The sequence below is a fragment of the Dyella sp. 01N448 genome, assembly GCF_056399225.1.
Window position 1 is genome coordinate 341156 of the sequence record NZ_JBFTQX010000001.1, and the last position, 57671, is coordinate 398826.

Annotated in this window: 44 protein-coding genes and 1 pseudogene (2 of these 45 running past the window's edge); 17 read left to right on the plus strand and 28 right to left on the minus strand. The window is 64.3% G+C overall.

Annotated elements, in window-relative coordinates:
• The 4 genes from AC1DKY_RS01560 to AC1DKY_RS01575 all read left to right on the plus strand — a co-directional run.
• A protein-coding gene (locus AC1DKY_RS01560) for a sigma-70 family RNA polymerase sigma factor (RefSeq protein ID WP_441601997.1) crosses the window boundary here: on the plus strand, positions 1-674 show its 3' portion. 4 nt of this gene lie to the left of the window's left edge; only the last 674 of its 678 coding nucleotides appear in the window; the start codon falls outside the window, past its left edge; its stop codon occupies positions 672-674.
• The gene (locus AC1DKY_RS01565; RefSeq protein WP_441601998.1) at positions 665-1030 is read left to right on the plus strand and encodes a hypothetical protein; all 366 of its coding nucleotides are present in this window, start codon (positions 665-667) and stop codon (positions 1028-1030) included. The genes AC1DKY_RS01560 and AC1DKY_RS01565 overlap by 10 nt, the downstream gene beginning before the upstream one ends.
• A complete protein-coding gene (locus AC1DKY_RS01570) occupies positions 1027-1599 on the plus strand; it encodes a hypothetical protein (RefSeq protein ID WP_441601999.1) in 573 nt (190 codons plus the stop codon). Before AC1DKY_RS01565 ends, AC1DKY_RS01570 begins: the two co-directional genes overlap by 4 nt.
• A 99-nt stretch (positions 1600-1698) precedes the next feature.
• Positions 1699-2277: a methyltransferase family protein gene (locus AC1DKY_RS01575; protein WP_441602000.1), complete on the plus strand. Its 579-nt coding sequence runs from the start codon at positions 1699-1701 to the stop codon at positions 2275-2277.
• Between the two features lie 49 nt (positions 2278-2326).
• On the opposite strand, the gene AC1DKY_RS01580 is transcribed toward AC1DKY_RS01575, so the two are convergent.
• From AC1DKY_RS01580 to AC1DKY_RS01610, 7 genes are all read right to left on the minus strand, one after another.
• Entirely contained in the window at positions 2327-3331 is a 1005-nt protein-coding gene (locus AC1DKY_RS01580; RefSeq protein WP_441602001.1) for an alpha/beta fold hydrolase, read from the minus strand.
• A 75-nt stretch (positions 3332-3406) separates the two neighbouring features.
• Positions 3407-5269: a M1 family metallopeptidase gene (locus AC1DKY_RS01585; protein WP_441602002.1), complete on the minus strand. Its 1863-nt coding sequence runs from the start codon at positions 5267-5269 to the stop codon at positions 3407-3409.
• 908 nt (positions 5270-6177) lie between these two features.
• Positions 6178-6492: an EF-hand domain-containing protein gene (locus AC1DKY_RS01590; protein ID WP_441602003.1), complete on the minus strand. Its 315-nt coding sequence runs from the start codon at positions 6490-6492 to the stop codon at positions 6178-6180.
• 165 nt (positions 6493-6657) lie between these two features.
• Complete coding sequence (acpA, locus tag AC1DKY_RS01595; RefSeq protein WP_441602004.1) at positions 6658-8355, minus strand: acid phosphatase; 1698 nt, start codon at positions 8353-8355, stop codon at positions 6658-6660.
• Positions 8352-9917 (minus strand): S10 family peptidase, encoded by a 1566-nt coding sequence (locus tag AC1DKY_RS01600; protein ID WP_477179870.1) that lies wholly within the window; start codon positions 9915-9917, stop codon positions 8352-8354. Before AC1DKY_RS01600 ends, acpA begins: the two co-directional genes overlap by 4 nt.
• Before the next feature lie 21 nt (positions 9918-9938).
• Positions 9939-11483: a S10 family peptidase gene (locus AC1DKY_RS01605; protein ID WP_441602006.1), complete on the minus strand. Its 1545-nt coding sequence runs from the start codon at positions 11481-11483 to the stop codon at positions 9939-9941.
• Between the two features lie 258 nt (positions 11484-11741).
• Positions 11742-13037, minus strand: coding sequence for an amidohydrolase (locus tag AC1DKY_RS01610; protein WP_441602007.1), 1296 nt, complete (start codon positions 13035-13037; stop codon positions 11742-11744).
• Positions 13038-13244: 207 nt separating this feature from the next.
• Here AC1DKY_RS01610 and AC1DKY_RS01615 point away from each other — a divergent pair, with 207 nt between their 5' ends.
• Positions 13245-14924 carry an AMP-binding protein gene (locus AC1DKY_RS01615; protein ID WP_441602008.1) on the plus strand — a complete coding sequence of 560 codons (1680 nt, stop codon included), beginning with the start codon at positions 13245-13247 and terminating at the stop codon, positions 14922-14924.
• Positions 14925-15023: 99 nt separating this feature from the next.
• Here the strand turns inward: AC1DKY_RS01615 and AC1DKY_RS01620 are convergent, their stop codons facing one another.
• From AC1DKY_RS01620 to AC1DKY_RS01635, 4 genes are all read right to left on the minus strand, one after another.
• Entirely contained in the window at positions 15024-16802 is a 1779-nt protein-coding gene (locus tag AC1DKY_RS01620; RefSeq protein WP_477179871.1) for a putative bifunctional diguanylate cyclase/phosphodiesterase, read from the minus strand.
• Positions 16803-16979: 177 nt separating this feature from the next.
• A complete protein-coding gene (locus tag AC1DKY_RS01625; protein WP_441602010.1) occupies positions 16980-17357 on the minus strand; it encodes a peptidase C13 in 378 nt (125 codons plus the stop codon).
• Positions 17358-17498: 141 nt separating this feature from the next.
• Entirely contained in the window at positions 17499-18620 is a 1122-nt protein-coding gene (gene zapE, locus AC1DKY_RS01630) for a cell division protein ZapE (RefSeq protein ID WP_477179872.1), read from the minus strand.
• A 69-nt stretch (positions 18621-18689) separates the two neighbouring features.
• Positions 18690-19379: an alpha/beta hydrolase gene (locus AC1DKY_RS01635; RefSeq protein ID WP_441602139.1), complete on the minus strand. Its 690-nt coding sequence runs from the start codon at positions 19377-19379 to the stop codon at positions 18690-18692.
• A 48-nt stretch (positions 19380-19427) separates the two neighbouring features.
• Here AC1DKY_RS01635 and AC1DKY_RS01640 point away from each other — a divergent pair, with 48 nt between their 5' ends.
• The gene (locus AC1DKY_RS01640; RefSeq protein ID WP_441602012.1) at positions 19428-20024 is read left to right on the plus strand and encodes an acyl carrier protein phosphodiesterase; all 597 of its coding nucleotides are present in this window, start codon (positions 19428-19430) and stop codon (positions 20022-20024) included.
• A gap of 293 nt (positions 20025-20317) precedes the next feature.
• Here AC1DKY_RS01640 and AC1DKY_RS01645 read toward each other — a convergent pair whose 3' ends face one another.
• The 4 genes from AC1DKY_RS01645 to AC1DKY_RS01660 form a co-directional block, all read right to left on the minus strand.
• Positions 20318-21676: a metal-dependent hydrolase family protein gene (locus AC1DKY_RS01645; protein WP_441602013.1), complete on the minus strand. Its 1359-nt coding sequence runs from the start codon at positions 21674-21676 to the stop codon at positions 20318-20320.
• A gap of 196 nt (positions 21677-21872) precedes the next feature.
• On the minus strand, positions 21873-24527 hold the full coding sequence (gene plsB / locus AC1DKY_RS01650; RefSeq protein ID WP_441602014.1) for a glycerol-3-phosphate 1-O-acyltransferase PlsB: 2655 nt from the start codon (positions 24525-24527) through the stop codon (positions 21873-21875).
• A 128-nt stretch (positions 24528-24655) separates the two neighbouring features.
• On the minus strand, positions 24656-25657 hold the full coding sequence (locus tag AC1DKY_RS01655; protein WP_441602015.1) for a hypothetical protein: 1002 nt from the start codon (positions 25655-25657) through the stop codon (positions 24656-24658).
• Positions 25658-25965: 308 nt separating this feature from the next.
• On the minus strand, positions 25966-26868 hold the full coding sequence (locus tag AC1DKY_RS01660; RefSeq protein WP_441602016.1) for a 5'-nucleotidase, lipoprotein e(P4) family: 903 nt from the start codon (positions 26866-26868) through the stop codon (positions 25966-25968).
• Between the two features lie 175 nt (positions 26869-27043).
• Between AC1DKY_RS01660 and AC1DKY_RS01665 the strand changes: the two genes are divergently transcribed.
• The 3 genes from AC1DKY_RS01665 (at position 27044) to AC1DKY_RS01675 (ending at position 34598) form a co-directional block, all read left to right on the plus strand.
• Positions 27044-28072 carry an AI-2E family transporter gene (locus tag AC1DKY_RS01665; protein WP_441602017.1) on the plus strand — a complete coding sequence of 343 codons (1029 nt, stop codon included), beginning with the start codon at positions 27044-27046 and terminating at the stop codon, positions 28070-28072.
• A 353-nt stretch (positions 28073-28425) separates the two neighbouring features.
• Positions 28426-31284 (plus strand): TonB-dependent receptor plug domain-containing protein, encoded by a 2859-nt coding sequence (locus AC1DKY_RS01670; RefSeq protein WP_441602018.1) that lies wholly within the window; start codon positions 28426-28428, stop codon positions 31282-31284.
• A gap of 416 nt (positions 31285-31700) precedes the next feature.
• The gene (locus AC1DKY_RS01675; RefSeq protein ID WP_441602019.1) at positions 31701-34598 is read left to right on the plus strand and encodes a TonB-dependent receptor domain-containing protein; all 2898 of its coding nucleotides are present in this window, start codon (positions 31701-31703) and stop codon (positions 34596-34598) included.
• Positions 34599-34800: 202 nt separating this feature from the next.
• Here the strand turns inward: AC1DKY_RS01675 and AC1DKY_RS01680 are convergent.
• Both AC1DKY_RS01680 and AC1DKY_RS01685 read right to left on the minus strand, forming a co-directional pair.
• Positions 34801-36249: pseudogene (locus tag AC1DKY_RS01680) on the minus strand (sulfotransferase family protein); the annotation flags it as partial.
• A gap of 63 nt (positions 36250-36312) precedes the next feature.
• The gene (locus AC1DKY_RS01685; protein ID WP_441611567.1) at positions 36313-38295 is read right to left on the minus strand and encodes a UvrD-helicase domain-containing protein; all 1983 of its coding nucleotides are present in this window, start codon (positions 38293-38295) and stop codon (positions 36313-36315) included.
• Positions 38296-38414: 119 nt separating this feature from the next.
• Between AC1DKY_RS01685 and AC1DKY_RS01690 the strand changes: the two genes are divergently transcribed.
• The 4 genes from AC1DKY_RS01690 (at position 38415) to AC1DKY_RS01705 (ending at position 42111) form a co-directional block, all read left to right on the plus strand.
• Complete coding sequence (locus AC1DKY_RS01690; protein ID WP_441602021.1) at positions 38415-39152, plus strand: SEL1-like repeat protein; 738 nt, start codon at positions 38415-38417, stop codon at positions 39150-39152.
• A 140-nt stretch (positions 39153-39292) separates the two neighbouring features.
• Complete coding sequence (locus AC1DKY_RS01695) at positions 39293-40633, plus strand: NAD(P)/FAD-dependent oxidoreductase (RefSeq protein WP_441602022.1); 1341 nt, start codon at positions 39293-39295, stop codon at positions 40631-40633.
• Positions 40634-40689: 56 nt separating this feature from the next.
• Complete coding sequence (locus tag AC1DKY_RS01700; RefSeq protein WP_441602023.1) at positions 40690-41322, plus strand: thymidine kinase; 633 nt, start codon at positions 40690-40692, stop codon at positions 41320-41322.
• Between the two features lie 33 nt (positions 41323-41355).
• Positions 41356-42111, plus strand: coding sequence for a hypothetical protein (locus AC1DKY_RS01705; protein ID WP_441602024.1), 756 nt, complete (start codon positions 41356-41358; stop codon positions 42109-42111).
• Positions 42112-42512: 401 nt separating this feature from the next.
• Here AC1DKY_RS01705 and mutM read toward each other — a convergent pair whose 3' ends face one another.
• The 6 genes from mutM to AC1DKY_RS01735 all read right to left on the minus strand — a co-directional run bounded on the left by mutM (position 42513) and on the right by AC1DKY_RS01735 (position 48417).
• Entirely contained in the window at positions 42513-43340 is an 828-nt protein-coding gene (gene mutM / locus AC1DKY_RS01710; protein ID WP_441611571.1) for a bifunctional DNA-formamidopyrimidine glycosylase/DNA-(apurinic or apyrimidinic site) lyase, read from the minus strand.
• A 156-nt stretch (positions 43341-43496) separates the two neighbouring features.
• Entirely contained in the window at positions 43497-44906 is a 1410-nt protein-coding gene (gene gndA / locus AC1DKY_RS01715; RefSeq protein WP_441602026.1) for an NADP-dependent phosphogluconate dehydrogenase, read from the minus strand.
• Positions 44907-45033: 127 nt separating this feature from the next.
• Positions 45034-45528 (minus strand): hypothetical protein, encoded by a 495-nt coding sequence (locus tag AC1DKY_RS01720; RefSeq protein ID WP_441602027.1) that lies wholly within the window; start codon positions 45526-45528, stop codon positions 45034-45036.
• Entirely contained in the window at positions 45525-46880 is a 1356-nt protein-coding gene (locus AC1DKY_RS01725) for a GldG family protein (RefSeq protein WP_441602028.1), read from the minus strand. The genes AC1DKY_RS01720 and AC1DKY_RS01725 overlap by 4 nt, the downstream gene beginning before the upstream one ends.
• Complete coding sequence (locus AC1DKY_RS01730) at positions 46880-47665, minus strand: ABC transporter permease (protein ID WP_441602029.1); 786 nt, start codon at positions 47663-47665, stop codon at positions 46880-46882. The genes AC1DKY_RS01725 and AC1DKY_RS01730 overlap by 1 nt, the downstream gene beginning before the upstream one ends.
• Positions 47662-48417, minus strand: coding sequence for an ABC transporter ATP-binding protein (locus tag AC1DKY_RS01735; protein ID WP_441602030.1), 756 nt, complete (start codon positions 48415-48417; stop codon positions 47662-47664). Before AC1DKY_RS01735 ends, AC1DKY_RS01730 begins: the two co-directional genes overlap by 4 nt.
• 174 nt (positions 48418-48591) lie before the next feature.
• Here AC1DKY_RS01735 and AC1DKY_RS01740 point away from each other — a divergent pair, with 174 nt between their 5' ends.
• Positions 48592-49785, plus strand: a complete 1194-nt coding sequence (locus AC1DKY_RS01740; protein WP_121883323.1) for a DesA family fatty acid desaturase — start codon at positions 48592-48594, stop codon at positions 49783-49785.
• 646 nt (positions 49786-50431) lie between these two features.
• Here AC1DKY_RS01740 and AC1DKY_RS01745 read toward each other — a convergent pair.
• The 4 genes from AC1DKY_RS01745 to rpmB all read right to left on the minus strand — a co-directional run bounded on the left by AC1DKY_RS01745 (position 50432) and on the right by rpmB (position 51946).
• The gene (locus AC1DKY_RS01745) at positions 50432-50845 is read right to left on the minus strand and encodes a thiol-disulfide oxidoreductase DCC family protein (protein WP_441602031.1); all 414 of its coding nucleotides are present in this window, start codon (positions 50843-50845) and stop codon (positions 50432-50434) included.
• The gene (locus AC1DKY_RS01750; protein ID WP_441602032.1) at positions 50835-51383 is read right to left on the minus strand and encodes a DUF4166 domain-containing protein; all 549 of its coding nucleotides are present in this window, start codon (positions 51381-51383) and stop codon (positions 50835-50837) included. The genes AC1DKY_RS01745 and AC1DKY_RS01750 overlap by 11 nt, the downstream gene beginning before the upstream one ends.
• A gap of 148 nt (positions 51384-51531) precedes the next feature.
• Entirely contained in the window at positions 51532-51699 is a 168-nt protein-coding gene (gene rpmG / locus AC1DKY_RS01755) for a 50S ribosomal protein L33 (RefSeq protein WP_008211962.1), read from the minus strand.
• A 10-nt stretch (positions 51700-51709) separates the two neighbouring features.
• Positions 51710-51946 carry a 50S ribosomal protein L28 gene (gene rpmB / locus AC1DKY_RS01760; RefSeq protein WP_046971178.1) on the minus strand — a complete coding sequence of 79 codons (237 nt, stop codon included), beginning with the start codon at positions 51944-51946 and terminating at the stop codon, positions 51710-51712.
• Between the two features lie 310 nt (positions 51947-52256).
• On the opposite strand from rpmB, the gene secB reads away from it, so the two are divergent.
• From secB to AC1DKY_RS01775, 3 genes are all read left to right on the plus strand, one after another.
• Positions 52257-52748, plus strand: coding sequence for a protein-export chaperone SecB (gene secB, locus AC1DKY_RS01765; RefSeq protein WP_441602033.1), 492 nt, complete (start codon positions 52257-52259; stop codon positions 52746-52748).
• Positions 52749-52765: 17 nt separating this feature from the next.
• Positions 52766-53794, plus strand: coding sequence for an NAD(P)H-dependent glycerol-3-phosphate dehydrogenase (locus tag AC1DKY_RS01770; protein WP_441602034.1), 1029 nt, complete (start codon positions 52766-52768; stop codon positions 53792-53794).
• A gap of 145 nt (positions 53795-53939) precedes the next feature.
• Entirely contained in the window at positions 53940-56957 is a 3018-nt protein-coding gene (locus tag AC1DKY_RS01775) for a DEAD/DEAH box helicase (protein WP_441602035.1), read from the plus strand.
• A gap of 413 nt (positions 56958-57370) precedes the next feature.
• Here AC1DKY_RS01775 and AC1DKY_RS01780 read toward each other — a convergent pair whose 3' ends face one another.
• Positions 57371-57671, minus strand: the 3' portion of a protein-coding gene (locus AC1DKY_RS01780; RefSeq protein WP_441602036.1) for a hypothetical protein. Its footprint extends 26 nt past the window's final position; only the last 301 of its 327 coding nucleotides appear in the window; its start codon lies off the right edge, out of view; it ends in the stop codon at positions 57371-57373.

Below are 57671 nucleotides of genomic sequence, written 5' to 3' on the forward strand. Positions count from 1 at the left end.
CGGCCGCCATCGCGCCATCAACGGACTGGACGCAAGCTTGCGAGCTGGCGCTTGCGCATCTGCAGCAGCAACTGTCGCAACCGCACGCCGGCCAAGTCACCGACAGCTCATCGCTGAGCGACGCCGAATGCATGCAGCGCTATCGCAACGGCGATGTGCACGCCTTCCGCATCCTCTATGCACGCTATCGCGAGAAGCTCCATCGCTATGCGTTGCGCCTGGCGGGTAAATCCAGCGAGGCCGAAGAAGTGTTCCAGGACGTCTGGATGGCCGTGGTGCACGGCAAGGAACACTTTCAGCCCGAAGCTTCGTTCGCCGCATGGTTGTTCGGCATCGCGCATCGTCGTGCGGCGGATCGCTGGCGCACGCTGGGTCGGCATGCGCCTGATGCGATCGATCCCCATGGACAGGAAGAGGACGCGCTCGAGCACCATGCCGCGCCGCTGCTGCATGCGCCCGACCGTCATCTGCACAACGACGCGCTGGGCAAAGCCTTGGTCGCCGCCGTCAAGGCGCTGCCGCTGCCGCAACGCGAAGCGTTCCTGATGAAGGCCGAAGGCGAACTCAGCCTCGAGGATATCGCCATAGCCACCGGCACTACGCGCGAAACGGTGAAGAGCCGCCTGCGTTATGCGCAGCAGAAATTGCGGGAGGCTTTGCAGCCATGGCGATGACCGATGAGATGGATGACCTGTTGCTGCTTTATCGCCAGGCCTCGCGTGAGGCGCCAACGCCGCTGATGGATGCGCGCATCCTGCGTGCCGCCAACCGGGCCTCCGTGTTTCGCCGCTGGAACCGGCACGCGGCGTGGCCTGCCGCTATTGCCGCGGCAGTGCTGCTGTGGGCCGCCTGGCAAGGCCATCCCCATCCGCCGACAAGCACGGCCATCCCCATGGCGGGCTACGACGCCGGTGCATCGCGCGCCGAGTTGCTGCAGATGGATGTCACGCCTCCCGGCGGTGAGCTCGATCGTTTTCTGTTGAACGTCAGCAGTACCCACTCTCCCTCCACGACAAGGAATGCCCCATGAAAAAGCTGCTCGCAACCGCCGTGCTGTTTGCTGCCGGCCTCGCCGGCGCCGCGCATGCCGCCGCGCCTCCCGGTTGGTTCGTCTACGTCAACGGGACGGCTGCCACCGACTTTGAAACCGGCACGGAATCGTCGACCCGCACGTCAGGCGCGACCAGCGCGTTTCTTCGCGCCACCACCGACAACCACGGTTTCGCAACGTTGATGCAGACCGTCGGCGCCACCGCGTATCAAGGCAAGCGCGTGCGGTTCTCCGGTTACCTGCGCACCAGGGACGCGGGCAAGGGACAGCTGTGGATGCGCGTCGACGGCGCGGACAAGAAGCCCGCGGCATTTGACAACATGGAAGATCGCGCACCGCAAGGCGACAAGCCGTGGCAGCGCTTCGAGGTGGTGCTCGACGTGCCCGGCAATGCCCGCGACATCGCCTTTGGCCTGCTGCTTCAGAACCGCGGCGAGGTATGGGCTGATGGCCTCGCCTTCGAGGTGGTCGACCCGAGCGTGCCGACCACCGGCAGCCAGCCGCATGCCTTGCCGGCAGCGCCGGTCAATCTGCAATTCGCCAGGTAAGTACGGGCCCGTCTGCGCAGGGACGCGCGGCGGGCCATCTTGCGCGTACGCGACCAAGGGTGGAACCTGAGTGCTCACCGGGGACTCAGGGGGAGTGACATGGAGCTGCCGATCGGTCCGTTCATCAAGACCATGTGGCTGATCTTTACGCTGTACTGGTTGTGGGGCTGGCGTCGGGTCAAGGGAGCGCAGCGCAAGGAGCCGATCCTGCCGCGCCTGCTCAAGTACTGGTTGCCGCTGATCATTGCCATTGCGCTGATTGGACCCGGCGACTGGTTTCGCGGCACGTGGCTGGGCACGCGCATGTATCCGGCTGGCGATGCAGTGGCGGTACTCGGTGCGCTGCTTACCATGCTCGGTGTCGCGTTCGCCTGCTGGGCGCGTTACGTGCTCGGACGCAACTGGAGTTCGGTGGTGCAGGTGAAGAAGGATCACGAGCTGATCCAGAGTGGCCCTTATCGCTGGGTGCGCCATCCGATCTACACCGGTCTGCTGCTGGCCTTCTTCGGCACGGCGATGGCCATCGGCGAATGGCGCGGCGCGATCTGCGTGGTCATCGTCGCCGTGTCGTTCTGGTTCAAGCTGAAACTTGAGGAGCGCTGGATGCGCGAGAACTTCGGCGCGGCTTACGAGAGCTATATGCAGCGCACCAAGGCGCTGATTCCGGGCGTGCTGTAGAACAGCGCTAGACGGCCGGATGACGCAAAGCCATCCGGCGATACTGAGCTTAGTGCGACAGCGTGAACTGCGTAAGGATGCGCGCCGTCTCGTCCGGCTTCTCCATGATCGGCATGTGATTGCAGCCGGTCATCGTGCTGGTGCTGATGGCGGCGGCGTTCTTCAGGCCGTTGCGCAGGCTGTCGAGCGCAGAGATGTCGACGATCTTGTCGTCATGGCACCACAGGCCGAGCACCGGCATGCCGAGCTTGTCGAGGCGGTTCTGCAGCGACAGATACTGCGACGGGTCGCGCAGCTCGTTGAAAGTCTGGTTGATGAAGGCGCGGTTTTCCTGGTTGCGCTTGATCAGCACATCCTGGAAACGACCGGGAATATCCAGCGGCTTGGCAAATGCCCAGGCAGTGGCCTTGGCGAATTGCTCGCGATTGTCGAAGGCGAACAGGTTTTTGCCAGCGAGAGCTTCGCGCGAGAATTCGTTTTCGTTGGTCTTCAGGCCGAACGAATCGAGCAGGGCGAGTTCGGCGACATGCTCGGGGTGCTCGGCGGCGAAGACGCCGGCGATGGCGCCGCCCATCGAATGACCGATCAGCACGACTTTCGGCAAGTTCAGCGCATCGACAAAGCCCTGCAGGCGCGCCACTTGCGCGTCAATGTTGTAGCTGGCGCCCTCGACGCGCGAGGACTCGCCCCAGCCCGGCAGATCGGGCGCGATCACGTGGAAATGCGGCGTCAGCAATTCCATCTGCTTGAGCCACACTTCCTTGCTCGCGGCAAAACCGTGCAGCATCAGCAGGGTCGGACCCTGGCCACCTTCGTAGTACACCCACTTGGTGTCGCCGACCTGCACCGAGTGCTTCTCGACATGCGCGGCCATCATCTGGCGCTTGATGTCGGCGCTCATCAGCCACTGTGGTGCGAACAGGTACGAGCCACCCAGCACCACGACCAGCAAACCGGCCACGTAGCCGAGGAATTTTAGCCGGCGCAGGGCCAGTCGCTGCCAGAGCGGGCGCGTGGGAGCGGGCGTGGTGGTCGTCGCTTTCTTGGAAGTCATGGGTGAACCAATGGTGGGGATCGCAGCTATCGATGGCGTCGCGCGCCTCCCTTTGCAAGGAGGCGCGCGCGGAACTTACTTGCTGGCGCCCTTGTTCGCCTTGGCGAACACGGATTCCACAGCTTCCTGCGTCAACGGGTGATAACCGCTCTTGGCTTTCGCATAAACCTGCTGCGCATAAGCCAGGCCTTCCGGCGACTTCACGAAGGCCTTGTACAGCGGCATGGTGAGGTAGAGACGGCCGATGCGCGTCATGTGCTCGGCAGCGGCCGGCCACACGTCCTTGTCGCCCGCAGCGATGGCATGGCTATACCAGCGCATGCCGATCTCGGCGTTGGGCGTACCGGTGAGATGCCAGGCAGCGTCGATCTGCTTGATCTTGTCCAGCGGCGTCACGTCCGGCAGGCCGTCGAGGAAGTACATCCATTCCTGCGTGTTCCAGCTCTTCGCGTCGAGCTTGTCGGCGGCGAGCGAGCCGGCAAGGAAGGAGGCGCGTTCCTTGTCGATCGCGTTGAAGCGCGGCGAATCGGGCAGCGGTGCATCCTTGGGAATGCCCGGTTCATACACCCACTGCTGCACGTCGGCCCAGCTCATCTTGCCCGGGTTCTTGTCGAACAGATTGGCCTTGAGGTAATCGAGCATCTGTTCGGTGTCGATGCTCTGGAACGCGAAGTGCGCGAAATAGCCCTTCAAATAGGCATCGAACGTGTCTCGGCCAAAGCGCTGCTCAAGCGTGCGAAGGAACCAGCTGCCCTTGTCGTACGGCACTTCGGAGATCGAATCGTCGGCGCCGATGCCGGGCTTGGGTGCGAGGCGCTGCGCGTTCGGTGCAATGGTCTTGTCCCGGATGGACTTCTCCAGGCCGCGCGCGGAAATCAGCGCTTCCTCGTCGGCCAGCGTCTTGCCGTACACCGCTTCGGTAATGCGGCCCTGCACGTAGGTGGTGAAACCTTCGTTGAGCCAGATGTCGCGCCACGCGGCGCTGGTGACCAGGTTGCCCGACCACGAGTGGGCGAGCTCATGCGAAATCACCGAGACCAGGCTCTTGTCGCCAACCAGCAGGGTCGGCGTGGCGAAGGTCATGTTCGGGTTTTCCATGCCGCCGAACGGGAACGACGGCGGCAGCACGAGCAAGTCATAGCGACCCCACGCATACGGGCCGTAGAGCGACTCGGCGGTCTTGATCAGCTTCTCGGTGTCTTCAAATTCCTTGGCGGCCTTGCCGACCACGCTGGGTTCCGCATAGACGGCCGAACGCGGACCGGTTTCCTTCGCTGCGATATCGCCCGCCGCGATCGCCAGCAGGTAGGAGGGAATCGGGTGCGGCTGGTTGAAGGTGAAGTCGCCGTTCAACGGATGGTTCGCGTCGTTGATCGCGCTCATCACCACGCGCACGTCCTTCGGTGCGGTGACGTGGGCGTCATAAGTGAAACGGATCGCCGGCGAATCCTGCAGCGGCACCCAGGAGCGCGCGTGGATGGATTCGGACTGCGAGAACATGAAGGGCAGTTTCTTGTCCGCCGTCTGTTCCGGCGGCAGCCACTGCAGGCCCGAGGCGGTCGGCACGGTCGAATAGACGATGCGCACCTGCGAGGGATGCTGCGGCGCGGCGATGGTGAGCTTGCTGCCCAGCTCCTTGTCGCGCGGCGCCAGCGCGTACTTCAGCGCGCTGGTCTTGCCCGCGGCGTCAACCGCTTCGATGCGGGCGATCTTCAGGTCGCGCGTATCGAGCACCAGCGACTGCGCCTTGGCGTCCTTCCAGTCCAGCTTCAGCGTGGCCTTGCCATCGAGCTGCTTGTGCGGAAAGTCGACCTTCAGATCCAGATCCAGATGCGTCACGCGGACCTGGTCGGGCTGGGCATAGGAATGCGGGTCGGCGGCGAAGGCGCTCAGCGGCAGCGCGAGGGCGCCGAAGGCGAGGAGGTGGAACGGGCGCATCGGGGAGGCTCCAAAAGCAGGAAGGGGGAGTATGCCATTGGAGGGTGAGGGGGCGCGGGTGTGGGAGGTCACCCTGGGGGCGGAGGTTTGGCTCCTTCTCCCCTTTGGGGAGAGGGTTGGGGTGAGGGGTCAACCTTGCCTCGTTGTCTGGAGGTGCCTCAGTCTTCTTTTGCCCGTCATCCCGGCGCAGGCCGGAAGTGCTTCACAACTGCCGAATGGCTGGTCATTCAGTAGCTTCGGTCTTCGATTGTCGCGATATCGCGACCTGGCTCGCCTGCCGCGGGCTTCCGTGCCGCTGCCGCGGCCCGGGTCACTTTTCTTTGCTTGCCCAAAGAAAAGTAACCAAAAGAAAGGGCCCCCCGGATGACGCGCCTTCCGGGCCTGCGGCCCTCCAGGTGCGCGGTCGGGTTACGGGGTTTTTCGACAGGACATCCCTGTCCTGTCGAAAAACTGGCCGCTTCCATGCGGCCACCCTTCGGGCTTTCCTCCACCCGCCCGCCGCGTCATACGGGGACCCCGGGGATCAAGAGCCGGATCAAAGGCCGAACAACGCGACGTTGCTGGGTCAAGCAGCTCCCTTGTAGGAGCGCACTTGTGCGCGACCAGCCAACGGAGCGATGCACCCCAGCGCTGCGGTCGCGCACAAGTGCGCTCCTACAAGGGTTGACGCGCGTCCGTGGATGGTGATCAACGTTGCCGAGCGCCACTTTTTTTGTGGGAGCGCACCCTGTGCGCGACAAACCTACGGAGCAATACACCCAGGCGTGGCTGTCGCGCACAGGGTGCGCTCCCACAGACGAGCCGTTGCGGTGGAAGCGAGGGTTTGCGTTAAGTCATCATCGCTGTGAGGCGCTGCGCGAACACCGGTCTTTTCCCGAAGGACGGACCGCTTCAACACCGAGCGACAATCAATGCGTCGACGTCGCCGGCGCCGGTGCGCGGTGGCCTTGCTGCATCGACTTCACGTAGTCGACCACATCCTGCTTGGACACCACGCCGCGGTGCTCCTTGTCGATCGCATCGAAGTGCGCGCGGATGAACGGGACGGGGCCTTTCTCGGCCTCTTCCTTGGTCAGCAGTCCATCCTTGTTCTTATCCGCGATGTCGAAGTTCTTCAGCCGATTCTGGGCGTCGTTGGCGATATTGCCCAGGCCCGATTGCGCTTGGGCGGCCGTGGCGGCGAAGGCGGCTAGGGTGGCGATGATCAGAACTGTCTGGCGCATGGCGTGACTCTCTCCCTGAATGACGGGCGGAGTATGTCACCGGGGATGTGAGTGGTTCGTTCGGGTGATCGCCCGATGTGGCGTCGTCGCAGCAGCTCTTGTGGGAGCGCACCCTGTGCGCGACACGCCCCGCCGCTGGCAGGGATTGGCGCGCACAGGGGAGATTTACGCGCTGAAGTCGAGGGCGTTGGTGAGGTCGCCGGGCGGCGGTCCGCCGGCGGCGATCATGGCTTGTTCGCGCATGCTCAGGCCGGGCAGCTTTTCGAGGCCGAAGCGGCGGGTGAGGAAGCGCGCGATCGAGCCGGTGTCGTAAATCGTATGGTCGACGTGGCCCTTCCTGGCATGCGGCGACACCACGATGGCGGGGACGCGTGAACCCGGTCCCCAACGATCGCCCTTGGGCGGTGCGACGTGGTCCCACCACCCGCCGTTTTCGTCGACGGTGATCACCACCATGGTGTGCTTCCACGCGGGCGACTTCTGCATCGCGTCGACGATCGCCATGACGTGGCGGTCGCCGGTATCCACATCCGAATAACCGGCGTGCATGTTCAAGTCGCCCTGTGGCTTGTAGAAGCTCACGGCGGGCAGGCGATTGGCTTCGATGTCGGCGAGGAAGCGATTGGTCTTGGAGGTTTCGCCCACGCCGCCATCGCGCAGATGCTTGGTGCGCGCTTCCGTGCCGGGTGCGAAGCTCTTGAAATAGTTCAGCGGCTGATGATGGATCTGGAAATTCGGGCGCTGCGGGAACTGGTGTTCGTCGCCGTCGCCCTTGCCGTCGAGCGCCAGCTGCCATGCACCCGCGTACCACGCCCACTCGACGCCGGCGGCGGAAAGCACGTCGCCGATGTTCTTGTGGACTTGTGGCGGCAGCGTGTTCGGGCTGTCTTCGGAGGCCAGCAGCGGATTCGTGCCTGACTGCGTGCTGGTCGGCTGGTACGGTGGCATCATGGTGTTCACGGCCCAGAAGTCGGGCGTGAGCTGGCTGCGCGAGGCGTACTTGGGCTTGCCATCCATCGCGCTGCGCGGTGAATCGTCGGCCAGCTTCAGGCGCGTATCGTTCGCCTTGCCGCTTTCGGTCACCGCGATGTTGAACTGTGCGGGGCTCTTGTCCGCGTTCGGATAGAACGGCGGTTGCGCGGCCACCAGGTACTGGTGATTGAGGAACGAGCCGCCGAACGTACCCATGAACCAGTTGTCGCACAGCGTGTACTGCCGCGCGAGCTGCCACAGGCGCAGGTTCGAGGCGCTGTCGTCGTAGTGGCCCATCACCATCGCGCCGGTATCGCCCCAGGCGACGAAGCCATCGTTCTTGCCGCCGTTGATCTGGCGCTGGTTGTCGTAGAACGCGTGCACGAGATCGCGCGTCACCACGCCATGCGGCAGCGGCTCGCCATCGCCCGTGCGCAGTGCCCACGGTGCGTTCGGCAAACCGGTGAGGTGATCCTGCATCACCTGGTAGTCGCGGTGATTCACCGTCTGTTTGTGGGGCGCCAACCCATGCCAGATCGGCGGCAGCTCTTTCAGCACGGCGCCGTCGCGGTCGCGCTGCAGGTATGACTCGGGCTTCAGCGTGCTGAGCGGCTGCTCCACGCCCGGGAAATTGGCGAACAGGTTGTTGAAGCTGCGGTTCTCCAGATAGATCACCACGACCTGCTGGATTTCCTTGCGCAGCATGGCGTCGATGGCAGCGGGTGCGGCTGGCGACGCCGACGGCTGTGCGGCCGCGGCCAATCCCTCCGTGCCACCGAGCGCGAGCGCGGCGCCGCCCAGCGCGATGCCGCCAAGCAGGCGGCGTCGCGAGGGGTCTTGCGGTGTTTCGTCAGTGGATTCGGGGGAAGGCGGGGGAGGCTGTTTGGTCACGGTGCGGCGTCGTCGTAGAAGCGGGACAGATCGGCCTTGGTTTGCTGCAAGGACGTCTGGTCAAGATAAATCATGTGACCCGAAGGATAAAAACCGAACGTGACGTTTTTGCGTTCGGCCGCTTCCAGCCCCAGATGCGTGAGGTCGAACTCGGTCGCGTAGAACGGCGTGGCCAGATCGTAATAGCCGTTCGCCGAGAACACCTTCAGGTGCGGGTTGCGACGCATCGCATCGCCCAGGTCGTCGCCCACGTAGGTCGCCTGCAGCCAGCCGCCGTTCTTCTTGCGCTTCCAGTCCCAGTTCTTGCCGATGGCGCCATAGTTGTTGGGCAGGTAGGCGCGATCGTCGGAGAACTTCAGTTCCGTGGTGGCGTACTGGTTGAACACGGCGACATAGGCGCCGGTGATCGCATCGCTGGCGGTATCGCCGTCGGGCGTCTCGCCGGCGGCATCCGGATCGATACCCTGGAAACGGCCATCCAGACGTCCGACGGTGAGGCGTTCGTTGCGCAGCAGCTCCTTGCGGAAGCGGCTGGGGCTGACGCGCAGGTTGGCTTCCTTGATGTACTGCGGCGACAGGCCGAGATAGCGGCTCATCTGGCCGGCAACGCGATCGGCCTCTGCCGGATCGATGGTGTCGCCCTTGGCCAGCGCCAGCGTGTAGTCGCCCGAAGCGAAACGGCGCACTTCCGCGAGGAATGTGCCGATATCGGCCGGCTTGTTCGGCACCTTGTTGTGGTACCACGCAATCGCCGCTTCGGTGGGCAGGTTCACGATGTAGCCGTGGTCGATGCCCGGCGCCGCCACGGAGAAATCGAGGATCGACGACATCAGCACGACGCCGTTGAATTCCATGCCCGCTTCCTGCAGCGATTTCACCAGCACCGCGGAACGCGTGGTGCCGTAGCTTTCGCCGAACAGGAATTTCGGCGAATTCCAGCGGTTGTTGACGCTCACATAGCGCGTGATGAACTTGGTGAACGCCTCGGCATCCTGGTCCACGCCCCACACGTCCTTGCCTTCGGTCTTGCCGGCGAGCTGCGAGTAACCCGTGCCCGGTGCGTCGATGAAGACGAGATCGCTCTTGTCGAGCAGGCTTTGATCGTTGGGCACCCAGCGATATGGCGCCGGCGGAATCGGCTTGTCGCCGTCGTTGGCCACGCGCACCGGTCCGAACGAACCCATGTGCAGCCACATGGACGAGGAGCCCGGGCCGCCGTTGTAGAAGAACGTCACCGGACGCTTGCTGTTTTTGCCGCCATCGGCGGTGTACGCGACATAGAAGAAGCTCACCGTCGGCTTGCCCTTGTCGTCGCGGATGGTGAGGCGACCGGCGGTGGCGGTGTAGCTGATGGTGCGATTGCCGACGCGCACACTGTGCTTAGTCACTACGCTGCGCTCGGGCGGCGTGGGCTGCGCGTTTTCGTCGGCGTTCTTGTCTTTGTCCTTGTCGCCGTGTTCGGACTTGGGCGCGTCCTTGGGTGTGTCGGCCGCGTGCAGCGGCAGGGTGCCCAGGGCGAGCAAGGTGGCGAGGGCGAGCGTAGCGAGGTGAGGCTTGCGCATGTCAGTTCGTCTCGTTGGGCATCAGGAGTGGGTGGTGGCGTCGTAGTAGCGAGCCAGGTCGCCCTTGAGCTGCTGCAGCGCTTCGGTGTTGAGATAAATCATGTGGCCCGACGGGTAGTACAGGAAGTGCACATTGCCGCGCAGCGACGGTTCCAGGTCCATGTGCGAGATGTCGTATTCGGTGTTGAAGAACGGCGTGGCGAAGTCGTAGTAGCCGTTCACCGAAAGCAGCTGCAGATGCGGGTTGGTGCGCATCGCATGCGCCAGGTCGCCGGCAACATAGGCCATCAGCAGCGGGCGCTTGATGCCGGCCGCCTGATGCTTCCAGTCCCACGACTTGTTGATGTCGCCGAAGGTCGGGCGGTAGTCCAGGTCGCTGTGGTAGTTGAGCTGGTTGACGATGTAGTCGTTGAACGCGGTGACGAAGGCGCCGCTGATGCCGGTGTCGGATGCATCGTAGTCGGGCACCTCGCCGGCAGCGTCTTCGTCCACACCTTCGAAGCGTGCGTCGTAGCGGCCGATGGTGCGGCGCTCGTTGCGCAACAGCTCCTTCCGGAAGCGCGACGGATCCACGCGCAGGTTGGATTCCTTGATGTATTCCACAGAGAGGCCGGTATACCCCGCGAGCTGGCGCGCCACCGCATCGGCCTCGGCGGCAGGAACGTTTTGTCCCTTGGCAAGCGCACTTGCATAAGGGCCGCTGGCGAACGCGCGCACCTGGTCGATGTATGCCTTGAGATCAGAGGGTTTGTTGGCCAGCTTGTTGTGGTACCACGCGGCCGCCGCATAGCTCGGCACGTAGCCGATATACATCTCGTCGTAACCCGGCATGCGCATGCCGTAGTTGAGGATGGAGGACATGATGATCACGCCGTTGAACGACATGCCCTTGTCCTGCAGCGCATCCACCAGCGCACCGGAGCGCGTGGTGCCGTAGCTTTCGCCGTAGAGGAATTTCGGCGAATTCCAGCGGTTGTTGACCGTCACGTAGCGCTGGATGGCACGCGAGAATGCCGAGACGTCCTGGTCCACGCCCCAGAAGTCCTTGCCTTCGGCCTTGCCGAGCGGACGCGAGTAACCGGTGCCCACGGCGTCGATAAAGACCAGGTCGGTCTTGTCCAGCAGGCTGTCGCTGTTGGCGACCAGCTTGTACGGCGCCGGCGCGGTGGCAGCGGGACTGTTGGTGGCGATGCGCACCGGTCCGAACGAACCCATGTGCAGCCACATCGACGACGAACCCGGGCCGCCGTTGTAGAGGAAGGTGACTGGCCGCTTCTCCGCCTTGCCATCCACCGTATAGGCCACGTAGAACACGCTGGCCTGCGGCTCGCCCTTGTCGTCGCGGATGATCACCGTACCGGCGGTGGCGGTGTAGGACACCGAATGGCCGTTGATGCTGACGCTGTGCTTGGTGCGCACCGCAGTTTCGGTGCTCGGCGCCTGGACGTCCTCGTCCTTGCTGGCGGCCTTTTTGTCTTTGTCGGGCGGCGCATCCTTGGCCAAGGTCATGGAACAAGGCAGCAGCACAAGGCTGCCGGCCAACAGCAAGGTCAAAAGGCGGCGCATGCAATTCCCCGGGGATTGGATCGATGTAAGCCCCGAGTATGCGTATCGCGCCCAGGCGGCGACCGTGACAAAAGTACTGGTTGGCTTACTTTTCGCTGACGGGGTGTGGGGTGCGAGTCCCGCAGGATCATGCGCAAGGAAGCGAGCGTTCACAAAAGAAACGCCGCGAACGCCGGGATTGTGAAAGGCGACGGGCAGGGCATGTCGCCCGGTTTCCAGGCTCGTCCAGAGAGCCTGGGAACCGGGCGCATGTTTTGATCAGGACTTAGGTGCGTTGAGATAGTCCAGCGTCGCCTGCAGCATCGATGCCATGCCGATCTTCAAGGCGCCTTCGTCCATGAAGAATTTCGGGGAATGGTTGGCGGGCGCTTTGAGTGCGTCCTGTCCCACCGGCGTGGAGCCCACCCAGAAATACACGCTGGGCACCTCGTTGGCGAAGTAGGCAAAGTCTTCCGACGCCATCCACGGCTTCGCCTCGATCACGTGATCGCTGCCGATCGCCTTGCCGATGCTGTCGCTCACGCGTGCCGTGAGCGCAGGATTGTTGACCAGCACCGGGTTGCTGTCGCCCACCGGTATCTGCGTTTCCACCGTCGCGCCGTTGGCCGCCGCGATGTGCTGTGCAATATCCTTCAGATTATCGATGGCTTGCTGGCGCATGCCGGCGTCGAAGGTGCGCAGCGTGCCCTGCATTTCCACCTGGTCGGGCACGATGTTGTAGCGAGCGCCGCCTTCGATGATGCCGAAGCTGAGCACGGCGGGGTAGTCGCCGATATTGAGCTTGCGGCTGACGATGGTCTGCGCCGCGCCGATGATTTCGGAGGAGGTGACGATGGGGTCGACGCCGTTCCACGGCATCGCGCCATGCGTCTGCTTGCCGTGCACCACCATCTTGAACCAGTCCGAGCCGGCCATGGCCGGACCGGGACGCACACCCACCGTGCCCACGTTGAGCGAACTGACCACGTGCATGCCGAACATCGCGTCGGGCTTGAAGTCGCGGAACACACCGTCCCTGAGCATCAGCGATGCGCCACCCTGTTCGCCCGGGGGCGCGCCTTCTTCGGCCGGCTGGAACACGAACATCACTTGGCCAGGCAAGTCCTTCCTCATGCCGGCCAGCACCGTAGCCAGGCCAAGCAGCATCGCCGTGTGCGCGTCATGCCCGCACGCATGCATCACGCCGACCGGCTTGCCGCGATATTCGCCTTTGGCCTTGGAGGCGAACGGAACATCGACGTCTTCGGTGACCGGCAAGGCATCCATATCGGCGCGGATCGCGAGCTTGGGACCGGGCTTGCCGCCCTTGAGGATGGCGACGACACCGGTGTGCGCGATGCCGGTGTGCACCTCCAGCCCTAGCTTCTTCAATTGCGCTGCGACGAGCGCCGAAGTGCGTGTCTCGCGATTGCTCAGCTCCGGATGCTGATGGATGTCGCGACGCCACGCGGTGACTTGCGGCAACTCGCCTTGCACGAGTTGCGTGGTGTCGGCGGCATGAGCGGTACCGGCGAGGACGGTTGCGAGAGCCAGGGCGAGCGAGGTCAGGCGCATAGGGTGTCTCCACGAATGGTGGCTCGATCCTAACGCCTTCGGCAGCTTGTTGTTGTTGTGGGAGCGCACCCTGTGCGCGACTCGCCGGGCGACAGGTTTCGCCCAGGAGCGTCGCGCACAGGGTGCGCTCCCACAAGGGAAAGCCGGGCGCCATGGAGGCCACAACCCCAGTGCTATGCTCATTCCCCGACCATCGAGGCCGACCAGATGCCCGCTGCGAGCTACGTCCATGGTGTCAGTTCCCAGCCGCTGCTTGGCGATACCGTCGGCACGCTGCTCGACCGCATCGCCGCCCGCTATCCGGAGCGTCCGGCACTGGTGGCGCGGTCCCAGGACATCCGGCTCGACTACCGGCAGTTCCATGCCGAGGTGGAGCGTGTTGCGGCCGGGCTCATGTCGCTGGGATTGCAGCGCGGCGACCGCATCGGCATCTGGGCGCCCAACCGCTACGAATGGGTAGTGCTCCAATTTGCAGCGCCCAAGCTCGGTCTGATCCTGGTCAACATCAATCCCGCTTACCGCCTGCACGAGCTGGAGTACGCGCTCAACAAGGTCCGTTGCCGTGCGCTGGTCTTGCCGCGGCGCTTCAAGACCTCGCATTACCTCGACATGCTGATGGAGCTGGCGCCGGAACTGAGTCATGCGCAGGCAGGTCTGTTGCAGTCCGAACGCCTGCCGTCGCTGCGCGAGGTGATCCTGCTCGATGATCAGGCGGCGCCGGGTACGCGCCGTTGGAGCGAGCTGGCCACCTGCGCCGACGAGGCTGCGATGGCGCAGATGCGCGAGGTGCAAAGCCAGCTCAATTTCGACGACCCGGTGAATATCCAGTTCACCTCCGGCACCACCGGCGCCCCCAAGGGCGCGACGCTCACCCATCACAACATCGTCAACAACGGGTATTTCATCGGCGAGGCGATGCGGCTGACGCAGCTCGATCGATTGTGCATCCCGGTGCCGTTCTACCACTGCTTCGGCATGGTGCTGGGCAACCTCGCCTGTGTCACGCACGGAGCCTGCATGGTGATACCCGGCGAGGGCTTCGATGTGCTCGCCACGCTGGAAGCGGTACAGGAGGAGCGCTGCACCGGCCTGCATGGCGTGCCCACCATGTTCATTGCGCAGCTCGAGCACCCGCAGTTTTCCCGCTTTGATCTCAGCTCGCTGCGCACCGGCATCATGGCCGGCTCGCCGTGCCCGATCGAGGTGATGCGTCGGGTGGTGAGCGATATGCACATGAGCGAAATCACCATCGCCTACGGCATGACGGAAACCAGTCCAGTCAGCTTCCAGTCCACCACGCAGGATCCGCTGGAGCGCCGCGTCGACAGCGTGGGCCGCATCCATCCGCACGTGGAAGTGAAACTGCTGGACGAGCGCGGACGCACCGTGCCGCGTGGCACGGCGGGCGAGCTATGCACGCGTGGCTATTCCGTCATGCTCGGCTATTGGGAGGACGAGGAGCTCACCCGCGAGGCGATCGACGAGGCGCGCTGGATGCACACCGGCGACCTGGCCGTGATCGACGACGAGGGTTATTGCAGCATCGTCGGTCGGCTGAAGGACATGATCATCCGCGGTGGCGAGAATGTTTACCCGCGCGAGATCGAGGAATTCCTCTACACCCATCCCAAGGTCCAGGACGTGCAGGTGTTTGGCGTGCCCGACGAGAAGTTCGGCGAGCAGGTGTGCGCGTGGGTGCGCCTGCGCGATGGCTGCGCGTCCAGCGAGGCGGAGATCCAGAGTTATTGCCGGCATCACCTGGCCTATTTCAAGGTGCCGCATTACGTGCGCTTCGTCGACGAATTTCCGATGACGGTGACGGGGAAGGTGCAGAAGTATTTGATGCGCGAGGCGATGGCTGGAGAATTGGGCCTGCCCATGACGTGAACCTCCTGTGGGAGCGCACCCTGTGCGCGACTTCGGCTACAGAGGAACATCGAATCTCCGCGGTCGCGCACAGGGTGCGCTCCCACAGGGTAAGGCTGGCTATTGGCCCCAGCGAACCGCGCGCCGCGACGGCATGCCCTGATGCGCGGTCAACCACGCCGGCACATCATGGGACGGCATGGGATGCGCAATATGAAACCCCTGCGCTTCATCGCAGGCCATGCCCAGCACGCTCTCGTAGATGTGCGAGGTTTCCACCCCTTCCACCACTACGCGAAAACCCATATTGCGCGACAGCTCCGCCACCGAACGCACGATCGCTTCGTCGTGCTGGCTGGTGCCCATGCCGCGCACGAAGGACTGGTCGATCTTCAGGCTGGTGGCCGGCATCTGCCGCAGCGCCGCCAGATTGCTGTAGCCGGTGCCGAAGTCGTCGATCGCAATGCCGGCGCCGAGCTCGCGAATCGCGGTGAGATGGCGGCGCGTGACGGCGCTGTGCTCCATCAGCGTGCTTTCGGTGAACTCGAGCTCCAGCGAATCGAGCCCGATCTTGTGCCGCTCGGCGACGCTGCGCAGGCGGCCGACCAGGTCGGCGTCCAGGTCGGTGCTGGAAACGTTGAGCGACAACTTGATGTCGTGCCCGTCACGGCGCCAGGCGGCCAGCTGCGCGAGGCTGTGCTCCATCACCCATTGCGTCAGCGAGTGCATCAGGCCCGCACGCTCGGCCAGTGCGACGAAGTGCGCGGGAGGGATGGAGCCCAGCGTGGGATGGTGCCAGCGCGCGAGGGCTTCCACCGCCATGCAGCGGCCGGTGTCCAGGTCCACGCGGGGTTGGTAGTGCAGGTCGAGTTCGGTCCGCTCGTTCAGCGCGGCGGCCAGTTCGGTGACCAGCAGGAATTCCTGTCGCTGCTGTTCGTCCTGCATGCGGTTGTATACCGCCCAGCCGCGCGGACTCTGCTGCGCGGCATGCGAGGCGTTCATCACCAGGCGCAGCGGATCGCCACCGCGCAACTCGTTCGCATGGATCTTGAGCAGGCCCACGCCGGGCTGGATGGTCAGCGGGATGCCCAGGCAATCGAACGGCCGGCGCAGGCGCGCCACCAGGTCGTCGAGGCGCGTGCTGTCATCGAGCAGGTGATGATCGGGAAGCACGGCGGCAAAACGCGTCGCGCCTACCTGATAGAGGCGCGTCTGGGGCGGTATCCATTCGATGGTGCGTGCGGCGACGGAGCGCATCAACTCATCGGCGTACGCATGCCCCATGGCGCGGATGAATGCATTGAAACGCTGCACCGGCGCCACGTCGATGGCGATCACCCACGCATGCGGCACGCCTTCGTGCAGATGCTTGCGCAGATCGTCGAAGAACGCGTAACGATGCGGCAGCTGGGTGATCGGATCGGTGCGGCCAAGATAGCTGCGCAACACCACGCCGGCGCCGATCAGCGAGGCGGCGTCGCGCAAGCTGGCCTGCTCGCTCTCGTTCAATGCAGTGCGCGGCTGCGAGTCCATCACGCATAGCGCGCCGATGTGCTGGCCGGTGAGCGTGCAGACCGGTTCGCTGGCAAAGAAGCGGATCGGTCCCAGGCCTGTCGTCAGTGGCAGTGCGTCGTCGCGCAGGCGTTCATCGGCAAGCGTATCGAGCACCACCTGCGATGCGAGACTGCGCGCTGCCTGCAGCAACAGCGGATGCAAGGCGCGCGGTCCGCCGGACGGCAAGGCGTTGCCATCGGCAAACCAGTAAGCCGCACCGCTGTTGAGCACCAGCGCCACCTGCGGAACGCCGAGCGTGCGCGTCATCAGGCGCACCACGGCATCGAAGCCCGGCACAGCCAGGCTCTCCGCCGAAGCGGCGGCTTGCTCCGGGGATGTTTCCACGGCAGGCGGTGTTGGCTGATGCCCAGCCGCGATCTGCCCCGGACCCCATCCCGTGGTCGTGCGCATCGCCGATTGCCCCCTAAGGACTGGTGTCCCGATATGCAGGCGAGGCTACTCCAGCCGCTTCGCGGACCGCAATCTGTCAAATAGTGGTACGGCTCTTTGGGGTGTGCGTGCCTATGGTTTGATGCTGAAATCCACTTCGACAGGATACGGTGCAGGCTTGGCAGGCGGTGGCGGCAGGGTCCAGCTGGCGAAGTGGCTGGCCATGCATTGCGCCACCAGTGTCTCGGGCTGCACTGCGATGCGTGACAAGCGCCCGTCGGCAGCGACGTCGGCGACCAGGGTGAAAGGCGACTTGTCCGGCGGCTGGGTGGCGGCCAGACAGCTCTTGTACGCATCCGTGGTGGCATTGCCGATGCGATCCCACATCTGTTTCTGATAGGCCGGCCCCGTGGCGGCGCCCTCGGCCAGCTTGGCCTGGGTGACGCGCGCGTGGAAATCCGCGCCAGCGTTGGGACTCAGTTGCAGGGCAAGGGCGAGCAGGATCGACATGGCGGTTCCGGCCGATGAGGAGGCATCACGTTAGCAGCAACGTCCCTTGGTAGGAGCGCACTTGTGCGCGAACGCGGCCTAATAGGCCGCCCTGCGGTCGGCGTTCGCGCACAAGTGCGCTCCTACAAAGGGTGCCGGCGATCAGGGCAGGTGTTCGCTCGCCAGATATTCCTCGCTTTGCATTTCAATCAACCGCGATTCCGTACGGCCGAATTCCGCGCGCAAGCGCTCGCCGTCGTACAGATCGGTGATCGCTGCCGCTGCGGACAGGATGAGTTTCACGTGGCGGTCGTAGAACTCGTCGACCAATTGCACGAAGCGTCGCGCGGCATCGTCGGTATAGATGGTGAACTGCGGCACGTTGGAGATGATGACGGCCGGACTGGTCTTGGCCAGTTCGATGTAATCGGCCACGGCGCGCGGGCCTTCGCACAGCGCGGCGAAGTCGAACCACACGATGTTGCGGGCACGCTTGCGCACCGGGATGGCGCGATCGTTGATGATCAGCTCGCCACCATCCTGTACGGCGCCTTCGGCCTGGGTGGTGAAGATGCGCGACAGCGCGCGCTCCGCTTCGGCGCTCGGCGGCGTCTGGTATACCGGGGCCTGGGTGAGTGCACGCAATCGCCAGTCGTGCGAGGAAATCATCTGCACCACGCGGCAATGCTTTTCGATCAGCGCGATGGCCGGCAGAAAACGCGCGCGCTGCAGGCCCTCCTTGTACAGGTTCTCCGGCGCCGTGTTCGAGGTGGTGACCAGGGTCACGCCGCGCTCGAACAGCGACTGCAGCAGCGTGCCCAAGATCATGGCGTCGCCGATGTCGTTGACCAGGAATTCGTCCAGGCACAGCACGCGACAACGCGAGGCGATGTTGGCGGCGACCTCGATCAACGGATCCTGCCGTTCGCCCAGCTCGCGCAACTGCTCATGCACCTMGCCCATGAAGCGATGGTAGTGACGGCGCAACGCCATGCCGGGCGACAGGCTGGACACGAACATATCCATCAGGAAGGTCTTGCCGCGTCCCACGCTGCCCCACAGGTACAAGCCCTGCACGCCTTCGCGGGTGTCGTTGCCCAGCAGCGATTTCAGACGTCCAAACAAGCCGTTGCCATTGCCGTTCGCCGCGGCGGCGAGCAGGGCGGCATGCATGCGGTCGAACTCGGGCAGCAAGGCCTGCTGGGCCGGATCGGCCTCCCAGCGGTGCGCGCTGACACCTTCGTGATAACGCGCACTGGGCGCGAGCAGGTCGGAATTACTCATGGGTACGGCGGACTCTACCGATGCCAGGTGGGGACGCCGGGCATCGCATCGGGGGGAGGTCGAGCAGCATCAGTCCTGACGCAGCGGCGGCAGCCAGGGCTGCACGGCGTGCTTGATGGCGCCGCGCAGATCCATCAGGCGACGGTGGAAGAAGTGGCTGGTTTCGGGCATGCGCACCAGTTCAGGCTTGTGCTTCATGCCGTCGATCCAGTTGAACACGGTCTGCGGGTCGACCACTTCGTCTTCCTCGCCTTGCACCACCAGCCAGGGACAGGTCGGCAGCTGGATGTCCTCGAACGGCCAGCGACCGGCCGGCGGCGCGATGCTGATCAGCGCGTCGGCGCGCAGGCGCACCGCGTTGCGGATGGAGACATAGCTGCCGAACGAGAAGCCGGCCAGCCACAGGGCGTCGTCCGGGCGGGTCCGGCGCACCCAGGCCGCCACGGCAGCCAGGTCGTCGCCCTCGCCGTTGCCATGGTCATACGTGCCTTCGGATTCGCCCGTGCCGCGGAAATTGAAGCGCACGGTGTCCAGCCCGGACTCGCGCAGCGAGCGCTCTACCATGGTCACCACCTTGTTGTGCATGGTGCCGCCCTGGAGCGGGTGCGGATGGCAGATGATGGCGGTGCCGCGGCGTGCCTCTTCGGGCACGGCCACGTCGCTCACAGCTTCTAGCTTGCCGGCGGGCCCTTCCAGCGCGAAGCTGGAGGCCTGCTCCGGAAAACGGTCGGGTTGGGTGGGAATGATCACGGGGTTCATAAGCAAGATGATAACCGCCAGCTGGCCTCGGCGTTCGGGCCGGCCGCGATGAATCATCTTGCGCACACGTTGCTGGCCGGTGACGACGAGCTGCTGCAACTGGGCGGTTTCATGGGGGATTTCGTCCATGGACAGCCCGATCCAGCCTTGCCACAGGGCGTGATCACGGGCATTCGCCTGCATCGGGCCATCGATGTGTTTACCGATAGCCATCCTGCGGTGGCAGAGGCGCGGGCGCTGCTGCCGGCGCCGTTCCGCCGTTACGGCGGGATCCTGCTGGACATGTGGTTCGACCACCTGCTTGCGCGCGATTTCCCGCGCTGGAGTCATCACTCGCTGGAGCCCTATTCGGCCCACCTGCGCGAGCTGCTGCACCGCTATGAGCCGTTACTGCCGCCCGGCCTGCTGCGCTTTCGCAATTACATGGAGGCGCACGCGCTGCCGGCAGGCTATGCGCGGCTCGAGGAAATGGGCGCGGCGTTTGATGGGATTTCGCATCGCTTGAGCCGGAGCAATCCGGTCGGGGAGGCGTTGCCGGTGTTGATGGGCCTGGATCGCCCGCTGCAGGCGACGTTTGAGGTGTTTTATCCGGAGTTGACGGCGTTTGCGGGCGAGTGGTTGGGGGAGCACGGGGCGGCCAGTTAACTGGAGCGCCTTTCGTCATCCCGCCGTCGCCGGCGTCCGCTTGTTGTAGGAGCGCACTTGTGCGCGACCAGCCGACGGAGCGGCGCGCCCAACGTGGCGGTCGCGCACAAGTGCGCTCCTACAAGGAGGGTGCCAGCCTGGGCGTCGGATCAAAGCTGCCGGTTGGCTCTTTGTGGGAGCGCACCCTGTGCGCGACAAGCCTACGGAGCAGCACACCCAGGCGTGGCAGTCGCGCACAGGGTGCGCTCCCACAGATAAGCAACGACGCTAGACGGAGAAGGGACTAGGCAAACTCAGTTCACCGCTTCCTTCCCATCCTCTTTGTAAACCACGCCACCCTTCATCACGAAGTTCACCTTCTGCATCACAGTGATGTCTTCGATCGGGTTGCCCGGCACGGCAATGATGTCGGCCATGCGGCCCACGGCGATCTGGCCCAGTTCGTTCTGTTTGTGCAGCAGTTCGGCGGCATGGGTGGTGGCGGCTTGCAGCACGAACATCGGCGGCATGCCGGCTTGCACCATGTATTGGAACTCCTTGGCGTTCTGGCCGTGCGGATAGACGGCGGCATCCGTGCCGAAGGCGATCTTCACGCCGGCCTTGTAGGCCTTGCCGGCGGTGGTCTGGATGATCGGGCCCACCTGCAGCGCCTTGGCGGCGACTTGCGGCGGGTAGTAGCCGGGTTTGGCGGCCATTTCCTGCACGTACTTGCCGGCGATGATGGTGGGCACGTACCAGGTGCCGTGTTCCTTCATCAGCTTCATATCTTCATCGTTCATGAAGGTGCCGTGCTCGATCGAATCGACGCCGGCCAACACCGCGCGGCGGATCGCTTCGGCGCCGTGCGCGTGCGCGGCCACGGTGAAGCCGTAGTCGTGAGCGGCGGTGACCACAGCCTTGATCTCTTCGATGGTCATCTGCGCGTTGTCGGCGCTGCTGCTTTCGTCGAGCACGCCGCCCGAGGGCATGATCTTGATGACGTCCACGCCATCCTTGTAGTGCTGGCGCACGGCCTTATAGGCGTCGTCGGCGCTGTTGATGATGCCGTCCTTGGGGCCGGGATTGCCGGCCAGGTCCATGCGATAGCCGTCGGTGGGGTCGGCATGGCCGCCGGTGCTGCCGATCGGCCGGCCGGCGGTGAAGATGCGCGGACCCGGCACGATGCCGGCATTGATGGCATTGCGCAGCGAAATGGATTCGTTGCCCGCGTCGCCGAGATTGCGCACCGCGGTAAAGCCGGCCATCAGCGTGCGACGCGCGTAAACGGTCGAGCGGATCGCGTAGTCGGAAATATTCCAGCGGAACTGATCGGTGTAACCGGAGGGGCTCGTTTCGCTGGTGAGATGCGTGTGTGCGTCGATCAGGCCGGGCAGGCAGGTGCCGTTGATGAACTTCTCAAAGCGAAAGCTCGCGCCCGAGGTCTTGGCGGCATTGGCGTAGGAGCTGTAGTCGACGAAGCCGGACTTGATCTCCTTGACCTGCTTGCCTTCGATCACCAGCGTGGTTTCGCCCAGCAGCTTGCCCGCGGCGGTGTCGACCAGGTGCGCACACTGCAGCACGGTGACGTCCGGCGGAGACTGCGCGGGTTCGGCCGCAATGGCGGTGGGCAGCGCAAGGGCTGCAGCGATGGCGAAGGCAACGCGTGTGGTCATGATGAGCTCCCCGGGTGAAGCGCTCATCTTAGGGTGAGACCGGGGCGGCCGACCCATGACGAACTACCTATATGGGGTCGCGATGCGTGGGTCGGTTCGTCCTGCTGGATCTTGCGATGTGGCCGCAATGGAAGCCGTCATCCCCCCTCACTTGGGGTGCGCCGGGATGACGATAGGAGGTGGCAGCGATGCCGCCTCAGTCCTTCGACGGCGTATCGCCGTTCGCGCTCTCTTCCACCGTCGCCGTTTCCACCACCGTCGCCTCGACCGGCGCATGTTCATGCTGCTCCGCCGCCACATGGCGTTCGTGCAGTGCCTCGCTGGTGGCATCGGCGGGCAGCGGCTTTTCGGGCGATGCATCCTTCTCGCCGTCGCCGCCCGGGGTGATCTTGAGGATGGAGTGGCGTACCTCGCGGGAAAGGATCACGCGGGCATCGCGCACCATGCCCTCAAGCGCGGTGTCGTAGTCGAGCTTGCCGGCGTCGTCAGTCCACACGATGCGGTTCTCGCGCAGCTTCTGGATGAAGCCGCGGAACAGCGCCTTGTCGAAGAACTCCGGCGCCGACAATTCGTTGAGCATGCTCAGGCGCTGGGCGGTGAGCGTGCAGGCGTTCTCAAGCTCGGCCGAAGAGAGCGTATGCGGCCCGTTCTTCACCAGCGCGGCGATGGTGATGTAGTAGCGCTCGAACGCCTGGATCAGGCTGCGCGCAATGATCTTGAGCTGGAACGCCGCATCGTCCTGGCCCGGGCCGCGCTCGAGCACGCGGCCGTCGCCGGTCGCTTCGAGCAGCCCGCGGCGCACGAAGAAATCGATGGTGGCCTGCAGCTGCGCGCAGAAACCGTCGGCATCCCACGGCAGGAACAGCTCGCCCTGGATGAACGGATAAATGATGCGGCCCAGGCGCAGCACCGAGGCGCGCGACATGCGGCGATTGTTGAGGAAGCACGAAGCCACCCACGCCGCCGTGGCCGTGAGGTGCAGCACGTTGTTGCGGAAATAGCTCAGCAACACCGCCTGCTCGTCTTCGGTCACCAGCACGTCGCCCAGCGGATGGCGCACGCGGCGGATCCAGCCCATCTGTTCGCCGTAGGCGATGATGCCAGCCGGGTCCATCGCGGTGAGCGTCATGCGGTCTGAATAAGGCAACTCTTCCAGCAGCCCCTTCATCAGTTCCAGCTGTGCAAGCAGGTCGTTTTCCGCCATCGCGTGCTTGGGCGTGGCGAGCAGCGCCAGCGCCAGCAGGTTGATGGGGTTCATGTCCGCGGCGCGGTTGATGTTGATCTGGATCTTGTCGGCCAGGTCGTCCACCACGCGGCCCAGCCATTCGGGCTTGGCGTCGGGATCGTCGGTGCGCCAGTCGGGGCTGGCGGCGTCGAGCATGGGGTTAAGCTCGATCGGCTCGCCGAAATTCAGCGCGACGTGACCATAGCGCTGGCGCAGCACCTTGAGTCCGCGCAGCAGGCCGATCAGCGATTCCTTCTCCTTGGGCTTGCCGGAGAGTTCGCCGATATAGCTCTTGCCCTCCATCAGCTTCTCGTAGCCGATGTATACAGGCTGGAACAACACCGGGCGGCGCGGCGCGCGCAGGAAGGCACGCACCGTCATCGCCAGCATGCCCGCGCGCGGCGCCAGCAGGCGGCCCGTGCGCGAGCGGCCGCCTTCGATGAAGTACTCCATCGGTACGCCGCGATCGATCAGCTGCGCCACGTATTCATTGAACACCACCGAATACAGCGCATTGCCCTTGAAGCTGCGGCGCAGGAAGAACGCGCCGCCGCGCCGCAGGATCGGTCCGATCACCGGCAGGTTGAGGTTCACGCCCGCCGCGATATGCGGTACCACCACGCCGGACATATGCAGCTGATAGGACATCAGCAGATAGTCGGCATGGCTGCGATGGCAGGGCACATAGACCACTTCGTGACCCGGCGCGGCAGCGCGGGCCTTTTCGAAGTGGTGCATGGCGATGCCGTCGTACAGCTTGTTCCAGAAATTGGAGAGCAGGAACGAAGCCGAACGCACCACCGGGTGCGAATAGTCGGCGGCAATCTCCATCACCAGGTCGTGCGCACGACGCCACGCCTTGGCCTGGCTGATGTTTTCCTTCGCGGCCGTGGCGGCGATGGCGGCGCGCACGGGCTCGGCATTCAACACCGAATCGACCACGGTACGGCGATGCGACAGGTCGGGGCCGATCACCGCCGCGCGGATGCGGCGGAAGTGCGTGCGCAGCACGCGGGCGATCTTGCGGGTGAGGCGTTCCGGTCGGATCTCGCCCGCTTCGTTGACTACCGTGCGCAGCGATACCGGGGTGGAGAAATGCACCACGGTGTCGCGGCCATTGAGCAGCAGCGCCAGCATGCGGCGGAAACGGCCGACGACGACCCAGTTTTCCGAAAACAGCACGCTGAACCAGCCCGACTCGCGGGTGGGCGCGCGACCGACATAGATGGACACGGGCACGATCTGCACGTCGCGCTCGGGGTCGCCTTCCAGCGAGCGCACCAGCTGGCCCAACGGTTCGCTGGGCGAGCGCTTGCGGCTGCGGCCGAACAGCCAGCCGTCGCGGCGGGCCAGGGCAAACACCGAGCGCTTGCGGCGCGTACCCGAGAGCGGCGCCATCGGCGACGGCAAGCCGGCCTCGCGGCAGGCGCGCTCCAGGATCAGGGCATCGGAAAAGCCATCGCGCTCGATCACATAGCAAACCGGTATGCCTGCCTTGAGCAAGGCGGCCGGTTCGGCGGGATCGCGGCGGATGCGCATCCAGGGTTCGAGCAACTGCCCGGCCAGGTTGAACCACCAGGGCGCGCGGCTACGGGCGGGAGAGTCCGTGGTCGACATATTCTGCATTCCCCAATTGTAACTGGTGGCCCGAGCTGTCCGGGTCGGTTGGGCGGATCGGGCGGCAACGGCAAGCGCCGCCCGTGTCGCCCCGGCCTTTTACCGGAGCGAAAGTAAACAAGGTGTTTTGGCGGGGCTCAGTGCTTGGCCGGCGGCTTCGTCGTCATGGCCTGGATCGGCGTGCTGACGCTGGCCGGCATCGCTGGCGCCGGGACACTGCCAGCGGGAGCGGGCGGAGCAAGCAGGCGCTCATGCGCCTCGCGCACGTTCTTGAGCACATCCTCGCTATACCAGCGCCCGTCCTGTTCGATCAGATCGGATTCGGTGGTCAACGGCTTGCCCAGCAAGGTGTAGTCGATGCGCACATGGGCATGGCCGTTGCGGTTCTCCACCGTGCTGACCTTGGCCGAATCGAGCGTGTCGTCCACCGACAGGCCGTAAACGGCCAAGGCTTGTTTGATGCCAAGGAAGCCGACGCTGTACTTCTGCATCGCCGTGTCGAAGTCCATGGCCTTCAGCTGCTCGGGCGTCTTCAGGTCGAGCTTGCGGGCGGTGGCGACGGCGATGCCGACCACCTGCTTGGCGCGCGCCTGGTCAAACCACGGCACGGTCTGCGCCCACGGCGCGAGCACGTTGATGACCTCGGTGGCCTGCTGCTTCTGCGGGTTGGTGAGGTCCTTGCTCTGCGACACGCCAGTGGCGGCAATCGCCTGGAAGATGCCGATCATCACCGGCACCTGGTCCTGATACTGCGCCTGCAGCTGGGCCAGCTTGGGCTTGGCCACTGCGTAGAGCTTGGTTTCGGCATCGGGCGCGGTGAGCTGCTGCATGGTCTTGATGAAGTCCGCGCGGTCTTCGGGCGTCAGCGGGTGCTCATCGGGACGTGGGCGTGTCCAGTCCGAACGCAGGGTGTCGTAGTCGGCCGGGGGCAGGGCGTGCTTCCAGAAGCCGGCGAAGTCGCCCGTCTTGATCAGCGCAATCGACTGCTGCACCGACGCCTCGGGCGTATCGCCGCCGACCACCACCGGCACCGGCCCGACGGCCTTGTGGTGCGAGGTCATGAACAGCGCGGCCGCCGTGGCCAGCACCAGCAGGGCAATGAACGCACCAACGGCGTAGTAGACGGATGAGCGACGCATGGAATCTCGTTTGGTGGCGCCAGGCAACCGGAGGCGGTCGGCCGAGCGTAAGGGTGTCGACTCCGCGTGAACAAGAGGCGTGACACCAAGTTGGGAGCCCGTTCAAGCGCCCTTTAGATAGCACCAAAAGAAAACCCCGCGGGCGTTGAGCCTCACGGGGTAATCCGGCAGAGCCGGAAGGGAAATGGCCTTGCCTGCGGAGTTATCAAGGTCAGCAGGTGTCAGCGGGGAGGATGTTACTTCCCCGTCAAACTTAAAGCAATACTTTAGGTTTAAGCTCGTAAGTCGTTGTTTTTACTTGACGGAAATCAGTCAAAACGCAGCGACTGGATCTTCTGGCGGCGACGTTCGTCGCGCGGGGCCGTGTAGTCATTATTAAACAGAGCGGGCTCCCATGCGCCATAGGTCGGGTTGGGCAGCACGAACCAGCGGGTGCCGATCCAGTCCATGTACGGCTTCATGGCCTTCTGACGGCCTTCGGCGTTATTGGCCAGAACGGTCACAAAATCGCCGATCTGGTCGCCAAACTGCATCAACACGCGATATTTGTGGCTGATCAGCTGACGGCGGCAGCCCTTCTCGGTGCCGATCTGTTCGCAGTCTTCGACAAAGGTACCCAGGCCCAGGAAGGACTCCGGACCGGCCACCGGCAGGCCGGCCTTGCGCAGATTGGCCAGGGTGGCCTGGTCCAGGTCCTTGGCGCGGTTGGAGATGTAGATCACCGCAATGCCGTGCTTGGCGGCGAACTGGGTGAACTCCACCACGCCCGGCAGGGCGCGGGCGCGCTGCTCGTTGCACCAGGCCGCCCAGTCGGCCTCGTTGTACTCGCCGCCGCTCTTGATCAGACGTGCCTGGTAGGGCGAGTTGTCGAGCACGGTTTCGTCGATGTCGAGCACCACGGCCGGCTTGAGGTCCTTGACCGGCGCCACGCGGTCGTCCTTGGGCAGCGCATCCCACTGCTTGTCGGCCAGGGCGGCCGGCAGGCGGGCCTGCGCGTCGCGGTAGGTCTGCAGATAGATCAGGTCATGCTCGATCGCCGTCTGGCTCCAGGCGACCGCATTGAGGTTGTCATCGGCCGGCGTCCTGGGCGTCGGCGCGGCGGCAACCGGGGCGACCGGGGCGGTCGGTGCAGGCGTCTTGGTCGGGGTGGACGTGGAACAACCGGCAAGCAGGACCAGGGCGGCAAGCGCCGCCGACAAACGAACGGACATAGAGGATTCCCGAGTAAACAGAGCGCGCAGAATCGGACAAGTTTACGACAGGGGCGTGTCGACGCCGCCTCTGCGCGCGCCCTGGCCGCCTGCTTCGTGGGTACAACGACAGGGCTGGCGGCCCTCATCGGCTACTGACAGACTGCCTCCCATCCCCGCCGCCGCATGAAGTTGCATGGAACCTGCCCAGAACGTCCGTCCGCCGTCGTCGGCCATCCGCATCACCAGCTATGTGCTGGCCGGCCTCGCGCTGGTGCTGGTGTTGGGATTGCGACTTCTGCCTGCGTTGTTCGCCGGCCTGCTGGTCTACGAGCTGGTGCAATCGACCGCGCCGCTGCTGGGCAAGCGGGTGCCCGGCGACCGCGCGCGGGTGCTGGTGGTGGCCTTGCTCGCCACCATCGTGGTGGGTTTGCTGGTGTTGCTGATCCTTGGCGCGGTGAGTTTTCTGCGCAATGAAATCGGCAACCCCGAGCTGTTGTGGCAACAGCAATTGATGCCGCTGGTGGAGAAGGCACGCGAGCAGTTGCCAGGGACCGTGGTCGGCTGGTTGCCCGACAGCGTCGACGACTTGCGCGTGATGGCGCTGGAACTCACGCGCAAGCACTCGGTGAGCCTGCAGACCATCGGCAAGGAGGCGGCGCGCGTCTTCGTGCACATCCTGATCGGCATGGTGCTCGGCGCCATCGTTGCGCTCAGCCGCGCGCGTCCGGCGCATCAAGTCGGCCCGCTGGCTTCTGCGCTGGGCCTGCGTGCGCAGCGACTGGCGGAAGCATTCCACAACATCGTTTTCGCGCAGATCAAGATTTCGCTGCTCAACACGACATTTACCGCGATTTTCCTGCTCGGCGTGTTGCCGTTGATGGACATCCACGTGCCGCTGGCCAAGACCTTGGTGGTGGTGACCTTCATCGTTGGCTTGCTGCCGGTGATCGGCAATCTGATTTCCAACACGGCGATCACCATTGCGGGCTTGTCGATTTCGCTGGGCGTCGGTATCGCAGCGCTCGGCTTTCTCATCCTGATCCACAAGCTCGAGTATTTCCTCAATGCACGTATCGTGGGCAGCCAGATCCGCGCGCGTGCGTGGGAGTTGCTGGTGGCCATGTTGCTGATGGAAGCCGCCTTTGGACTGGCCGGCCTGATTGCCGCGCCGATCTACTACGCCTATCTCAAGAGCGAGCTTGAAGCCGAACGGCTGATCTGAGTCGCCGCGCGCGTACTCGCGCGCCAACGCAAAAAACCACGCAGCGTCCGTTCGCACTTGCGAAGGGGCGCAGTGTGTTGCGCGCCACCAGTAGTGACCTGCGAATTCCAGCGCTTTCCTGCGAACGCATCGCAACTCTCAAGTGCAAGAGAATAGTTCTTGCGCTTCAATTACTTGCGAGTTTCTTGGGGCTGTTGCGACGCGCCTTCTTCGTGTTAGAAAGCCAAACAGGTGATTTCATTTGGGCGTCCAAATGATGACAACCCCGCGGGAGACGGGGGCGCCGAAATCATCGGGCGTGCGAAGACGCGCGTGTGGGACATCCATTCATAGATTCGATGTAGGGGAGATCCATGTTGAAGTCCAAGCTCACGGCCGCCGTGCTGGCGGCCTTGGCGTTCGGCTGCGCGCCAGCCTTCGCCGCAACTACCGATGCAAGCAGCAACGCCCAGCCGGGCAGTGCCGCTGCGACGGGTTCGAACGCCGACGCGGCGCAGGACCAGTCCACCGATACCGATGCGCAAAAGAAGGCCAAACGCCTCGATGCGGTCACCGTCAGCGGCACCCTGATCAACAATGCGCAGATCCAGACCGCCGCGCCGATCTACACGATCACCAGCCAGGAAATCAAAGCCCGCGGCTTCAACAGCGTGGCTGAAGTGCTGCAGAGCTCGGTGTTGTCCACCGGTTCCGTGCAGGGCCCGCAGGCTAGCGGCGGTTTCACCCAGGGTGCGCAGACCATCAGCCTGTACGGCTTGAATCCCGAGTACACGCTGACCCTGATCGATGGTCGGCCGATCACCCAGTTCGGCCAGCTGTACAACGGGCAGAGCAACTTCACCAATATCTCCAACATCCCGTTGGCGATGATCGACCACATCGACGTGCTGCCCGGCGGCGCCTCGTCCATCTACGGTTCGCAGGCCATTGCCGGCGTCGTCAACATCGTGACCAAGCAGCACATGGATGGCACCGAAGTGCTGGTGCGCGCGGGCGGCTATGACGGCGGCGGCGGCTCCAGCCAGCGCTTGTCGCTGACCTTCGGCCACCAGTTCGGCAAGCTCGACGTGCTCGGTGCGGTCGAATTCGACAACCAGTCGCCGATCTGGGCGTACCAGCGCTCGTTCACCGCGACCAATCCCACGCCGGTCACGGTGGCGCGCGTGCTCGACTACGGCACGCTCGATACGTACACCGGCGCCGTGCAGGGCTATATCAGCCCACAGGACAACTGCGCAGCGATGAGCGGCCTGTTCAAGGGCACCACGGTCAACGCGCATTCGACCGACACCAGCCGCACCGGCACCTTTTGCGGTTCGAACGACGTCTACGGCTACACCACGCTGCTCAATCAGAGCCGCAGCTACGACGGCATGCTGAAGCTCAAGTACAACGTCAATGATTACGTGCGTCTGTACGGCGACGCGCTGGTCGATTGGCAGCAGCAGAAGTGGACGCCTGGCTCGGACTACAACTGGTGGGGTCCGATCGACTATCCGGGCGGACTGGTCGAAGACACCAACGGCCACATCCTCTATCCCGAGCGCGTGTTCGGCCCGGAAGAAGTGGGCAACAACTACTACAACCAGCTTGGCCGCCAGGATGACCTGATGTACCAGGCCGACATCGGCGCGAACGGCAGCTTCGGCGATTCGAACTGGTTGTGGGACATCTACTTCGTGCGTTCCGGCGACCGCACCACCTCAAGCACGCCGGAGCGCATGACGACTGCGGTGGACAACTACTTCGGCAACATTCTTGGTCCGCAGATGGGCAACGACCCCAACACCGGCCTGAACGTCTACAACCCGAACTATGCGCAGTTCTATACCCCGCTGACCCCGGCCCAGCTGGCCAGCTTCATGCAGAACATCAGCAGCGAATCCAACACCTGGGTCAACAACACGCGCGCCACCGTGAGCAACAGCAGCCTGTTCTCGCTGCCGGGCGGCGATGCGGCGTTGGCGGTGCTGGTGGAAGGCGGAAGCCAGGCCTGGTACGAGCCGATCAATCCGCTGATCTTGAACAACGAAGTGTGGGGGCTTACCGGAACTTCCGGTGGCGGCACGCGCAGCCACGCGGCGTCGGCGTTCGAGTTCAATGCGCCGATCTGGAAGATGCTTACGGTGGATCTCTCGGGTCGCTATGACCACTACAGCACCTCCGATAGCGACACGGGCAAGTTCACCTACAAGGCAGGCCTGGAATTCCGTCCCTGGGAAACGCTGCTGTTGCGTGGCAACTACTCCACCTCGTTCCTTGCGCCCGACATGTCGGCGCTGTTCCTGGGGCCGAGCGGCAACTACCAGAACGTCACCGACTACTATCTGTGCCAGACGCAGGGCAACGGCCAGAACTGCAGCCAGAACTACACCACCGAAGTGTCGGGCACGACGTTGTCCAATCCCAAGCTCAAGCCGACCACGGCCAAGAGTTGGTCCGCAGGCTTCGTGTGGGCGCCGATCAACAACCTCAGCATCACCGCCGACTACCTGCACATCAACATCAGCAACGAGGTGGCGCCACAGCCGGCCGATCTGCTGATGAAGGAAAACGCGCAGTGCCTGGAAGGCCAGCTGCCGGCCAATTCGCCGGACTGCCTGGCGGCGACCTCGCAAGTGGTGCGTGACCAGTTCACCGGCCAGGTCACCAGCATCACCCAGTACTACATCAACGTGTCGAGCGAGCAGACCGAGTCGGTGACCTCGCAGATCAAATACCTGTTCAACCCCAGCCCCGTCGGCCAGTTCAACCTGCAGCTCGACTGGAACGACATGCTCAAGCATGCCTACCAGATCTACCCGGGCGGCCCGACCATCAACCAGCTCACCAATCCCCTGTACAGCTCGGAATTCAAGAGCATCGTCAGCGGCGCACTGGGCTGGTCGTTCCACGACACCTGGTCGAGCACGGTGTACTACCACCGCGATGGACCGTCGCCGAACTACACCGGCCTGATCAACGGTCCGAACTACCCCGGCGATGCCAAGGTGGCGCCGTGGATCACCTGGAACTGGAGCGTCACCTACTCGCCCACCAAGGACGTGGACGTGTCGCTGTTGACCAACAACGTGTTCAACAAGATGCCGCCCAAGGACGGCTCCTATGCCGGAACCTATCCGTACTACAACAACGAGAACTACAACGTTTACGGTCGCGAAGTGATGCTGCAGCTGCAGTGGCGTTTCGGGGGCCATACCCGCAACGGTTGATGTCCCGCGACGTGATCTGACCCGAAGCAAGCGGAGCGTTCCGCTCGCGCTCCAAAGCCCCGCCAGACTGGCGGGGCTTTTTTTGGTCCATACGCCTGCGTTCCAGCAGGCTTTGGTGAAAGCGCTCTCGGCCTTTACGGGGCGTTTTGTAGGAAAAACCCTACAGGCGGTTGTCACATTCCTTCAAAAAAAATACGCAAATTCACGCACTTACGAATTCGCAAGAACAAACGGTTGTGTAAAAAATTTGTCCCGTGCTAAACGTAATTTTACGGTTTGTTCAGCAAGCCGTCAGCTAAACAAGCCGTAAGCGCTAACGCTTTTTCAACGTAGGGATGTGTCGGGGGAGAGCCGGCACAACTCAGAACGCGGCAGCAAACGATCACAAATCTTTGCTTTTTAGTAGGGGAGACAACATGTTGAAGTCCAAGCTCACGGTTGCCGTGCTGGCAGCCATGGCGTTCGGTTATTCGTCGGTTTATGCGGCCGATGCGCCGTCACCGATGCCGCAGGATTCCTCGGGCACGCAAAGCCAGCCGCAGGATAGCGCCGACGCCAAGAAGGCCAAGAAGCTGGAGGCCGTCACGGTCACCGGCTCACTGATTCCGCAGTCGCAGGTGGAAACGGCGCAACCGGTGATCAGCATCACTGCGGAAGATCTCAAGGCACGCGGTTTCACTACGGTGGCCGAGGCGCTGCAACAGGCTTCGTTCGCGACGGGTAGTGTGCAGGGCCCGCAGAACAACAACTCGTTCACCACTGGTGCGCAGACCCTGAGCATGTTCGGTCTGCCGGTGGGCTTCACCAAATACCTGATCGACGGCCGGCCGATGGGCGACTTCCCCGGCCTGTACAACGGCAGCGACATCTTCAACAACCTGAGCAACATCCCGATGGAGATGGTCGATCACATCGACGTTCTTCCGGGTGGCCAGTCGTCGCTGTACGGCTCCGATGCCATCGCTGGCGTCGTCAACATCGTGCTCAAGAAGCACGTGGACGCACCGACCATCGACGTGCGCGCGGGCGGCTACAGCGAGGGCGGCGGTTCGAGTCAGCGCATCAGCTTTGCCGACAGCTTCACCTTCGGCAAGTTCAACACCATGATCGGTGTGCAGTACGAGCAGAAGAAGCCGATCTGGGGCTATCAGCGCGACCTGACCAAGCAGTACTTCACCGACGGTACGACGCCACCGACCGCATCGCGCGACTATCTGTTCGCGAGCGGCCTGACTGGCAAGTATCTTTTCCTTGATCCGAACAACTGCTCCACGGTGGCCAGCGGCTACGGCGGCACCGAAGCGAAGCAGAACCGCGCGGGCAAGGGTGACTACTGCGGCTCGCAGTACAGTGCCGGCTACGCGACGCTTGGCAATGACGACAAGACCGCGAACCTTTATTCGCACTCCACCTTCGACGTCAGCGACAACCTGCAGCTCTACGGCGACCTGCTCTACAACTACGAAGAGCAGAAGTTCACCTCGGGCAGCAACACCACGTTCTGGGGTACCAGCGTTGCCACCGCCGGCAGCACGGCGGGCTACTTCTGGGATCCGACGCGCAATGGCGGCAACGGTGACCTGGTTCTGGCGCAGAAAATCTTCACGCCGGAAGAAGTGGGTGGCTTCTCCAACATCATGAGCAAGCAGTACGACAGCTCGTACATGTTGACCTTGGGTGGCAAGGGTACGTTCGGCCAGTCCAACTGGGACTACGATCTGGGCTTCACCCACTCCGACGATCAGCTGACCAACCGCGACTTCGCGCGCTTCACCGGACCGATCGAAAAGTACTTCTCCGATCACGTCATGGGTCGCCAGCAGGGCACGTATTCGGGCTATCCGGTGTTCACGCCCAACTACGCGGCGCTGTACAACCAGATATCCACGTCGGACTTCCGTAGCTTCACCGGCTACACCACGTCCCATGCCAAGACCTGGGATAACCTGCTCCGCGGCCAGGTGACCAACCAGTCCTTGTTCCAGATTGGCGGCGGTGAGGCCGGCCTCGCCTTGGTCATGGAAGGCGGTAATCAGGGTTGGGATTCCACGCCGGATCCGCGCCTGCTGGAGACCATCACCGACATCAACGGCAATCAGCAGAGCTACGTCTACGGCACCAGCGCCACGCCCGGTGCGGGCCATCGTTCGCGCTTTGCGACCACGGCCGAGTTGCGCCTGCCGTTGCTGGAACAGGTCACCATGGATCTGTCCACGCGTTACGACGCCTACAAAGTCGACAGCCAGACCGTGGATCACACCACGTTCAACGCGGGTATCGAGTACCGTCCGTTCGAAACACTGTTGCTGCGCGGTCGTTACGGTTCGGCGTTCAAGGTGCCTACGCTAGCCGATGAATTCCAGCGACCCAGCGGTTACTACGACTCGGTCACCGACTACCTCAACTGCGCACGCCTTGGCTTTGCGCCGGCCGTGGCGCCGACCAAGTGCCCCATCCCGTACGACGCCACGCAGTATCAGGGCCTGACCTATGGCAACCCGGCGCTGCAGCCGATCACCGCCAAGGTGTGGAGCTACGGCTTCGTGTGGGCACCGATCGAGCGCATGTCCGTCAGTGCCGACTATCTGCATTGGGACATCAACAACGAAGTCACCCAGGTCGATCCGGACAAGCTGTCCCAGACCGAATACCTGTGCGACACCGGCACGCTGGATCCCAAGTCGGGCACCTGCGCCCAGGCTTTCAACCTGATCACTCGCGGACCGGGCAAGGGCAATCTGCTGGGCCAGATCACCAATATTTCCACGCCCAAGCTCAACCTGGCCAACGAGCAGGTCAACGCCGTCACGGCGAACTTCAGCTACCTGCAGCCGATCGGCGCGTTCGGCAACCTGGCCGCTCAGCTGTCCTACTCGGACATCCTCAAGCACACGACCCAGGACTTTGTGATCGATCCGAAGATCGACGTGCTGCGCGAGCCGTTCTACAGCACGGACTTCAAGTCCAAGGTCAACGGCTCGCTCACCTGGTCGCTCGACCAGTGGAGCGCGACGGCGTACTTCAACCGCTATGGCAGCACGCCGAACTACCTGGCCAGCGTGCTCAACAGCTATGAAGCTCCGGGCACCGGCAAGCTGCCGCCGTGGATCCTGTACAACGTCAGCGTGACGTACAACCCCATCAGGAGCCTCGGGCTCTCGCTGCTGGTGAACAACGTGTTCAACAAGATGCCGCCCAAGGACGACAGCTATCCCGGCACGACCAACCAGCCGTACAACACGCTCAACTACAGCGTGTACGGCCGCGCGATCTACCTGGAGGCGAAGTACAGCTTTGGCGGGACTGCCAAGTAATCGGCAACGGTTGCCTGGTATTGGAACGGCCCCGCGAAAGCGGGGCCGTTTTCATTTTTGAGGCTTGGCGCGCCTAGCGTTCGAACGCGACGCCTGCCTTCTCAAGCACATCGAACAGCGGCGACAGCTGCGCCTCGTACTTCTTCCAGCGCCGGATGGCTGTTCGATACATGGGTGCACGGACCTGTACGGCGCTTGCCGTATTCACCGGTGCATCGTTCTTCTCGAACTGCAGGCAGCGCTCGTCCCACGAAAGACCGCAGAATTCGAGTACGCGACGGGTGTGTTCCTCTTGCGAGTCCACCAGCGCTTCATATTCCACTTCAAGAATGCGGCCAGGAAGCACGCCTCGCCAGTGCGCCATCAGGCGATCGAACAAGGCGAAATAGCGCCCCGTGTCCAACAGGTCGAACGAATAGCCGTAGAGCGGCGACAGCTGCGAAAACAGCTGGCGGAAGTTGCTCAGGCAGGTGTCGATGGGGTCGCGGCGCAGGCAGACGATCCGCGCGTTGGGCAGGGCGTGGGCGATGTGACCCGCATACAGAAAGTTGTGCGGCAGCTTGTCGATGAAGCGGGGGCGCTGTGATGTTGCCGGCCGCGTGCTGGCAAGGTAATCGGAGCCTAGTTTCGCCCAGTCGATATTCCCGGCGCGCGCGATGGTATCCCGGTCGATCATCGGGAACGTCGTACTGCCGCTGAGGCGCTTCAGCACGGCGCCGAAGTTCTGCAGCTCGCCGGCCGAATAGACATCCGGATGGCTGGAAATGATGCGCTCGACCAGCGTCGTGCCCGAACGCGGCATGCCGATGATGAAGATGGGTTCGCGGGTCGGGTCGCCCGAGGTCGTGGCCATCGGCTCGGGAAACTGCCGCGTTATCGCATCAAACAAGGCTTCATCGGTGTGGATGGCATATCCGCGCGCCTCCTTGCCCGCCGACTTGCCCTTGACCAGACGCTCGAAGGCCGCGCCGTACTCGCCCAGGTCTTCATGCTCCTTCGCCAACGCCATGTTGACGAAGGTCTGCGCGTTGACGTCCTGTACGTGGGAGTCCGCCAGATGCTCAAGGCGCGGGATGTGATTGCTCTCGCGTGTCTGGCGCCGCAGCTGCGCCAGCGTAAGGTGAGCTCCCCAGAAGGTCGGGTCGATGGCGATGCAACTTTCCAGCGCTTCTTCCGCCGCCGCTAGATCGCCAATGGCAACCAGCGCCGTGGCCAGGTTGAAGCGATAGGGAGCATGTTGCGGCATCAACGACACGGCGCCACGGAATGCCGCGGCTGCACGTTCGTGCATATGCGCCTGTGTGTAGATCACGCCCAGCGTGTCCAGCGTGAACGGGTCCGACGGGCGCAACGCCATCGCCTTGTCCGCCGCCTGCAATGCCTCGTGCGAGCGCCGCACCACGGTCAAGGCCTTGGCGAACTGGGTCGCATAATCCGCGCGCTCGGGTGCAAGATCCGACGCCTTGTGCAGAAAGCCCAGGGCCAGGGGCAGTTCTTCCAGCTCAAGGAAGGTCACGCCGGTGATATAGCAGACGCCCGGATCGTTCGGGACCAGGGGCAGCAGGCGCCCGGAGATGGCGCGGGCCTGCTGCCATTGCCTGCGGTTGAACGCGTCGACCAGTTGCGCGTAGAGCTGAGCCGGTTCCGCCATGACTATCCGAATCGGTTTGATATGTCGCCCGATTCTATGTGACGTCCCGGTGCTTTGGGCGACTTAGCCGCCGGCCAGCATGGCGGCAATCTTCGCCATATGCGATTGCGCCGTCTCGCGCACCACTTCCTTGTCCGCTTCCGGGTCCTTGCCCTGCCAGTGCAGATCGTCCTGCGGCAGCTCGTGCAGGAAGCGGCTGGGCTGATTGCTGTGGACTTCGCCGTAGCGCTTGGTCTTGGCCGACCAGGACAGGGTGAGCATTTCCTTGGCGCGGGTGATGCCCACGTACATCAGGCGGCGCTCTTCGTCGATGCGGCCCTCGTCGATGGCGCCATCGTGCGGCAGCGTGCCTTCTTCGCAGCCCACGATGAAGACCAAGCGGAACTCCAGTCCCTTGGCCGCGTGCAGCGTCATCATGCGCACGGCATTGCCCGGCTCGTCGCGATCGGCGTGGGTGAGCAGGGCGAGCTGGGCGGCCAGATCGCCGGTGGTGTTGTCGTTGCGCTGCATCGCGCGGAACCAGTCGGCCAGTTCGCGCAGATTGCCCAGGCGACGCTCGCGCAGGGTGGCATCGGTGGTGCTGGCGGCGACATGGGCGGCGTAGCCCGTGCGCTGCAACACGGTCTCCACCAGATCGGCGGCGCTCTGGTGCAGCGAGGCGCTGCGCAGCTCATCCATCAACTGGGTGAACGAGGCCAGCGCCGAGGCGGGACGCGGCGACAGCTGGCGCAGCACGGCGTCGCTGCGCGCGGCATCGAGCAGCGGCGCGTGGCGCGTCTGGGCGATCTCGCCGAGTTTCTCCAGCGTTGTTGCGCCAATTTCGCGCTTGGGCACGTTCACCACGCGCAGGAAGGCGGCGTCGTCGCTCGGGTTGGTGAGCAGGCGGAAATAGCACAGCAGGTCTTTCACTTCCGCGCGATCGAGAAAGCTCAGTGCGCCGGAAAGATGGTACGGCACGCGCGCCAGGCGCAGCGCCTTTTCCAGCGGGCGTGCCTGGAAATTGCCGCGATACAGGATGGCGATGTCGTGCCAGCGGGCCTTGTGCTTTTCCGCGAGCGACGCGGCAATGGCCGCCACGCGTTCGGCTTCGTGTTCGTTTTCCTTGCACTCCAGCACGCGGATCTGCGCGCCTTCCGGGTGCTCGCTCCACAGCTTCTTTTCGTGCAGATGCGGGTTGTTGGCGATCAGCTTGTTGGCGGCGCGCAGGATGCGCTTGCCGCAACGGTAGTTCTGTTCCAGCTTGATCACGCGCAGGCTGGGCCAGTCCTTGCCGAGCTGGTCGATATTCTCCGGATTGGCGCCGCGCCATGCGTAGATCGACTGGTCGTCATCGCCCACGCAGGTAAAACTGCCGCGCTCACCGGCCAACGCCTTCAGCAGGCGGTACTGCGCATCGTTGGTGTCCTGGTATTCGTCCACCAGCAGATAACGCAGGCGCTCGCGCCACACGTTGCGGCACTCCTCGTCGCTCTCCAGGATGCGCAGCGGGAGACGGATCAGATCGTCGAAATCCACGGCATTGAAGGCGTTGAGGCGTTGCTGGTACATCTCGTAGATGGTCGCTGCGTCGAGCTCGCGCGGGCTGCGTGCGGCGGCAAGCGCTTCTTCCGGCGACAGGCCGGCATTCTTCGCACGGCTCACCAGGTTGCGTATGCCGAACAGCACATCGGGCTTGATGCCCTTGGGCGCCAGTTCCTTGATGATGCCTTCGCTGTCGTCCGCATCGAGCACCGAGAAACCCTTGCGCAGCCCGGCGCGCGCGTGCTCCATCTGCAGAAACTTCAGGCCCAGCGCGTGGAACGTACACACGGTGAGCGCGGCGGCGTCCTCGCTGCTGATCAGCTTGGTCACGCGCTCGCGCATTTCCTTCGCCGCCTTGTTGGTGAAGGTGATGGCGGCGATGCGCGAGGGCGCGAGCTTCTTGCGCGCGATGAGATAGGCGATCTTCTGCGTGATCACCGAGGTCTTGCCCGAACCTGCGCCTGCCAATACCAGCAGTGGGCCGTCACAGTGTTCCACGGCGGCCAATTGTTGGGGATTGAGCATGGTTGCGCTGGTGGCTGGGCGGCGCCCGATGGTAGCAGAGCACCCTCGCCCAAAGCAGGCTATGCTCCGCTCACCGCAGGTCGAGACATGCCGGCACCTGCGCATCACCGGAGCGTGAGATGGCCAGACTGGCGACTTTCGGCGTAGTGATCCTGGCGCTGGCAGGCGCCAGCCATGCATGGGCACAGCAGGCTGCCGATGCCACCGACATCAAGCGCGACACCGAGCTGCTCGGTGGCATGGAGTCGCGCCTGTTCGTCGACGCCCACAGCGACCTGCGTTATCGCTACAAAGGCCAGGAAGCGTATAGCGAGGGCCACCACCGCGACGCCTTCCACTATTTCCGCCTGGCATCGCGCTATGCCGACAAGACCTCGCAGTCGCTGGTGAGCGTGATGTATTGGACGGGCGATGGCGTGGCCCAGGATCGCCCGCTGGCTCATGCATGGATGGAGCTTGCCGCCAGCCGCGGCTATCCCGAGTTGCTGCGTCAGCGCCAGCTCTACTGGGATCAGCTGAGCGATGCGGAGCGTGCCAAGGCGCGCGAACTGCGCCCGACGCTCGAAGCCGACTACGGCGATGCCGTCGGTGCCCGCCGGCTCACGCTCGAAATCGGCGCCAGCCGCGCCCAGGTCACCGGCAGCCACGTCGGCTGGCTGGGGAGCGGCAGCGCGACCTACGGCGACAACGCCGTGGAAGACTTCAGCAAGTTCGACAAGGCGCTGCACATGAACACCGCCGAATACCTGGACGTGAAGGATTTGCAGTGGCAGCTGCAGATGAACAGCCGCGTCAACGTGGGCGAACCCGAACCTGTGCCGGCGCCGCCTCGCAACCCGGCGCACCCCGCTGCCTAGCGCCGTACCAGGTTGCGGTTGTTCCCGCGGCTTAGCTGTATTTCAATGTCTCGGCGATGAAAACGGGCGCGCATCGCGCGGTACAGTGTCCGTTGATGTAGCGTCGATCCTCAACTAAGCACAGGTAAAGTGGTGACGGCATGACGGACGGCGAACAAATCACCGAACAGCAGTGCGACGTGGTCGTGATCGGCGGCGGGCCCGCCGGCAGCACGGCGGCCACACTGCTGGTGCGGCGCGGTTACAAGGTGATCGCGCTGGAAAAGGATCACCACCCTCGTTTTCATATCGGCGAATCGCTGCTGCCGATGAATCTGCCGATCTTCGAGCGGCTGGGCGTGCTGGACCAGGTCCGCGCACTGGGCGTGTTCAAGCCGGGTGCGGATTTTGAGGCCGACAATGAGGCCGGCTACATCACCTTCGAGTTCGCCCGCGCCCTCGGCAACAGCCCGCCGCATGCCTATCAGGTGCGGCGGCAGGATTTCGATCAGATGCTGTTTCGCCACGCGGCCAGCAGCGGCGCGGATACGCGCGAAGGCCATGAGGTGCGCGGCGTGGAAGAGCGTGGCCGGCATGACTGGCGCGTGCAGGTGGCCACCGATCAGGGCGAGCAGTACGCCGTCCTTGCACGCTATGTGGTGGACGCCTCCGGCCGCGATGCGTTTCTTGCCGGCAAGAAGAAGCTCAAGCGCAAGAACGCCGAACATCAGAGCGCAGCCATTTTTGGCCACTTTCGCGGCGCGCAATACCGGGCCGGCGAACACGCCGGCAATATCAGCATCTACCGCTTCGATCACGGCTGGATGTGGATGATTCCCCTGCCCGACGGCGTGATGAGTGTTGGCGCGGTGTGCTGGCCCGACTATCTCAAGCAGCGCCGCGGCCGCAGCACCGATTTCCTGCTGGAAACGCTGCGCCAGAATCCGGCCCTGTGGAAGCGCATCGAACACGCCGAACTGATCGACAACGAAGTGCGCGTGACCGGCAACTACTCGTACGACTCGGCACGCATGGCCGGTCCTGGCTGGGTGCTGATCGGCGATGCCTTCGCGTTCCTCGATCCGGTGTTCTCCTCCGGCGTGTACCTCGCCATGAGCGGGGCGGAACAGGCGGTGGAGGTGGTGGATGCGGCGCTGCGCGATCCCACCCGCGAGGCGGCCTTGCAACGCCGTCTGGAACGTCGCCAGCGCCGCGGCATGAAGCGGTTTGCGTTCTTCATCTATCGCTTCAACGGATCGATCATGCGCCAGGTGTTCAGTTCGCCGCGCAATACGTTCCAGATCGAGCAGGGCATCATTTCGATGTTGGCGGGCGACGTGTTCGACTCGTTCAAGGTCTGGATACGCATACTCGCGTTCAAGGGTGTGTACCGGGCGCTCACCCTGCGCGAGTGGCGACGGTGGAGCGGCGATCGCCACTACCGGCTGGCGCAGGCCCATGCGCAGTTCAGCGGGGGTACCACGCCGCTGGACAAGGAATAGGCGCTGAAGGCCAGCGGTCAACCGGGTAACATCAGCACCCCGCCACAGGAACCGTCATGGCCAAGCTTTATTTCTATTATTCGGCGATGAATGCCGGCAAGACCACGACCTTGCTGCAGAGTGCCTACAACTATCACGAGCGCGGCATGCGCACGCTCATCCTCACGCCGGCGCTGGACAACCGCTACGGCGAGGGCGTGGTGGCCTCGCGCATCGGCCTCAAGGCCAACGCCGTGCGCTTCGGCGGGGAAGAAAACCTGCTGGCCCTGGTGCAGTCGGACATCGCCGCCCGCGGCCCGCTGCATTGTGTGTTCGTCGACGAGGCGCAGTTTCTCAGCAAGGCCCAGGTGTGGCAGCTGAGCGACGTGGTGGACAAGCTCAACGTCCCGGTGCTCGCCTATGGCTTGCGCACCGATTTCCGCGGCGAGCTGTTCGAGGGCAGCCGCTACCTGCTCGCCTGGGCCGACAACCTGGACGAGATCAAGACCATCTGCCATACCGGCCGCAAGGCCACCATGGTGGTGCGCGTGGATGAACAGGGCCGTGCGGTCACCGAAGGCCCGCAGGTTGAGATCGGCGGCAACGACCGCTATGTCTCGGTGAGTCGCGCCGAGTTCAAGAACATTACGGAAGGACACGGCAGGATAGAACTGCAGCAGCCCGTGCTGCCGCTGGGCGAAGGGCATTGAGCGTTTCGCACTCATCTAAGGAATGGTAACGGCATGTCGAAGATCCCTTTTCCCGCCTGGCAACGTCCGCACTGGCAGTCGAGCAACGAAGACATCCTGTTGCAGTTCTATGTGTTCGGGAAATTCCAGTCGGGACGGGCGCCCTCGCTCGATTACGGCAGCGAAGGCCTGCCCGATGGCGTGGAAATGACCAGCCATAACCACGCGCAGCTGCGCCAGTGGGACGGCTATCCCTTGCGCGGCAGCATCGGCCGCATGTTCAAGGATGGCGCGCCCGAGGCTTACCGGCAGGCTATCGATGCACCGGAAGTGCTGGTGATTCGCGGCCGTTTGCCCGATAGCGCCGATACGGGTTATCTGCGCGACACGCTGGGCGTGCTCGCGGCGCTGCTCGACATGGGCGGCGTGGCCATCCTCGATCCGCAGACGCTCAACCTCTACGACGCCGACACGTGGCGCAGGCACTTCGTCGTGCGCGACGGCGCGCCGATCCGCAATCATCTGTTGATACTTCGCGATGCGGAGCCCAATGGGACTTACTGGATTCACACGCGCGGCATGCGCAAGTTCGGGCGCCCTGACGTCAGTATTCGCCATGTGCCTGAGGCTGATAGCGATCGGGCGGGTTTGTTGTGTGAGCGGTTGGTAGAGTTGGAGGCGCTTGGTGCGCGTTTTGCCGAGGGGCAGGAGCTGGAGGCCGACGGGATGTCGTTGGTGGCCACTCTGGGCGGCGGGTTGGAAGATCCGGACTTCAACAATACGTTTGTGGAGTTTCGCTGGCCGGAGTAATCCGCCGCTTTGCTCCCTCTCCCCTGCGGGGAGAGGGTTGGGGTGAGGGGCGGGTGCTGCCGGCCCGAGCAGCTCTCTTGTAGGAGCGCACTTGTGCGCGACCCCCTGACGGAGCGAGACACCCACTCGTTGCGGTCGCGCACAGGTGCGCTCCTACAGGAGGGGCGTGCGCGTATGAGTCGCGGATCAGGCGTTGCCGGCTGCTTTTTGTGGGAGCGCACCCTGTGCGCGACAAACCTACGGAGCGGCACCTCGCAGCGTGGCTGTCGCGCACAGGGTGCGCTCCCACAGACAAGCCAGCGTGCTGATAGCTGAAGGGTTGGGCCCGAGGAGAAGTTTTGAGTCTTCTATGCGTCGGCGCGGCGCAGAAACGCTTGCCGGTCCCAAAGAAAACCCTCGAACTACTTCTGGCACTTCGGACACCAGAACGTCGACCGCTGCCCCAACACCACCTGCCTCACCGGCGTCCGGCACGCCCGACACGCTTCGCCCTCGCGCCCATACACCTGCAACTCGCGAAAGAAATACCCCGGCGCGCCATCGGGGTTGATGAAGTCGCGCAGCGTGGTGCCGCCGCGTTCGATGGCCCAGGCCAAAATGCGTTTCACTTCGCCTGCCAGTCGCGCGTAGCGTGCGCGCGAGACGGAGCCGGCGGGTTTGCGCGGATCAATGCCGGCGGCGAACAGCGCTTCGCTGGCGTAGATGTTGCCGACGCCGACCACGACGGCGTTGTCCATCAGGAACAGCTTTACCGCAGCGGTGCGTCCGCGCGACATGCGCCACAACAGGTCGCCGTCGAAATCATCGGTGAGTGGCTCGGGGCCCAGGTTTTCCAGTAGCTCGTGCGTCTCACCGGGCGGCTGCCAGAGCAGGCAGCCGAAGCGCCGTGCGTCGGTGAAACGCAGTACGCGTGGCCCCTCGGTGGCGGTCGGTTCCAGTGCGATGTCCACATGATCGTGCTTGCCGACCAAGGCATCCGGCGGAAGCACGCGCAATACGCCGGTCATGCCAAGGTGCAGCAGTGCACTGCCCACCTGGGTGTGCAGCAGCAGATATTTCGCGCGCCGCTCCACCGCCTCGATCCGCTGGCCGGGCAATTGCGTGCTGATCTCCGGCGGAATCGGCCAGCGCAGGTCGGGGCGACGCAGGGTCACGCCCGTGACGCGGCGTCCGATCAGATGCGGGGCGATGCCGCGGCGGGTGGTTTCGACTTCGGGTAGTTCGGGCACTGCAGGTCTCGGTTGGGTGGGGCGGCGGTGGCGAGTACTGAGGTTCCTGATAGTCCGCGGTCGCGCACAGGGTGCGCTCCTACAGGCGAGACGTCACCTTGTGGGGGCGCACCCTGTGCGCGACCGCGGAGCTACAGGATCGCCTCGATCCCCAACTCAACCCCAGTCGTTATGGAAGCTCCCTTCCTTGTCCACCCGCTCAAACGTATGCGCGCCGAAGAAGTCGCGTTGTGCCTGAATCAGGTTGGCGGGCAGGTTTTCGGCGCGATAACCGTCGTAATAGGCGATCGCGGAGGAGAAGCACGGCACCGGCACACCAGCCTTTACGGCCGCGGCCACGACGTCACGCAACGCACTCTGGTACTCGGCGGCGATGTCGCGGAAATAGCTATCGAGCAGCAGATTCTTCACCTGCGGGTCGCGCTCGTACGCATCGGTGATCTTCTGCAGGAAGCGCGCGCGAATGATGCAGCCGGCGCGGAAGATGCGGGCGATGGTGCCGTACGGCAGATTCCACTGGTATTCGTCCGATGCCGCACGCAACTGCGCAAAGCCCTGTGCGTACGAGACGATCTTGCTGAGATACAAGGCACGACGCACGGCTTCGATAAACGCCTTGCGATCGCCTTCGAACTGATGCGGTGCCGGTCCCTTGAGAATCTTGCTGGCGGCGACGCGCTCTTCCTTGAGTGACGAAAGCAGGCGCGCAAACACCGACTCAGTGATCAGCGGCAACGGCACGCCAAGATCGAGCGCGCTCTGGCTGGTCCACTTGCCCGTGCCTTTCTGCGCAGCGCGGTCGAGGATGATGTCGACCATCGCCTTGCCGGTGTCCTTGTCCTTCTTGGTGAAGATGTCGGCGGTGATGCTGATCAGGTAGCTGTCGAGTTCACCCTTGTTCCAATCGGCGTAGACCTCGGCCAATTCTTCGTTCGTCAGGCCGAGCACGTTATGCAGTACCGAATAGCTTTCGGCGATGAGCTGCATATCGCCATACTCGATACCGTTGTGCACCATCTTCACGTAATGGCCGGCGCCGTTCGGGCCCATATAGGCCACGCAGGGATCGCCATCGGGCGCGCGCGCTGCAATCTCGGTGAGGATGGGCGCGACCAGGTCGTACGCTTCGCGCGGGCCGCCCGGCATGATCGACGGTCCGTGCAACGCACCTTCTTCGCCGCCGGACACGCCGGTGCCGATGAAGTGCAGTCCAGCCGCGCTCATCTCGCTCTCGCGGCGCATGGTGTCCTTGAAGAACGTATTGCCACCGTCGATGACGATATCGCCCTTGTCGAGCAGGGGCTTGAGCTGTGCGAGCGTGGCGTCGGTGGGCTCGCCGGCCTTGACCATCAGCAGGATGCGACGCGGCTTTTCCAGCGACTGGACGAATTCCTCCAGCGTGAACGTGGGTACCAGCTTCTTGCCGGGATTGTCCTTGACCACTTCATCGGTGCGTTCGCGATGCCGGTTGTAGATCGACACGGCGTGACCGCGACTTTCGATATTCAGGGCGAGGTTGCTGCCCATCACGGCCATGCCCACTACGCCGATCGCCTGCTTGCTCATGACATCGCTCCTGTCGAGGTTTGCTTTCCCATATGGGGAGTCTGCGAGACGGTGCAAGGTACGCCGGGGTGGGGCAGGAGTTAGTGAAGAGGAGTGAGAAGTGAGAAAAGGCCGGGAAAGCTCTCTCTCACTCCTTGATCTTCCTCGCTTCGCCAGTCGCGCCGCGCGGCGTATAGCGCACCGAAATCAGTGCCACCCGGTCGCCCACGCGCACATAGCGCTGCGGACCCGTGACCGACGTTTCGCCGAATTCCAGGCGCTGGCCATCCAGCGTCAGCACCGCCATCGGGGTGGCCAGTCCGATCTTGCCTGGATCGAAGTCGTGCAGCGGTCGCCAGCTCAGCACTGCCGCGGCTGCCGTGTCGGCCAGCTCGCCGAGGCGGCCATCGTCCGCACGGGCTGGCGTGCCATCGGTGCGCCACCAGTGGCCGTCGCGGCGAGCGAAGTGCTCGGTATTGCCGCTGCCCAAAGATAGTGAAATGTCGTGGACGCTCGAGGGATCGAGCGTCAGCAAGGTACCGCTAGCCTCCGCACGATCCTGCCGCCACTGCCATCCGGCGATCGCCATGATCGCCAGGATGCCTGCCGCAAGCCACAGGCGCTGTCGGGTCGCCCGCTTCATGCGCGACGACGGCGCCACACGATGAAGCCGCCGATCAGCAGCAGCAACAACGGCAACACCACCAGGAAGCCAAGCGTGACGCTGCTCAGCTGCGCCTGGGTGATCTGCAGCAGGCGATCGGGCGCGCCGCGCGGCGGCAGGTTCACCAGGGCATCGTCACCCAGCAGCCAATCGAAGATGCGTTCACCCAACGCACGATTGCCGCCGTTGCCGAGGAAGGTGTTGGAGAGGAAATCGCCATCGCCAATCACCACCACGCGTTGCTCGGCCTTGTCGGGACTCGGTGAGAGACGACTCAAGGCAAAGGCAAAATCCAGCGGACCCTTCAGCTCGCCGGCGCTGGCGTCGTACTGGATGCTGGAGCTCTGCGCATTGTCGATCGGCTTGAACTCGGTCCAGCTCTGTGCGCTCGAGCGCAGGAACGGCGCCACCTTCCAATCGGTACGCGCCGCCATCGCCAGCGCAGACACCTGCGGAAACAGCGTGGTCAACTGAAAGCCGCGCGTGATCGCGTGCTGCGGATAGTCGCCCAGCGCCAGCATGCGCGGATCCTTCAAACCCAGCGCGGCGCCCTGACCATCGACCAGCACGCCCGGCAAAATCCGGATGCCCAGCGCATCGGCCAGCGGCGCCAGATGCAGGTCGTCATTGGTGGGTTCGCTCAACCACAACAGGTTGCCGCCGTTGCCCACGTAATCGGTCAGCGCCTTCACCGCGCCATCGGGCAAGGCCAGCTCGGGGCTCGCCAGTACGACCAGGTCGGTGTGCTGCGGTACGGCGGTGACTTGCGCAAAGTTCAGCGGCACCGCGCGCATGCCGCGGCCTTCCATCTGCGCCATGAACATGCCCAGGTCGGCATTGCCCTTGTCGTCCGCGCGACGCTCGCCATCGCCGGACACGAACGCGACGATGCGTTCGCCGCCGCGCGCCAGGCGCTCCAGCGCATTGGTGAGGCTGCGCTCGGACAGCTCATCGAGCCGCTGCTCGCGGCCCTGGTAGTGCAGGATCAAGGCGCCATCCACCGTGATGCCGAGCTCGCGCATCGCGGCAGGATCCTGCTGTGGATCGACGAAGCGCAGCGTCAGGTCGGGCTTGGCGCGCTCGTAACGTTCGACGAAGCCGGCCACGGTGTGGCGCAGATCGCCTTGCGGATTGGCGTAACTGACGATTTCCACCGGGCCATGCAAGGTCGCCAGCACCGCGCGGCTTTCCGGCGACAGGCTGGCGCGCCCGCCAAAGGTCCAGTCGCTGACATGATCATGGCGCGTGGTGAGATAACCGATGGCACCTGCGGCAAGCAACAGCGCCAACGCAAATAGCCATCCATTCAGATGCCGGAAAAAGCGCGCCATCAGCCACGCTCCTTTTCGGCAGCCAGCCGTTGCGTGGCGAGAGCGAGCGCCACCACGATCACCAGCACGAACCACGCGACATCCGACAACGACACCAGTCCACGCAGCATGTCTTCAAGATGTCCGCTAAGGGCCAGCCAGTTGAATACACCGCTGGTCGCACCGGCTTTCTGCACGGCGATATTCATGCCGGCCAGCACCAGTCCGACGGTGAGCGCGATGGTGGCGGCGATGGAGGCGTGCGAGGCGTAGGCGGAACTTGCCACGCCGATCGCGGCCAATGCAGCGAGCGTCAGCAGCGCGCCCAGCGATGCCGCGGCGAGCTTGCCCCAGTCGAGGGTGACACCGTGCGAAAGGCTCAGCGGCATCGCCAGGGCTAGCGCGAGCCACAGCACCAGCCACAACATCAGCGCCAGGTATTTGCCCAGCACGATGCGCGAAGCTGGCAGGCCGGCGGCGAACCACAACGGCAACGTGCCGTTGCTGCGTTCGCCAGCGAGCGAGGACATGGTGAGCAGCGGCACGATCACCAGCGCCAGCTCCACCACGCCAAACGGCAGGATGCCGCCGGTGAGGATGCTGCTCAGCATCGGCACGCCAACCAGATCGGTATAACCGGGGCCGCCCGGCAAAGCGGCGAGCTTGATCTGCCCGGCCAGAAAGCCGCCGAGCAACAAAGTGAAGCGCCAGGCCAGTTGCGCCAGCGTCAACGCGGCAAGCACCCAGGCGAGCGGGCGAACGATCAGGCGGCGCAGCTCCAGCCGCGTCACGGCGAGCACCCTCATGCGGCCCGTGCCTTGTCGTTGCCGTCGCCGCCGCGCAGGGCGATATCGAAGAAGGTCTGCTCAAGCATCTTGTGGTCGTCGTCGGTGATGGGGCCGTCGTAGCGCAGCTGCCCCTCGTGCAGGATCGCCACGCGATCGCAGGCCGCGGTGACTTCGGCCAGCAGATGCGTGGAAAGAATGACGGCGGTGCCGGCCGCGGCCTGTTCGCGGATCACGGTGCGCAGCGCAGCGACCTGCACCGGATCGAGGGCATTGGCGGGTTCGTCCAGCACCAGCAGCGAGGGCTCGTGCAGCAGCGCGCAGGCGAGTCCGAGGCGCTGACGCTGGCCCTGCGACAACACGCCAGCCAGCCGACGCGAGAGCGCGCCAAGTTCCAGGCGTTCGACGATGCGCTGGCGCGCCTTGGCCAGCGCCGCGCCGGCCAGACCGCGAAGGCGGCCATGCGCGTCCAGATGTTCCAGCACGGTCAGTTCCGGCCACAGCGGGGCACGTTCAGGCAGCCAGCCGATGCCGCGCTGGGCCAGCTCCGGATGCTCCAGAAAGTCCTTCCCGTTCAGTTTGATGGCGCCGCTGTCAGGCGTCAGCGCACCGGCGATCATGGCCAGGGTGGTGCTCTTGCCGGCGCCGTTGACCCCGAGCAAACCCAGCACCTGTCCCGCATCCAGGGTCAGGCTGAGATCGGCGACGGCGGCGCGTCCCGCGCGGTGTCGGGTTATGTGATCCAGTTGCAATACAGCGGTAGGCGCGGTCATTGCATGATTGTCAGTGCGGCCCCAAATTCATACAACCGGGAGAGGGCGCCGATGGGCGATACAGCACATTAACTTTGTTGCCGCAAATGGGTGCGACAATATTTTGCTGGTCCATGCTGGCGGGTACGGAAACCCCTCGTTTAGACTGACTTTTCATACACCTGGGTGTTTCCCATGCTAGATGCAGTACTCAATTTCTTGTCCAACGGCCTGACGCACGCCAGTTGGCTGACCATGCTGGTCTACATGCTGGTCATGACGCAGCTCACCATTTTCACGGTGACGCTGTACCTGCATCGCTGCCAGACCCATCGCGGCGTGGACCTGCATTGGTCTATTTCGCACTTCTTCCGCTTCTGGGGCTGGCTCACCACGGGCATGGTCACCAAGGAGTGGGTGGCGGTGCACCGCAAGCACCACGCCAAGGTCGAGACCGAGGAAGATCCGCATAGCCCGCAGATCTACGGCATCAAGAAGGTCTTCTGGGATGGCGTGTCGCTGTACCGCGACGCCAGCGAAGTGAAGGAAGACCTCGAGAAGTACGGCCGCGGCACCCCGGACGACTGGATCGAGCGCAATCTCTACGGCGCGCATCCGTACTGGGGCCCGACCCTGATGCTGTTCATCAGCTTCGCCCTGTTCGGCGTGATCGGTGCTGCCCTGTGGGCCGTGCAGATGATCTGGATCCCGTTCTGGGCCGCCGGCTTCGTCAACGGCATCGGCCACTGGTGGGGCTACCGCAATTTCGAAAGCGCCGACACCGCGACCAACCTCATTCCCTGGGGTTTCTGGATCGGTGGCGAAGAGCTGCACAACAACCACCACGCCTTCCCGAGCTCGGCGAAGTTCGCCCTGCGCAAGTGGGAGTTCGACATCGGCTGGGCCGCCATCTGCGCCCTGCGCGCCGTGGGCCTGGCCAAGGTGCTGCGCGTGGCGCCGACGCTGGACGTCCGCCCGAACGTGCACCTGCCGGATGCCGAGACGCTCAAGGGCGTGCTGACCCATCGCTTCGCCGCGATGACCGACTACTACCGCAACGTGATCATCCCGACCATGCGCGACGAAGCGCAGCACGCCGGCGACAGCATCAAGTCGGTGCCGCGCCGCATGCGTCGCGCGCTGGCCGATGGTGGCCGCTGGCTGGACAGCGAAGGCCGTGATCGCATGCAGGCGGTGCTGGCCAAGCGCCCGACGCTCAGCACCGTTTGTGATTTCCGCAATCGCCTTGCCGCTCTGATGGAGCAGCGTGGTGCCGATCAGGCGCTGAAGGGTCTGCAGCAGTGGATCGCCGAGGCTGAGCAGAGCGGTATCCGCGCGCTGCAGGAGTTTGCTGGTCGCCTGAAGAGTTATTCGGTGGCGAACGCGTAAGCGGTGTCACTGATTGGATGAAGAAGCCCGCCGAAAGGCGGGCTTTTTTGTGGGCGAGGCGATGACCAGGCGGGCCGCTCTGCTCCCTCTCCCCTCCGGGGAGAGGGCTGGGGTGAGGGGCGGGTGCTCGCGGGGACGTTTCTATTCGTCGTTCTTAAGTCGCCCGGATCAAGAGCCTCGGTATTTGGTTGTCGCGTGTTCGCTAGCTTGTTCGCCTGCCGCGGGCTTCCGTCCTCCTGCCGGAGGCCGGGTCACTTTCTCTTGCTTGCCCAAGAGAAAGTAACCAAAGAGAAGGGCCCCCCGGATGACGCGCCTTCCGGGCCTTTGGCCCTCCAGGTGCGCGGTCGGGCTCCGGGGTTTTTCGACAGGACATCCCTGTCCTGTCGAAAAACTGGCCGCATCCCTGCGGCCACCCTTCGGGCTTTCCTCCACCCGCCCGCCGCGTCATACGGGGACCCCCCAAGAGCCAAGAGCCAAGAGCCAAGAGCCAAGAGCCAAGAGCCAAGAGCCAAGAGCCAAGAGCCGGAGCCAAGAGCCGGAGCCGAGAGCTGCAGATCTACTGTGGGAGCGCACCCTGTGCGCGACAAACCTACGAAGCGATACACCCCAGCGTGACTGTCGCGCACAGGGTGCGCTCCCACAGGGGCTAGTCGATGAAACGCCAGGCCTGCTCCGGTTCGGGCAGGCGGCATTGCTGGCGCTTGCCGAACAGGTGGTAACGATGGCGCGCGATCCAGCGATACGCGGGATCGCGCAACGGCCTGGGGATCATGCGCAAAGTGGCGGCGACGCCACGCCACCGACCGCCCAGATGCTCCAGAACGCGTGCGATGGCGTCCGTATCGCTGTAACCGTGGCCGTCATCGACCAGCAGGAAGGAGGCGGGATCGTCGGGTGACAGTCCGTGCGCGAGCAGCAGGGCGCGCCCTTGCGTCCCCTGCATCGCCGCCAGCCGGAGGCTGCCGGCGCGGTCGTGGCGCAGGATGAAATCCACCCATCGGCTGCACAGCACGCAGACGCCATCGAAGACGATCACGGGATGCTCGAACTCAGCGGACATGGTCGATCTCCAGCCAGCCGCGATAGGCGACCAAATGCCCCAGCAGGGGCAGGTGCACATCGATGTCGAAGGTATAGCGGCCATCGCATGCGCCGCTGCGCGAGCGCACCCGGCCGTGCAGTGCGCGTGGAACCGGCAGGCCAAGGAGGGTGACGCGGTGGAGCTGCCAGTCGATGGCGTCGTGGTTGCCCTGCAAGCTGAAATGCAGCGATACCGGTCCCAGTGCTTCCCGCAGCGGGGCCGGTCCGCCCGGATGCAAGGTCGAGCGCATGCAGCCCCGCGCGAAACGCCGGGTCCAGCGCTCATGGGTGGCATGCCGTTCGATGGTCAGTGCGATGCGCTGGTCATGTCCGGGCTCGGGCAGCGTCAGCAGCCGACGCAGCAGGCGGGCGAACAGGTGGCGCGCGCCGTCGACTTCAGCCCGCCCGCTCGCTTCGATCACGCTGCCCTCGGCGTGCATGCGCTGCACCGCCGGTGCCAGACGGGACCAGTCGGTAGTGTCCAGCAGCGAATGGAACAGTGCGATAGGGGATGCCATGCCGTGCCATCATCGGAAAGGAGGCGAAGCAGGGCAAGGGTGCGGGCTTCGCCTCCTTGCTGCCGCGGGTCGGGCAGTCAAGGCCGGGGCAACAAAAAACCCGCCTTTCGGCGGGTTTTTCGTGGAAGCGTCAACTAAACCCGAGGGCTTACTTGATCTTGCCTTCCTTGTAGATCACATGCTTGCGGACCACCGGATCGTACTTCTTGAACTCGAACTTTTCCGGGGTGTTCTTCTTGTTCTTCTGCGTGGTGTAGAAGTGGCCGGTGCCGGCCGAAGAGATCAGGCGGATCTTGTCTTGCTTGCTGTTAGCCATGGCTCAATCCTCAGATCTTTTCGCCGCGGGAACGCAGGTCGGCCAGGACGGCTTCGATGCCGTTCTTGTCGATCGTGCGCAGGGCATGGTTGGAAACGCGCAGCTTCACCCAGCGGTTTTCGCTCGGGACCCAGAAGCGGCGCTCATGCAGGTTCGGCAACCAGCGGCGGCGAGTTTTGTTGTTTGCGTGCGAGACGTTGTTACCAGTCTGCACACCCTTTCCGGTGACTTGGCAAATACGGGCCATGATGACCTCCTGTTAGGCGCCCAAAGGCGCGTTTGCCACCCGTTAGCCAGGGCGGCATCGGCCCAGCGGCCCTAAGGCCTCGCGATGCTGGAGATGGTGCTTTTCGTGCCTGCCGTGAGGTCCGTATCGCGTGGCGGACGTGCCCGATGGATCGGGTCGGCATGGTCGAGCCGGCTATTCTCCCAGAAATACAGGCCGGTGCGCAATATTTGCTCAACCGGGGCTCCGGGCGCATGGCGGGCCGCGGGGATGTATGGAACAATTAAACCCTTTGCGTTTTCACGCACCGAACACTTACGAGGAATACCCCATGGCAGACGTTTCCGCCAACGGCCAGGCCGGCCAGCCCCAGCTGGTGCTGCAGAAGATCTACATCAAGGACGTTTCCTACGAGGCGCCCAACGCCCCGCAGATCTTCCAGGAAGTGGGCGAGACCGAGATGCAGCCGCAGGTCCAGCTGAACCTGGGCCAGAAGTCCGCCGACATGGGCAATGACCTGTACGAAGTGGTGCTGAGCCTCACCCTGACCTGCTCGCTGAACGACCGCACCGCCTATCTGGCCGAAGTGCACCAGGCGGGCGTGTTCGGCATTTCCGGCTTCTCCGAAGAAGACCTGGCCGGCATCCTCAACAGCTACTGCCCGAACCTGCTGTTCCCGTACGCCCGCCAGATGCTGTCGTCGCTGGTGCTGGAAGGCGGCTTCCCGCCGTTCCTGCTGCAGCCGATCAACTTCGACGCGCTGTATGCCGAACAGCAGCGCCGCATCCTCGGCGGCAGCGCCGTCCCGACGCTCAACAGCTAATCCAAGAGTCTGTGCTCATGGTTGAGCGTCCGACCCTGGCCGTACTCGGTGCCGGTTCCTGGGGCACCGCCCTGGCGGCCCTGGCCGCCCGCAATCAAGTGCCGACCCGGCTGTGGGGGCGTGACGCCTCCGCGCTGAAGGCGATGGCCGAAACCCATTGCAACCAGCGCTATCTGCCCGACGTCGAGCTGCCGGCTGAGCTGGACTACGAAGCGGATCTGGCCGCCGCGCTGCGCGGCGCCCAGGTCGTGCTGATCGTGGTGCCCAGCCATGCCTTTGCCTCGATGCTGGAGGAGATGGCGCCGCACCTGGAGCCCGACGCGCGCATTGCCTGGGCGACCAAGGGCTTTGAGCCGGGCACCGGCCGTTTCCTGCATGAACTGGTGGCCGAGCGCTTCCCGGGCCGCGCAGCGGCGGTGGTCACCGGCCCCTCGTTCGCCAAGGAAGTGGCCTCGGGCATGCCCAGCGCCGTCACCGTGCATTCGGACGACGCCGCGTTCGCCCATGAAATGGCGCTGATCCTGCACGCGCCGAACTTCCGCGCGTATTCCGGCAGCGACGTGCTCGGCGCCGAGCTGGGTGGCGCCATGAAAAACGTGCTGGCTGTCGCCACCGGCGTGGCCGACGGCATGGATCTGGGCCTCAATGCGCGCGCCGGCCTGATCACCCGCGGCATGAACGAAATGCTGCGCCTGGGTATGGCGCTCGGTGCGCGGCCGGAAACCCTGATGGGTCTGGCCGGGCTGGGCGATCTGGTGCTCACGTGTACCGGTGATCTTTCGCGTAACCGTCGCCTCGGCCTGGCGCTGGGTCGCGGCAAGGCCATCGACGAGGCTGTGCGCGAGATCGGCCAGGTGGTGGAGAGCGTGCTCACCGCCGACGAAGTGGCGCGACTGGCCGCCAAGCACGGCCTGGACCTTCCCATCAGCAGCGGCGTGCGCGCCGTGCTGCATGGCGAGGTGACGCCAGCCGAAGGACTCAAGCGCCTGATGAGCCGTGAGCAGAAGCCGGAATATCCGCACGGCCTGTTTACTCCGTCGGCGTAAGCCGTTGCTCCATCGTTCCGTCGCCGACGCTGAACGGTTCCGTCATCCAAACGCGCATCGGTTTGAAAAAACCGGTGCGTGAGACGCGCACGCACGCAAGACCCTTGCTAAGCTGAATCTTTTGGTCGCCCTGGATCGAATGCGCATGCAGTCACCGGACGATAAACGACACACGCAACGCGACGACGCTGCCGTCAGCGAGCCGCTGCCCGGCGTCTGGCGCAAGCTGCTGGCGCAGGCGGCACCGCTCGCGCCAGCGGAGCCCCTGGTGCTGGGCTTCTTCCTGGATGTGGTGCCGGAAGAGGGCGTGGCCTACGCGCATGTCGATGTGGCGCCGGTGCTGCTGGCGATGGCCGACCAGACCCGCTACGTGCGCCCGACGCCGTTCGACAGCAAACACCTGTCGCAACAGCCACTGCAGCCGCATGAACAACGCCTGGCAGCCACGGTGCTCGGCCTGCCGCAGACCCTGCGCAAGAGCCGCACCTATGCGCGCCTGTCAGGCCACGTGGGCGATGCGCTGCTGGCGGAAATCCTCGACACCACGCCGTGCTTCCTCGGCGGCCTGGCCGGCCTGCGCCTGTCGCGCGGCAAGGGCCATCAGCTCAACTGGCAATGGCACCTGGAGAACGACGGCAGCCAGCGCCTGATGCCGTGCATGCCGGCCAATCACCGCGTGCTGCGCATCGATGCGCTGTGGTACCTCGATGCCGAGCGCGCGGAGATGGGCCATCTGGATGCGCCGCTGGAAGAAACGTCCTGGCTCGACCTGCCGGCGCTGAAGCACGAATACAGCCAGATACTTCGCGACGCGCTGCCGGGTAGCCGCCTTTCGCATCGCCTGCCGTTGCCGCAGGTGCTGGGCGAGCTGCGTCGTGCGGAGCTGTCGCCCAAGCCGGTACTGACCCTGCACGCGCTCACCCGCCATGCCCGTCTGGCGGCAGGCACGCCACCACTGGCCTATGCGCGCCTCAACTTTGACTACGCGGGCGAGCGTCTGCCCGGACGCGGAGGCGAGCCGCTGGTGCGGCGTGTGCGCAATGGGCATCTGGTGGAAATCATCCGCCGCCGTGCAGAAGAACTCTCGGCGATGGAACAGCTGGAACGCGCCGGCCTCACGCCCGGTGTGGATACCGAAGGCCTGCCCTGGGATCTCGCAGACACGCTGCCCGAGGATGCCTGGCTGTTCCCCGGCAAGGGCTACGCAGGCGCGCTGGAAGTGAACACGCCGGCACGCTGGCTGGCGCTGCGACCCAAGCTGGAAGTGGAAGGCTTCGTACTCGACTACGCGCCGAGCTTCCCGTTCGAAGTGCTCGAAGGTCCGGTGCGCTGGTACGGCAATGCGGTGGAAGACACCGACGACCACGCCTTCGATCTGGAAATCGGCATCGAAGTGGAAGGCAAGCGCCACAACCTGCTGCCCGCCGTGGCGCAGGCGCTGGCCGATCATCAGTTGAACCTCAGCCCGGTGCCGAACGAGCCGGAAGACGCCGTGTGGTACGCGCCGGTCGATGAACGTCGCCGTGTGCCGGTGCGTCTGAAAGAACTGCGAGGCTTGCTGGCGCCGCTGGCCGAGTACCTCGAACGTCCGCGCAAGAAGCTCCATCTGCCGCGCGTGCAGGCTGGCCGTCTGGAAGAACTGGTCGAGGCATTGCCTACCGGTGGCGAACTCGTCGCGCCTGACGCTCTGCGTGGATTCACCGCACGACTGCGTGACGCCGCCGAGCGCGCAAGCGATGTGGTGCCCGAAGGCCTCACCGTCGAGCTGCGTCCGTATCAGCGCGAAGGCCTGCGTTGGCTCAATGCGCTGGCCGAAGCCGGTGTGGGCGGTGTGCTCGCGGACGATATGGGCCTGGGCAAGACGCTGCAGCTGATCACGCATCTGCTGTCGCTGAAAGACAGCGGCGCGCTGACTGAGCCGGCGCTGGTGGTGGTGCCGACCAGCCTGATTCCGAACTGGCTCGCCGAAGTGGCGCGCTTTGCGCCTGCGCTGCGCGTGCTGGCGTTGCATGGTCCGCAGCGCAGTGGCGACTTCTCGCAGATCGCCACGCACGACTTGATCCTCACCAGCTATGCGTTGCTGCCGCGCGACGTGGTGTCGCTGCGCAAACAACCGTTCTCGCTGATCGTGCTGGACGAAGCGCAGCAGGTGAAAAACCCGCGCACGCAGGCACGCCGCGCTGTGCTCAGCCTGCGCGCGCCACGTTGCATCTGCCTCACCGGCACGCCGCTGGAAAATCACCTGGGCGAACTGTGGTCGCAGGTGGATCTGTCGGTGCCCGGCCTGCTCGGCGACGAAGGCGCGTTCCGCCGTCACTATCGCGTGCCGATCGAACGTCATCGCGATACCGATTGCCAGGATCGACTCAATCGCCGCCTTGCGCCCTTCATCCTGCGTCGTACCAAGTCGCAGGTGGCGAGCGAGCTGCCGCCGAAGACCGAGATCACGCGTCGCGTGATCCTCGAGGGTCGTCAGCGCGAACTCTACGAAAGCCTGCGCCTGTCGCTGGCGGAAGAACTGCGCGAGGTCATCGCTCAGCGCGGCATTTCGCACAGCGGCATCGTCGTGCTCGATGCGTTGTTGAAGTTGCGTCAGGTCTGCTGCGATCCGCGCCTGGTGAAACTGGAAGCGGCACGCGGCGTGCGCGATTCGGCGAAGTTCGAATTGCTGATGGACATGCTGCCCGCGCTACTGGCGGAAGGCCGCAAGGTGTTGCTGTTCTCGCAGTTCACCGAAATGCTCAAGCTGATTGCGCACGAGCTGGATCGCCATCGCATTCGCTACGTCACGCTCACTGGCGAAACGCGCGACCGCGCTGAGCCGGTGCGCCAGTTCCAGGAAGGCGAGGTGCCGTTGTTCCTGCTGTCGCTGAAGGCCGGCGGCGTGGGCCTCAACCTCACCGCAGCCGACACCGTGATCCATTACGACCCGTGGTGGAATCCGGCGGCGGAAGCGCAGGCTTCTGATCGCGCCCATCGCATTGGGCAAGACAAGCCGGTGTTCGTGTTCCGCCTGATCACCGGCGGCACGGTGGAGGAGCGCATCGAGGAGTTGAAGGCGCGCAAGGCGGAGCTGGCGGAGGCGGTGCTCGAGGGCGGCGGTACGCGCGAGAAGTTGAGTTTTGATCAGTCCGATTTGGATGCGTTGTTGGCGCCTGGTTGATCGGCAGTCTGTAACCCTCGATATCTCCTCTTGGGGAGCGCCCTGCGTTTCCTTGTGGGAGCGCACCCTGTGCGCGACAGCCACGCCGTGGTGTACCGCTCCGTAGGTTTGTCGCGCACAGGGTGCGCTCCCACAAATAGCGACCTGTCGGCTCTAACAGTCACTCGCCGGCATGCAGCTCCCTTGTAGGAGCGCACCTTGTGCGCGACCGCAGAGTTGCGGTGTACCGCTCCGTAGGTTTGTCGCGCACAAGTGCGCTCCTACAACTAGCGGCTTGTCGGTTCTAACGAATACTCGCTGGCTGGAGCTCTCTCTTGTGGGAGCGCACCCTGTGCGCGACAGCACGCTGCGGTGTACCGCTCCGTAGGATGGTCGCGCACAAGTGCGCTCCTACAAGGTTTTCGCCAGGTGCCTTACATCGCCGGCCTGGTGCGCAACAGCGAATCCACTGCTTGCTGCCATTGCGGCGATCCCAGCGGTGATTGCGGGGCTTCCTGGCCCAGCTTGTGCTGAACGGCGGTGTTCCATTCCGAGGAGCCGCGGTCGGGGCCGTGGCCGTCGTCGGTGATGTGCAGGCGGTCGTCGACCCATTCGTACCACTGCGGGGAGCCGAGTTCGGCGTTGTCGGGCGTGCTGATTGCCGTGGCTTTGGGCGCGGGTGGTTTCTGTTCGGGCGGTGGCGACGAGGGCGAGCACGCGACGAGCAGCGCGAGG

Coding starts and splice junctions, on each gene's coding strand:
- AC1DKY_RS01565 (WP_441601998.1), top strand. CDS start 665: ATGGCGATGACCGATGAGATGGATGACCTGTTGCTGCTTTATCGCCAG.
- AC1DKY_RS01570 (WP_441601999.1), top strand. CDS start 1,027: ATGAAAAAGCTGCTCGCAACCGCCGTGCTGTTTGCTGCCGGCCTCGCC.
- AC1DKY_RS01575 (WP_441602000.1), top strand. CDS start 1,699: ATGGAGCTGCCGATCGGTCCGTTCATCAAGACCATGTGGCTGATCTTT.
- AC1DKY_RS01580 (WP_441602001.1), bottom strand. CDS start 3,331: ATGACTTCCAAGAAAGCGACGACCACCACGCCCGCTCCCACGCGCCCG.
- AC1DKY_RS01585 (WP_441602002.1), bottom strand. CDS start 5,269: ATGCGCCCGTTCCACCTCCTCGCCTTCGGCGCCCTCGCGCTGCCGCTG.
- AC1DKY_RS01590 (WP_441602003.1), bottom strand. CDS start 6,492: ATGCGCCAGACAGTTCTGATCATCGCCACCCTAGCCGCCTTCGCCGCC.
- AC1DKY_RS01600 (WP_477179870.1), bottom strand. CDS start 9,917: ATGCGCAAGCCTCACCTCGCTACGCTCGCCCTCGCCACCTTGCTCGCC.
- AC1DKY_RS01605 (WP_441602006.1), bottom strand. CDS start 11,483: ATGCGCCGCCTTTTGACCTTGCTGTTGGCCGGCAGCCTTGTGCTGCTG.
- AC1DKY_RS01610 (WP_441602007.1), bottom strand. CDS start 13,037: ATGCGCCTGACCTCGCTCGCCCTGGCTCTCGCAACCGTCCTCGCCGGT.
- AC1DKY_RS01615 (WP_441602008.1), top strand. CDS start 13,245: ATGCCCGCTGCGAGCTACGTCCATGGTGTCAGTTCCCAGCCGCTGCTT.
- AC1DKY_RS01625 (WP_441602010.1), bottom strand. CDS start 17,357: ATGTCGATCCTGCTCGCCCTTGCCCTGCAACTGAGTCCCAACGCTGGC.
- AC1DKY_RS01635 (WP_441602139.1), bottom strand. CDS start 19,379: ATGAACCCCGTGATCATTCCCACCCAACCCGACCGTTTTCCGGAGCAG.
- AC1DKY_RS01640 (WP_441602012.1), top strand. CDS start 19,428: ATGAATCATCTTGCGCACACGTTGCTGGCCGGTGACGACGAGCTGCTG.
- AC1DKY_RS01645 (WP_441602013.1), bottom strand. CDS start 21,676: ATGACCACACGCGTTGCCTTCGCCATCGCTGCAGCCCTTGCGCTGCCC.
- plsB (WP_441602014.1), bottom strand. CDS start 24,527: ATGCAGAATATGTCGACCACGGACTCTCCCGCCCGTAGCCGCGCGCCC.
- AC1DKY_RS01655 (WP_441602015.1), bottom strand. CDS start 25,657: ATGCGTCGCTCATCCGTCTACTACGCCGTTGGTGCGTTCATTGCCCTG.
- AC1DKY_RS01660 (WP_441602016.1), bottom strand. CDS start 26,868: ATGTCCGTTCGTTTGTCGGCGGCGCTTGCCGCCCTGGTCCTGCTTGCC.
- AC1DKY_RS01665 (WP_441602017.1), top strand. CDS start 27,044: ATGGAACCTGCCCAGAACGTCCGTCCGCCGTCGTCGGCCATCCGCATC.
- AC1DKY_RS01670 (WP_441602018.1), top strand. CDS start 28,426: ATGTTGAAGTCCAAGCTCACGGCCGCCGTGCTGGCGGCCTTGGCGTTC.
- AC1DKY_RS01675 (WP_441602019.1), top strand. CDS start 31,701: ATGTTGAAGTCCAAGCTCACGGTTGCCGTGCTGGCAGCCATGGCGTTC.
- AC1DKY_RS01685 (WP_441611567.1), bottom strand. CDS start 38,295: ATGCTCAATCCCCAACAATTGGCCGCCGTGGAACACTGTGACGGCCCA.
- AC1DKY_RS01690 (WP_441602021.1), top strand. CDS start 38,415: ATGGCCAGACTGGCGACTTTCGGCGTAGTGATCCTGGCGCTGGCAGGC.
- AC1DKY_RS01695 (WP_441602022.1), top strand. CDS start 39,293: ATGACGGACGGCGAACAAATCACCGAACAGCAGTGCGACGTGGTCGTG.
- AC1DKY_RS01700 (WP_441602023.1), top strand. CDS start 40,690: ATGGCCAAGCTTTATTTCTATTATTCGGCGATGAATGCCGGCAAGACC.
- AC1DKY_RS01705 (WP_441602024.1), top strand. CDS start 41,356: ATGTCGAAGATCCCTTTTCCCGCCTGGCAACGTCCGCACTGGCAGTCG.
- gndA (WP_441602026.1), bottom strand. CDS start 44,906: ATGAGCAAGCAGGCGATCGGCGTAGTGGGCATGGCCGTGATGGGCAGC.
- AC1DKY_RS01720 (WP_441602027.1), bottom strand. CDS start 45,528: ATGAAGCGGGCGACCCGACAGCGCCTGTGGCTTGCGGCAGGCATCCTG.
- AC1DKY_RS01725 (WP_441602028.1), bottom strand. CDS start 46,880: ATGGCGCGCTTTTTCCGGCATCTGAATGGATGGCTATTTGCGTTGGCG.
- AC1DKY_RS01730 (WP_441602029.1), bottom strand. CDS start 47,665: ATGAGGGTGCTCGCCGTGACGCGGCTGGAGCTGCGCCGCCTGATCGTT.
- AC1DKY_RS01735 (WP_441602030.1), bottom strand. CDS start 48,417: ATGACCGCGCCTACCGCTGTATTGCAACTGGATCACATAACCCGACAC.
- AC1DKY_RS01740 (WP_121883323.1), top strand. CDS start 48,592: ATGCTAGATGCAGTACTCAATTTCTTGTCCAACGGCCTGACGCACGCC.
- AC1DKY_RS01745 (WP_441602031.1), bottom strand. CDS start 50,845: ATGTCCGCTGAGTTCGAGCATCCCGTGATCGTCTTCGATGGCGTCTGC.
- AC1DKY_RS01750 (WP_441602032.1), bottom strand. CDS start 51,383: ATGGCATCCCCTATCGCACTGTTCCATTCGCTGCTGGACACTACCGAC.
- rpmG (WP_008211962.1), bottom strand. CDS start 51,699: ATGGCTAACAGCAAGCAAGACAAGATCCGCCTGATCTCTTCGGCCGGC.
- rpmB (WP_046971178.1), bottom strand. CDS start 51,946: ATGGCCCGTATTTGCCAAGTCACCGGAAAGGGTGTGCAGACTGGTAAC.
- secB (WP_441602033.1), top strand. CDS start 52,257: ATGGCAGACGTTTCCGCCAACGGCCAGGCCGGCCAGCCCCAGCTGGTG.
- AC1DKY_RS01770 (WP_441602034.1), top strand. CDS start 52,766: ATGGTTGAGCGTCCGACCCTGGCCGTACTCGGTGCCGGTTCCTGGGGC.
- AC1DKY_RS01775 (WP_441602035.1), top strand. CDS start 53,940: ATGCAGTCACCGGACGATAAACGACACACGCAACGCGACGACGCTGCC.